The sequence below is a fragment of the Stenotrophomonas maltophilia group sp. SKK55 genome, assembly GCF_057179845.1.
This window is the reverse complement of sequence record NZ_JBXUHP010000018.1, coordinates 1-57,671: the sequence shown is the minus strand read 5'-3', so window position 1 is coordinate 57,671 and position 57,671 is coordinate 1. Positions and strand designations below refer to the sequence as shown.

The 57,671-nt window shown below is 66.6% G+C and carries 45 protein-coding genes (1 of these 45 running past the window's edge); 25 read left to right on the top strand and 20 right to left on the bottom strand.

The window, feature by feature from the left end:
- The 3 genes from AC2A1N_RS09300 to AC2A1N_RS09290 form a co-directional block, all read left to right on the top strand.
- Window positions 1-1,865, top strand: the 3' portion of a protein-coding gene (locus AC2A1N_RS09300; protein ID WP_484372084.1) for a multidrug efflux RND transporter permease subunit. The gene continues 1,285 nt to the left of window position 1, outside the view; 1,865 of the gene's 3,150 nt are visible here — the last part of the coding sequence; its start codon lies off the left edge, out of view; it ends in the stop codon at window positions 1,863-1,865.
- A complete protein-coding gene (locus tag AC2A1N_RS09295; protein WP_061479260.1) occupies window positions 1,846-2,238 on the top strand; it encodes a nuclear transport factor 2 family protein in 393 nt (130 codons plus the stop codon). Before AC2A1N_RS09300 ends, AC2A1N_RS09295 begins: the two co-directional genes overlap by 20 nt.
- An 83-nt stretch (window positions 2,239-2,321) precedes the next feature.
- Window positions 2,322-3,014: a COG3650 family protein gene (locus tag AC2A1N_RS09290; protein ID WP_061479261.1), complete on the top strand. Its 693-nt coding sequence runs from the start codon at window positions 2,322-2,324 to the stop codon at window positions 3,012-3,014.
- 164 nt (window positions 3,015-3,178) lie between these two features.
- On the opposite strand, the gene yeiP is transcribed toward AC2A1N_RS09290, so the two are convergent.
- The 5 genes from yeiP to AC2A1N_RS09265 form a co-directional block, all read right to left on the bottom strand.
- Window positions 3,179-3,745: an elongation factor P-like protein YeiP gene (gene yeiP, locus AC2A1N_RS09285; RefSeq protein ID WP_005409468.1), complete on the bottom strand. Its 567-nt coding sequence runs from the start codon at window positions 3,743-3,745 to the stop codon at window positions 3,179-3,181.
- A 49-nt stretch (window positions 3,746-3,794) separates the two neighbouring features.
- Window positions 3,795-4,565: an SDR family oxidoreductase gene (locus tag AC2A1N_RS09280; RefSeq protein ID WP_111201323.1), complete on the bottom strand. Its 771-nt coding sequence runs from the start codon at window positions 4,563-4,565 to the stop codon at window positions 3,795-3,797.
- A 100-nt stretch (window positions 4,566-4,665) separates the two neighbouring features.
- Entirely contained in the window at window positions 4,666-5,562 is an 897-nt protein-coding gene (locus tag AC2A1N_RS09275) for a hydroxymethylglutaryl-CoA lyase (RefSeq protein WP_061479263.1), read from the bottom strand.
- Window positions 5,559-5,960 (bottom strand): VOC family protein, encoded by a 402-nt coding sequence (locus AC2A1N_RS09270; RefSeq protein WP_061479264.1) that lies wholly within the window; start codon window positions 5,958-5,960, stop codon window positions 5,559-5,561. Before AC2A1N_RS09270 ends, AC2A1N_RS09275 begins: the two co-directional genes overlap by 4 nt.
- Window positions 5,961-5,962: 2 nt before the next feature.
- Window positions 5,963-6,751, bottom strand: coding sequence for an enoyl-CoA hydratase/isomerase family protein (locus AC2A1N_RS09265; RefSeq protein ID WP_061479265.1), 789 nt, complete (start codon window positions 6,749-6,751; stop codon window positions 5,963-5,965).
- 119 nt (window positions 6,752-6,870) lie between these two features.
- On the opposite strand from AC2A1N_RS09265, the gene AC2A1N_RS09260 reads away from it, so the two are divergent.
- The 3 genes from AC2A1N_RS09260 to AC2A1N_RS09250 are packed head-to-tail and all read left to right on the top strand — an operon-like array spanning window position 6,871 to window position 9,232.
- Window positions 6,871-7,125 (top strand): FeoA family protein, encoded by a 255-nt coding sequence (locus tag AC2A1N_RS09260; RefSeq protein WP_049464336.1) that lies wholly within the window; start codon window positions 6,871-6,873, stop codon window positions 7,123-7,125.
- Window positions 7,122-8,987 carry a ferrous iron transporter B gene (gene feoB, locus AC2A1N_RS09255; RefSeq protein WP_242894166.1) on the top strand — a complete coding sequence of 622 codons (1,866 nt, stop codon included), beginning with the start codon at window positions 7,122-7,124 and terminating at the stop codon, window positions 8,985-8,987. The genes AC2A1N_RS09260 and feoB overlap by 4 nt, the downstream gene beginning before the upstream one ends.
- On the top strand, window positions 8,987-9,232 hold the full coding sequence (locus AC2A1N_RS09250; protein WP_242894164.1) for a DUF6587 family protein: 246 nt from the start codon (window positions 8,987-8,989) through the stop codon (window positions 9,230-9,232). The genes feoB and AC2A1N_RS09250 overlap by 1 nt, the downstream gene beginning before the upstream one ends.
- A gap of 67 nt (window positions 9,233-9,299) precedes the next feature.
- On the opposite strand, the gene AC2A1N_RS09245 is transcribed toward AC2A1N_RS09250, so the two are convergent.
- Window positions 9,300-9,761, bottom strand: a complete 462-nt coding sequence (locus AC2A1N_RS09245; RefSeq protein ID WP_072168998.1) for a DUF4304 domain-containing protein — start codon at window positions 9,759-9,761, stop codon at window positions 9,300-9,302.
- A 143-nt stretch (window positions 9,762-9,904) separates the two neighbouring features.
- Here AC2A1N_RS09245 and dapB point away from each other — a divergent pair, with 143 nt between their 5' ends.
- From dapB to AC2A1N_RS09220, 5 genes are all read left to right on the top strand, one after another.
- Window positions 9,905-10,633 carry a 4-hydroxy-tetrahydrodipicolinate reductase gene (dapB, locus tag AC2A1N_RS09240; protein WP_154350704.1) on the top strand — a complete coding sequence of 243 codons (729 nt, stop codon included), beginning with the start codon at window positions 9,905-9,907 and terminating at the stop codon, window positions 10,631-10,633.
- Between the two features lie 289 nt (window positions 10,634-10,922).
- Entirely contained in the window at window positions 10,923-12,050 is a 1,128-nt protein-coding gene (carA, locus tag AC2A1N_RS09235) for a glutamine-hydrolyzing carbamoyl-phosphate synthase small subunit (protein WP_061479270.1), read from the top strand.
- Between the two features lie 149 nt (window positions 12,051-12,199).
- A complete protein-coding gene (gene carB, locus AC2A1N_RS09230) occupies window positions 12,200-15,442 on the top strand; it encodes a carbamoyl-phosphate synthase large subunit (protein ID WP_484372078.1) in 3,243 nt (1,080 codons plus the stop codon).
- A gap of 8 nt (window positions 15,443-15,450) precedes the next feature.
- Window positions 15,451-15,915, top strand: coding sequence for a transcription elongation factor GreA (gene greA, locus AC2A1N_RS09225; RefSeq protein ID WP_181453298.1), 465 nt, complete (start codon window positions 15,451-15,453; stop codon window positions 15,913-15,915).
- 4 nt (window positions 15,916-15,919) lie between these two features.
- Window positions 15,920-16,837, top strand: coding sequence for a hypothetical protein (locus AC2A1N_RS09220; RefSeq protein ID WP_061479272.1), 918 nt, complete (start codon window positions 15,920-15,922; stop codon window positions 16,835-16,837).
- 113 nt (window positions 16,838-16,950) lie between these two features.
- On the opposite strand, the gene AC2A1N_RS09215 is transcribed toward AC2A1N_RS09220, so the two are convergent.
- Window positions 16,951-17,991 (bottom strand): DUF1176 domain-containing protein, encoded by a 1,041-nt coding sequence (locus AC2A1N_RS09215; RefSeq protein ID WP_242894155.1) that lies wholly within the window; start codon window positions 17,989-17,991, stop codon window positions 16,951-16,953.
- A gap of 158 nt (window positions 17,992-18,149) precedes the next feature.
- On the opposite strand from AC2A1N_RS09215, the gene recJ reads away from it, so the two are divergent.
- From recJ to AC2A1N_RS09165, 10 genes are all read left to right on the top strand, one after another.
- The gene (gene recJ / locus AC2A1N_RS09210) at window positions 18,150-19,907 is read left to right on the top strand and encodes a single-stranded-DNA-specific exonuclease RecJ (RefSeq protein WP_242894152.1); all 1,758 of its coding nucleotides are present in this window, start codon (window positions 18,150-18,152) and stop codon (window positions 19,905-19,907) included.
- Between the two features lie 143 nt (window positions 19,908-20,050).
- Window positions 20,051-22,960, top strand: a complete 2,910-nt coding sequence (locus AC2A1N_RS09205; RefSeq protein ID WP_242894149.1) for a VIT domain-containing protein — start codon at window positions 20,051-20,053, stop codon at window positions 22,958-22,960.
- A 78-nt stretch (window positions 22,961-23,038) separates the two neighbouring features.
- Window positions 23,039-23,287, top strand: coding sequence for a hypothetical protein (locus AC2A1N_RS09200; protein ID WP_242894168.1), 249 nt, complete (start codon window positions 23,039-23,041; stop codon window positions 23,285-23,287).
- Window positions 23,210-24,335 (top strand): peptide chain release factor 2 gene (prfB, locus tag AC2A1N_RS09195; protein ID WP_111008336.1). Its coding sequence is split into 2 segments (ribosomal slippage): window positions 23,210-23,284 and window positions 23,286-24,335, totalling 1,125 coding nucleotides; the frame shifts between segments, so codons are not numbered across the junction. Before AC2A1N_RS09200 ends, prfB begins: the two co-directional genes overlap by 78 nt.
- A 153-nt stretch (window positions 24,336-24,488) precedes the next feature.
- Window positions 24,489-25,271 (top strand): helix-turn-helix transcriptional regulator, encoded by a 783-nt coding sequence (locus AC2A1N_RS09190; protein ID WP_019661470.1) that lies wholly within the window; start codon window positions 24,489-24,491, stop codon window positions 25,269-25,271.
- Window positions 25,272-25,821: 550 nt separating this feature from the next.
- On the top strand, window positions 25,822-27,207 hold the full coding sequence (locus AC2A1N_RS09185; RefSeq protein WP_061479276.1) for an NAD-dependent succinate-semialdehyde dehydrogenase: 1,386 nt from the start codon (window positions 25,822-25,824) through the stop codon (window positions 27,205-27,207).
- 63 nt (window positions 27,208-27,270) lie between these two features.
- Window positions 27,271-28,911: an acetolactate synthase large subunit gene (locus AC2A1N_RS09180; protein ID WP_061479277.1), complete on the top strand. Its 1,641-nt coding sequence runs from the start codon at window positions 27,271-27,273 to the stop codon at window positions 28,909-28,911.
- Window positions 28,912-29,057: 146 nt separating this feature from the next.
- Window positions 29,058-30,569 carry a lysine--tRNA ligase gene (gene lysS / locus AC2A1N_RS09175; RefSeq protein ID WP_061479278.1) on the top strand — a complete coding sequence of 504 codons (1,512 nt, stop codon included), beginning with the start codon at window positions 29,058-29,060 and terminating at the stop codon, window positions 30,567-30,569.
- A gap of 204 nt (window positions 30,570-30,773) precedes the next feature.
- Window positions 30,774-31,919, top strand: a complete 1,146-nt coding sequence (gene rpfG / locus AC2A1N_RS09170) for a cyclic di-GMP phosphodiesterase response regulator RpfG (RefSeq protein WP_049435901.1) — start codon at window positions 30,774-30,776, stop codon at window positions 31,917-31,919.
- Window positions 31,916-34,090 (top strand): response regulator, encoded by a 2,175-nt coding sequence (locus AC2A1N_RS09165; protein WP_484372073.1) that lies wholly within the window; start codon window positions 31,916-31,918, stop codon window positions 34,088-34,090. The genes rpfG and AC2A1N_RS09165 overlap by 4 nt, the downstream gene beginning before the upstream one ends.
- Before the next feature lie 70 nt (window positions 34,091-34,160).
- Here AC2A1N_RS09165 and AC2A1N_RS09160 read toward each other — a convergent pair whose 3' ends face one another.
- The 5 genes from AC2A1N_RS09160 to betI all read right to left on the bottom strand — a co-directional run bounded on the left by AC2A1N_RS09160 (window position 34,161) and on the right by betI (window position 40,980).
- A complete protein-coding gene (locus tag AC2A1N_RS09160) occupies window positions 34,161-35,033 on the bottom strand; it encodes a crotonase/enoyl-CoA hydratase family protein (RefSeq protein ID WP_061479280.1) in 873 nt (290 codons plus the stop codon).
- A 161-nt stretch (window positions 35,034-35,194) separates the two neighbouring features.
- Window positions 35,195-36,871, bottom strand: a complete 1,677-nt coding sequence (locus AC2A1N_RS09155; RefSeq protein WP_061479281.1) for a long-chain fatty acid--CoA ligase — start codon at window positions 36,869-36,871, stop codon at window positions 35,195-35,197.
- 223 nt (window positions 36,872-37,094) lie between these two features.
- Window positions 37,095-38,777, bottom strand: coding sequence for a choline dehydrogenase (betA, locus tag AC2A1N_RS09150; RefSeq protein ID WP_061479282.1), 1,683 nt, complete (start codon window positions 38,775-38,777; stop codon window positions 37,095-37,097).
- A 101-nt stretch (window positions 38,778-38,878) separates the two neighbouring features.
- On the bottom strand, window positions 38,879-40,351 hold the full coding sequence (betB, locus tag AC2A1N_RS09145) for a betaine-aldehyde dehydrogenase (protein WP_061479283.1): 1,473 nt from the start codon (window positions 40,349-40,351) through the stop codon (window positions 38,879-38,881).
- Window positions 40,352-40,389: 38 nt separating this feature from the next.
- Window positions 40,390-40,980, bottom strand: a complete 591-nt coding sequence (betI, locus tag AC2A1N_RS09140; protein WP_061479284.1) for a transcriptional regulator BetI — start codon at window positions 40,978-40,980, stop codon at window positions 40,390-40,392.
- A 170-nt stretch (window positions 40,981-41,150) separates the two neighbouring features.
- Here betI and AC2A1N_RS09135 point away from each other — a divergent pair, with 170 nt between their 5' ends.
- On the top strand, window positions 41,151-42,701 hold the full coding sequence (locus AC2A1N_RS09135; RefSeq protein WP_061479285.1) for a BCCT family transporter: 1,551 nt from the start codon (window positions 41,151-41,153) through the stop codon (window positions 42,699-42,701).
- A 126-nt stretch (window positions 42,702-42,827) separates the two neighbouring features.
- Here AC2A1N_RS09135 and acnA read toward each other — a convergent pair whose 3' ends face one another.
- Both acnA and bamE read right to left on the bottom strand, forming a co-directional pair.
- Window positions 42,828-45,581 carry an aconitate hydratase AcnA gene (gene acnA / locus AC2A1N_RS09130; RefSeq protein WP_061479286.1) on the bottom strand — a complete coding sequence of 918 codons (2,754 nt, stop codon included), beginning with the start codon at window positions 45,579-45,581 and terminating at the stop codon, window positions 42,828-42,830.
- A 374-nt stretch (window positions 45,582-45,955) separates the two neighbouring features.
- Window positions 45,956-46,315 (bottom strand): outer membrane protein assembly factor BamE domain-containing protein, encoded by a 360-nt coding sequence (bamE, locus tag AC2A1N_RS09125; RefSeq protein WP_061479287.1) that lies wholly within the window; start codon window positions 46,313-46,315, stop codon window positions 45,956-45,958.
- 183 nt (window positions 46,316-46,498) lie between these two features.
- Here bamE and AC2A1N_RS09120 point away from each other — a divergent pair, with 183 nt between their 5' ends.
- From AC2A1N_RS09120 to acnB, 3 genes are read left to right on the top strand one after another with little or no spacing between them, the layout of a single operon-like run.
- On the top strand, window positions 46,499-46,723 hold the full coding sequence (locus tag AC2A1N_RS09120) for an AbrB/MazE/SpoVT family DNA-binding domain-containing protein (RefSeq protein WP_005409505.1): 225 nt from the start codon (window positions 46,499-46,501) through the stop codon (window positions 46,721-46,723).
- Between the two features lie 6 nt (window positions 46,724-46,729).
- On the top strand, window positions 46,730-47,128 hold the full coding sequence (locus tag AC2A1N_RS09115; protein WP_005416402.1) for a type II toxin-antitoxin system VapC family toxin: 399 nt from the start codon (window positions 46,730-46,732) through the stop codon (window positions 47,126-47,128).
- 44 nt (window positions 47,129-47,172) lie between these two features.
- The gene (gene acnB / locus AC2A1N_RS09110; RefSeq protein WP_061479288.1) at window positions 47,173-49,764 is read left to right on the top strand and encodes a bifunctional aconitate hydratase 2/2-methylisocitrate dehydratase; all 2,592 of its coding nucleotides are present in this window, start codon (window positions 47,173-47,175) and stop codon (window positions 49,762-49,764) included.
- A 144-nt stretch (window positions 49,765-49,908) separates the two neighbouring features.
- On the opposite strand, the gene AC2A1N_RS09105 is transcribed toward acnB, so the two are convergent.
- From AC2A1N_RS09105 to AC2A1N_RS09080, 6 genes are all read right to left on the bottom strand, one after another.
- Window positions 49,909-51,384: an XVIPCD domain-containing protein gene (locus AC2A1N_RS09105; RefSeq protein WP_242894232.1), complete on the bottom strand. Its 1,476-nt coding sequence runs from the start codon at window positions 51,382-51,384 to the stop codon at window positions 49,909-49,911.
- Window positions 51,381-52,019 carry a hypothetical protein gene (locus tag AC2A1N_RS09100; RefSeq protein WP_061479290.1) on the bottom strand — a complete coding sequence of 213 codons (639 nt, stop codon included), beginning with the start codon at window positions 52,017-52,019 and terminating at the stop codon, window positions 51,381-51,383. Before AC2A1N_RS09100 ends, AC2A1N_RS09105 begins: the two co-directional genes overlap by 4 nt.
- Window positions 52,020-52,432: 413 nt before the next feature.
- Window positions 52,433-53,506 carry a protein-glutamate methylesterase/protein-glutamine glutaminase gene (locus AC2A1N_RS09095; RefSeq protein WP_061479291.1) on the bottom strand — a complete coding sequence of 358 codons (1,074 nt, stop codon included), beginning with the start codon at window positions 53,504-53,506 and terminating at the stop codon, window positions 52,433-52,435.
- A complete protein-coding gene (gene cheD / locus AC2A1N_RS09090; protein WP_014037083.1) occupies window positions 53,503-54,099 on the bottom strand; it encodes a chemoreceptor glutamine deamidase CheD in 597 nt (198 codons plus the stop codon). The genes AC2A1N_RS09095 and cheD overlap by 4 nt, the downstream gene beginning before the upstream one ends.
- On the bottom strand, window positions 54,096-54,965 hold the full coding sequence (locus AC2A1N_RS09085; RefSeq protein ID WP_049416359.1) for a CheR family methyltransferase: 870 nt from the start codon (window positions 54,963-54,965) through the stop codon (window positions 54,096-54,098). The genes cheD and AC2A1N_RS09085 overlap by 4 nt, the downstream gene beginning before the upstream one ends.
- Before the next feature lie 37 nt (window positions 54,966-55,002).
- A complete protein-coding gene (locus AC2A1N_RS09080) occupies window positions 55,003-57,273 on the bottom strand; it encodes a methyl-accepting chemotaxis protein (protein ID WP_484372067.1) in 2,271 nt (756 codons plus the stop codon).
- Window positions 57,274-57,671: the final 398 nt, after the last annotated feature.

Genomic DNA, 57,671 nt, shown 5'->3' with positions numbered 1-57,671 from the left:
AGGCCACCATCAAGGCGATGCGTGAACTGACCGGCGCAGTGATCGGCATTACCCTGGTGCTGACCGCGGTGTTCATCCCGATGGCGTTCGCCAGCGGTTCGGTGGGCGCGATCTACCGCCAGTTCACCGTGGCGATGGCGGTGTCGATCCTGTTCTCGGCGCTGCTGGCCCTGAGCCTGACGCCGGCGCTGTGCGCGACCCTGCTGCGCCAGGCCAACCACGGCCATCACGGTCGCGGCGGGCTGTTCGGCGCCTTCAACCGGGGCTTCGAGCGGATGACCGGGCGTTACCAGCGTGGTGTGGCGACGGTGCTGCAGCGGAGCGGGCGGGTGATGGGCGTGTTCGCCGCACTGGTGGCGGCGTTGCTGCTGGGCCTGCACTGGCTGCCGGGCGCCTTCCTGCCGGAAGAAGACCAGGGCTATTTCATGACCTCGATCCAGCTGCCGGCCGAGGCGACGGCCGAGCGTACGCTGGCCGTGGTCGAAGCCTACGAACGGCACGTGGCCTCGCGTCCGGGCATCGGCTCCAACCAGTCGATCCTCGGCTACAGCTTTTCCGGTTCCGGCCCGAGTGCGGCGCTGACCTACACCATGCTGAAGGACTGGGGTGAGCGCGCAGGCGCAACCGCGGCCGGTGAGGTGGAGGCCGCGCAGCAGGCGATGGCCACGATTGCCGAGGGTGAGGTGATGAGCGTGATGCCGCCTGCGATCGACAGCCTGGGACGTTCGTCCGGCTTCTCGCTGGCGCTGCAGGCGCGCACCGGGCAGGGCCAGGCCGAACTGCGCGCGGCCCTGCAGCAGCTGCTGAAGCTGGCCGAAGCCAGCCCGCTGCTGTCGGAGGTGCATGCCGATGGCCTGCCGGCCGGCACCAGCGTGCGGCTGGACATCGACCGGGCCAAGGCCGAGGCAATGGGCGTGGGCTTCGAGCAGATCAGCAGCACGCTGTCGGCAGCCATGGGCTCGCAGTACGTCAACGACTTCCCCAACAAGGGACGGCTGCAGCAGGTGATCCTGCAGGCCGATGCGCCGCACCGGATGGAGCTGGAAGACGTGCTGAAGCTGTACGTGCGCAACAGCGAGGGCGGCATGGTGGCGTTGTCCGAGCTGGTCACCCCGCACTGGACCGAAGCGCCGTTGCAGCTGCAACGCTATCTTGGCTTCCCGGCGCTGAACCTGTCCGGCGCCCCGGCCTCCGGCGTGTCGACCGGTCAGGCCATGGCGGAGATGGAGCGGCTGGCCGAAAAACTCCCGCCCGGCTTCGCCCTGCAGTGGACCAGCCAGTCGCTGCAGGAGCGTGAGTCGGGGGCGCAGGCGCCGTGGCTGCTGTTGTTGTCGATGCTGGTGGTGTTCCTGGTGCTTGCCGCGCTGTACGAGAGCTGGTCGATTCCGTTGGCGGTACTGCTGGTGGTGCCACTGGGCCTGCTTGGCGCGGTCGCCGCGGTGCTGTTGCGCGGCATGCCCAACGACGTGTTCTTCAAGGTCGGCATGATCACCGTGATCGGGCTGTCGGCGAAGAACGCGATCCTCATCGTCGAATTCGCGCGCCAGCTGCAGCAGCAGGGGCGCGGTCTGGTTGAAGCAGCGCTGGAGGCGGCGCGGCTGCGCCTGCGCCCGATCGTGATGACCTCGCTGGCGTTCGCGCTGGGCGTGGTGCCGCTGATGCTGGCGCAGGGCGCGTCGAAGGAAACCCAGCAGGCGATTGGAACCGGTGTGTTCGGCGGCATGGTCAGTGCGACCGTGCTGGCGGTGCTCTTCGTGCCGGTCTTCTATGTAGTGGTGCAGGGCGCGCGGCAGTGGATCGCGCAGCGCCTGCGCAGGCGCCGGCCGATGCCGGGAGGAACCGTGGATGGAACGGAACATCGTTGAAGATCTGCATGAGCAGCAGTTGCTGGCGCTGGAACAGCGCCTGTGCGCAGCGCTGCTGGAGAACAATCACGATGCGTTGAACGCGCTGGTATCGCCGGCCCTGTTCCTGATGGACGGCCACGGTGGCCGCATGCTCGATCTGCCGTGGCTGGGTGATTGGTTGGCAGGAGACCTGCAGGTACGAAGCCTGCAGCTGCACGCGGTGGAAACGCTGCTGTGTGGCCGTCTGGCGTTGCTGTCCAGCGACGTGCGGATGTCGGTGTGGCGGCAGGGCCGGGAGCGCGAACTGAAGCTGCGCCTGTTGCGGGTCTGGACCTGCAGTTCCGGCGGCAGTGGCGCGCAGCTGCTGTCGATGGCGGTGCTGGCCGCATGAGTGCGGTCAGGCCGTTTTCAGGCCCCGCTCACCCCGAGGTGGTAGGGTCGAGCATTCCTGTAGTGTCGACAAGGAGTCGAGCCATGCGTGTAGTACCCAGTCTGTTGGCAGCCTCCCTGGGGTTGGTCCTGGCCGCGTGCCAGCCGGCCCAGGCACCCGCGGCGGGCAGCAATGACGCCTCGCCCGCCACGCCGCAGCCGAGCGCCAACACGGAAGGCGGCAGCGAGACCGCCTACCAGTGTGGTGATCTGAGTGTGGGCGCGACCTTCAATGGCGAGGATGCTGCCACGCTGGTGATCGGCGAGCGTCGCTTCGCCATGACCTCCGAGCGCGCGGCATCCGGCGCCAAGTACAGCGATGGCCTTGGCAACAGCTTCTGGACCAAGGGCAGCGATGATGGCCTGCTTAGCCTGAAGGGCGAGCCGGATCGCGAGTGCCATGCGGTGGAAGCCACCGAAGGCGATGGCAGCGCCGGCAATGCCGCGTTCCGTGCCACCGGCAATGAACCTGGATGGCTTGCAGTCGTCGATGGCGATATGCCGGGCCTGCAGGTGGAAGTTGACTATGGCGAGCGCCGCTTTGACGTGGCCAAGCCCACCCAGGGCGCTGATGGATGGAGCGGGAAGGCGTCCGACGGCACCGACGTCAAGCTCAGCTTCCAGCGCACTACCTGCCAGGACGACATGAGTGGGGAGGCGTTCGAGGCGAAAGTGATGTTGACCGTCGGTACCCGCCAGTACCACGGCTGCGGCAATTTCGGCGCGAAGCGGCCGTAAGCCCTCTGTAGAGCCGAGCCCACGCTCGGCTGCGTTGTGCTCTGCACAGGCACAGCAGCCGAGCGCGGGCTCGGCTCTACACAACTGCTGTCAACGATGCGCTGCTTGCTGCCTGCGGCGAACTTGCCGCAGGCAGTGATCGGCAGGCGATCGGCGCAGGGTGCTTAGTCGGCACGGCCGGCGAATTCGCCGGTGGCGGTGTTCACCAGCACGCGCTCGCCGTTGACGATGTACTCCGGCACCATGATCTCGATGCCGGTGTTGAGCTTGGCCGGCTTCGGGCGCTTGGTGGCGGTGCCACCCTTCAGTTCCGGCGGCGTCTCGATCACTTCCAGCACCACGGAGGCCGGCAGCTGGATCGCCACCGGCTGCTCGTCGATCACCTGCACGTAGATGCCGGTCAGGCCGTCGGTGATGTAACCGGCGTCATCGCCGATCACGTCCGCGTCCAGGGTGTATGGGGTGTAGTCCTCGTCATCCAGGAACACGAAGGCATCGCCGTCCTTGTACGAATAGGTGGACTGGCGGCGCAGCAGTTCGACCTCGACCAGGTTGTCGTCGGCATCGAAGCTGGCGTCGAGCTTGTTGCCGCCCGGCACGCTGTACATGATGAAGCGGAAGCGGACGTTGCCGCCGCGACCCTGCGGCGAGCTGCGCTCGATGTCGCGGATCTGGTACACGCCGTTGTTGTACTCGACGACGTTGCCCTTCTTGATGTCGTTGGCTTTCATGGTGATCTAGGTCGTTGGGGGAGGGCGCCGTCCCGGCGCCCGTGGGGAATCACTTCGGAGCGAGGCGGGTAGCGCCGTCCAGGCGGATGGTCTCGCCGTTGAGGTAGGTGTTGCCGAGGATGAAGCCGACCAGGCTGGCGAAGTCTTCCGGCTTGCCCAGGCGCGACGGGAACGGAATCGAGGCGGCCAGCGACTGCTGCACGGCTTCGGGCATGCCGTCCACCATCGGCGTCCAGAACACGCCGGGAGCAATCGTATTGACGCGGATGCCGAAGCGCGACAGTTCGCGTGCCATCGGCAGCGTCATCGACACCACGCCGCCCTTGCTGGCGGCATAGGCGGCCTGGCCGATCTGGCCTTCATAGGCGGCGATGCTGGCGGTGTTGATGATCACGCCGCGCTCGCCATCGATGCCGGCCTCGTTGTGCTGCATGCGGTTGGCCGCGGCCTTGGCGACATTGAAGCTGCCGACCAGATTGACCATCACCGTGCCCTGGAAGCCGGCCAGCGGCATCGGGCCGTCCTTGCCCAGCACGCGGCCGGCGCCGAGGATGCCGGCACAGTTCATCGCCACGTTCAGGCCGCCGAGGAAATCGTGGGCCTGGTCGATGGCCGCAGCCACGGCGGCCTCATCGCTGACGTTGACGTTGAAATAGCGGGCCTTGTCGGCACCCAGCCCGGCAACGGCGGTCGCACCCTTGTCGTCGTTGAGATCGAACAGGGCCACCTTGCCGCCCTGGGCGACGAGGTGCTGGGCCACGGCCAGGCCGAGGCCGGAGACGCCACCAGTGATCACGGCACGTACGGAAGACAGCTGCATTGAACGGTCCTGCAGGTTCGAGAACCGCCGATTCTAACGGAAGCTGCGACCGTCGCTGTTGTGCACTGCGCCGCCGCAGCAGGGCGGCGCAGTGCGGCGGTCAACCTGCGGCGGCCAGCGCCTGCCCGGTGCGGCTGGCGGTGGCGCGACCGAGCAGGCCTGCCAGCCAGCGGCCGGTCTCGGCCAGTGCCGGCAGGTCCACGCCGCTGTCCAGGCCCAGGCCCTGCAGCAGGTAGACCACGTCTTCGCTGGCCACATTGCCGCTGGCGCCCTTCGCATACGGGCAGCCACCGGCGCCGGAGACAGCACTGTCGACCACGCGCACGCCTTCTTCCAGGCAGGTGGCGATGTTGGCGATGGCCTGGCCGTAGGTGTCGTGGAAGTGCACGGCCAATGCGTCCATCGGAATCTCGGCCGCCACCGCCTGCAGCATCGCCCGTGCCTTGCGCGGGGTGCCGACGCCGATGGTGTCGCCCAGCGAGATTTCGTAACAGCCCATCTGGTGCAGCGCGCGCGCTACCCGCACCACGTCGGCCAGCGGCACCTCGCCCTGGTAGGGGCAGCCGAGCACGGTGGAGACGTAGCCGCGCACGCGCACGCCATCGGCGGCGGCGCGGCGCAGGATCGGCTCGAACCGGGCCAGCGACTCGTCGATGCCGGCATTGGTATTGGTGCGGTTGAACGCCTCGGACGCGGCAGTGAACACCGCCACCTCCTCGACGCCGACCGCACGGGCGCGGTCGTAGCCCTGTTCGTTCGGTACCAGCACCGGGTAGTGGACACCCGGCCTGCGCTGGATGCCGGCATAGACCTCGGCGGCGTCGGCCAGTTGCGGGATCCACTTCGGGCTGACGAAGCTGGTCGCCTCGATGCTGCGCAGGCCGGTGGCCGACAGGCGGTTGATCAGTTCGATCTTGTCGGCGGTGGACACCGACTGCTTTTCGTTCTGCAGGCCGTCACGCGGACCGACCTCGACGATGCGGACGTAATCGCTCATGCGGCTGCCCCATCGGCGGGGCGGTGGCAGACCGCTTCGATGTTGTTGCCGTCCGGGTCGAGCACGAAGGCCGCGTAGTAATCCGGGTGATACCACGGGCGCAGGCCCGGCGCGCCGTTGTCGCGGCCGCCGGCGGCGAGCGCGGCGGCATGGAAGGCATCCACCTGCGCACGGCTGGCGCAGGCGAAGGCCACGTGTACGCCGTGACTGGCGGTGCCGCCATTGCCGAGCCAGAAGAACGGCTTGCCGTCGCTGCCGAAGCCGACGTGGTCGTGGTCGCCGGTCTGTTCGGCGCTCACTTCCATCACCACGCCGATCTGCAGCGGAGCCAGTGCCTGCAGGAAGAAGGTCCTGCTGCGCGCCAGGTCGGCGCTGGTCAAACCAAGATGATCGAGCATGTTCAGGCTTCCGTGACCCAGTGGGGGGCGCGCTTGTCGAGGAAGGCGCCCAGGCCTTCCTGGCCTTCGGCCGAGACCCGCAGGCGCGCGATCAGGGCCGCATTATCGCGATCCAGTGCGTCGCGGTCATGGCTGTCGCGGACCTGCCGCACCAGCTGCTTGGCGGTGGACGAGGCGATCGGGCCGGCCTTGTCGAGCAGGGCCAGCTGGCGTTCCAGCGCCTCGTCCAGGCGCTCGGGTTCGACCAGTTGATGGACCAGGCCGATGCGCAGCGCGGTGTCGGCATCGAAGTGCTCGCCGGTGGCGAACCAGCGACGGGCCTGGCGCGGGCCGATGGCCTCGATCACGTAGGGCGAGATGACGGCGGGCAGCAGGCCCAGGCGGCTTTCGGTCAGGCCGAAGCGGGCCGCAGTGCTGGCGATGGCAATGTCGCAGCAGGCAACCAGGCCGACGCCGCCACCGAAGGCCGCGCCGTGGACCCGGGCCAGGGTCGGCTTGGGCAGCTCGTCCAGGGTGCGCATCAGCCGCGCCAGGGCAAGCGAGTCCTCGCGGTTGTCGGCCTCGCTGGCGGCGGCCATGCCGCGCATCCACTGCATGTCGGCACCGGCCGAGAAGGAAGCGCCGTGACCGGCGACCACCACGGCCCGGACCGAATCATCGCCGCCGGCGGCTTCCAGTGCGGCAGTCAGCCGGGCGATCAGGCTGGCGTCAAAGGCGTTGTGCAGCTCCGGCCGGTTCAGCCAGAGGGTGAGGACAGCGCCACGGCGCTCGATCTGCAAAGCATCGTTCATGGGATTCCAGGGTCACTCCATACCTGTATGGATCATAGCGGGCCATTGGTCATGGGCCATGACGCGACGCGGGAATGTTAGAATCGAGAACCATTTACATCCAGCAGAGAACACGCTAGATGACGCTGTCCGAACTGCCGCTGCACACCTCGGCCGTGGTCGAGTCCGTGCAGGACCTGCATGCCAACGATGCCATTGCCCGCCGCCTGCGCGAGCTGGGTTTCGTGAATGGCGAGGAAGTACGCCTGGTGGCCAAGGGCCCGGTGGGGGGCGAGCCGCTGCTGGTGCAGGTCGGGTTCACCCGGTTCGCGCTGCGGATCAGTGAAGCCAAGCGCGTCGTAGTCGACGCCGTCAGTCAGGAACGACGCGCATGACCGCCACCGTCTCCGCCTCACCGCTGCGCATCGCGCTGGTCGGCAACCCCAACAGCGGCAAGACCGCGCTGTTCAACCAGCTGACCGGCAGCCGGCAGAAGGTCGCCAACTACACCGGCGTCACCGTCGAGCGCAAGGAAGGCCGCCTGCGTGCGCCGTCCGGCCGCGAATTCGCCGTGCTCGACCTGCCGGGCGCCTACAGCCTGCATCCGGCCAGCCTGGACGAGGCGATCACCCGTGACCTGTGCCGGGGCTTCTACCCGGGCGAAGCTGCGCCGGACGTGCTGCTGTGCGTGATCGACGCCACCAACCTGCGCCTGCACCTGCGCTTCGCGCTGGAGCTGCGTGAGCTGGGCAAGCCGATGGTGGTCGCCCTGAACATGGTCGATGCGGCCCAGCGCCGTGGCATCCAGGTGGACGTGGCCGCGCTGGAGCGCGAGCTGGGCGTACCGGTGGTGGAGACCGTGGCGGTGCGCAAGCAGGGTGCCAAGGCCCTGGTCGAGCGCCTCGATGCGATGGTGCCGCACCTGGATGCGCCGGTGCCGGGCCCGGAAGGTGGCATCGACTACCACGCCAAGGTGCGCGAGATCCTGTCGGTCGCCGTGCGGATGCCGGCGCGGACCGCGAAGATCGACGACGCGCTGGACCGCTGGCTGCTGCACCCGGTGTTCGGGCTGATCAGCCTTGCGGTGGTGATGTTCCTGATCTTCCAGGCGGTGTATGCCTGGGCGACGCCGTTGATGGATGGCATCGAGGCTGGCTTCGCCTGGCTCGGTGCTCTCGTTGGCAGCGTGTTGCCGGAGGGGCCGCTGGCCAGCCTGCTGACCGACGGCATCATCGCCGGCGTCGGTGGCGTGGTGGTGTTCCTGCCGCAGATCCTGATCCTGTTCTTCTTCATCCTGGTGCTGGAGGAATCCGGCTACCTGCCGCGTGCGGCGTTCCTGCTCGACCGCATGATGGCCGCCGCCGGCCTGTCCGGCCGCTCGTTCATCCCGCTGCTGTCCAGCTTCGCCTGCGCGGTGCCGGGCATCATGTCCACGCGCAGCATCCAGGACCCGCGTGACCGCCTGGCCACCATCCTGGTCGCACCGCTGATGACCTGCTCGGCGCGCCTGCCGGTGTACGCCCTGCTGATCGGTGCGTTCATTCCGCAGAAGACGGTGTGGGGGGTATTCAACCAGCAGGGCCTGGTCCTGTTCGGCCTGTACACCGCCGGCATCCTCAGTGCGCTGGCGATGTCGTGGATCATGAAGAAGTGGCGCCGCGACAAGAGCGAGCATCCGCTGATGCTGGAGCTGCCGTCGTACCGCCTGCCACATGTGCGTGACCTGGCGGTGGGCCTGTATGAGCGCGGCATGATCTTCCTCAAGCGTGTCGGTGGCATCATCCTGGCGCTGACCATCCTGCTGTGGGTGCTGCTGTCGTTCCCGGCGGCACCAGTGGATGCCACGATGCCGGCCATCGACTACAGCTACGCCGGCCGGATCGGCCATGCGATGGCGGTGTTCTTCGCACCGCTGGGCTTCAACTGGCAGATCTGCATCGCGCTGATTCCGGGCCTGGCCGCGCGTGAGGTGGCGGTGTCGTCGCTGGCCACCGTGTATGCGCTGTCGGCCGCCGATGACGATGCCGCCAGCCAGGCGCTGACCCCGCTGATCAGCGATGGCTGGTCGCTGGCCACGGCCCTGTCGCTGCTGGTCTGGTACATCTACGCCCCGATGTGCATCTCGACGCTGGCGACCATCAAGCGCGAGACCAACTCCTGGAAGCAGATGGGCTTTGCCGCGTTCTACCTGTTTGCCGCGGCTTACGTGGCCGCGCTGATCACCTATCAGGTGACCAAGGCGCTGGGAGGCGGCTGATGGATACCGCGCTGCTGATCCAGTACCTGATCATCGCGGTGGCCGTGCTGGTCAGTGCCTGGGTGGTACTGAAGAAGCAGTTCCCGGGTACCGTGCGCACGCTGCGCGGGGCCTTGGCGCTGGCCCTGCTGAAGCCGGGTCGCGCGGCCTGGCTGCAGGCGCTGGGGCGGAAGATCGCGCCGCCGGCCAGCGGTGGTAACGGTGCCTGTGGGGGGTGCGACAGCTGCGGGCCGACCAAGAAGTAGCGTCCAGCCATGCTGGACCGCGGCTGTCCGGAGGGTGCGAACTTTCGACCCGCACGCTTTCCAGGGTTCAGACCTCTCTGCGGATGATCGCGCGGAAGTTCCCGTCCTGATTCAATCGCCGCACCGATTCGCGGTTTCCATGGGCTGCTGCGAAACCCGCCACGTCGGCCAGGGCATCGAGCAGCAGGGCCTTCAACGCGTCGCGGTTGCCGGCCTCCAGCAGATCTTCAAGGTCCTGCTGGATGAAGGTCCGGCGCAGGCCTGGCGTTTCTTCGATCCGCCAGTCGACATGGGGCGTGGGAATGCTGGAGCGGTACCGGAAAGCCGTTTCAAGATCGTCAGGCGCGAGGGGATACGCGAGCAGCTCTGGAAAGTAGAGTCCAGCATTCACATAGAAGCCCCGGCTTTCGCTGGCGCGCTGGTGATTAACGACAAGCAGGGCGGCATCCAGCAAGCGGTAGCGCGTGGTCGACGTCCCGGCATAACCGGTCTTCCTGGCGCATTTGCTGAAGACGGTCGAGGATTTCATGGGTTTTGCCCGGGCTGAGGGAAGGGCCACAGACTTGAAGGGGAGCGTTGCCGCGTCCAGTGGCAAACCCGTCACCGCAGGGGCATGCAGCATCGCAGCGATGGCGCTTGCCGGAGCAGGCGTGCTGCCGCTAGCCTGCAGGCATGAACCAGACTCCCCTGCGATTGCTCATTCACGGCGCCTCCGGGCGCATGGGCCAGGCCCTGCTGCGGCTGGCCGCCGAACATCCCGAAACCCTGCAGATCGTGGCCGCCGTGACCGGTCGCGCGCCGGCCCAGCGCGTAATCGACGGCGTGCCGTTCTTCGCGGCCAGCGAACTGCCCGGTGCGCCGGTGTTCGATGTGGCCATTGACTTCAGCCTGCCGGAGGGCTTCGACCCGCTGCTGGCGCTGTGCGTGGATCGCGGGGCAGGGCTGGTGTCGGGTACCACCGGCATTTCCAGCACGCAGCGCCAGGCGCTGGATGCGGCAGCGGCGAAGATCCCGCTGGTATGGGCCTCGAACTTCAGCCTGGGCGTGGCGGTACTGGACGAACTGGTGGAGCGCGCGGCGCAGGCGCTGGCCGGCTGGGACTGCGACATCGTCGAATCGCACCACACCCAGAAGAAGGACGCGCCATCGGGCACTGCACTGACCCTGGGCGCGGCCGCGCAGCGGGGCGGGGCGGAGCCGCATTACGCCAGCCTGCGCGCCGGCGACATCGTCGGCGAGCACCTGGTGCAGTTCACCGGGCTGGGCGAGCGCATCGAGCTGGTACACCGGGCCACCAACCGCGACATCTTCGCCCGCGGCGCCCTGTTCGCCGCCCGCCAGCTGCAGGGCCGTGCCCCGGGCAGCTACCGGGTGCGCGATCTGCTGGACGGGCCGCGTTAACCGGTAGCGCCGGGCCGTGCCCGGCGTCGGTGTCGGTTCCGCCGGGCATGGCCCGGCGCTACCAGCGGGTGCCGCATACCCGGCCGGATCGAAATGAATGCGCAATCGCCTGTTCATGAAGCGCGATAACCGCTGGCGCGAGCGCCCCGGCAGCGCTACAATTCGCACTCGCCGAATCACGAAAGCCGGACCGGTCCCAGACCGTACGTCCGCGCTTTTTTGCAACCGGATTTCCGTGAAGCGCAGGCGTGACTTCGGCAGCCCCCTCGGTAGCCAAAGTGAGATTCCCGTGACCCAAGCCGCAATCCTCGTCCTCGAAGACGGCACCGTATTCGAGGGCGAATCCGTAGGCGCGCCCGGCCTGTCCGTCGGTGAAGTGGTGTTCAACACCGCCATGACCGGCTATCAGGAAGTGTTGACCGACCCGTCCTACGCCCGGCAGATGGTCACGCTGACCTATCCGCATATCGGCAACACCGGCATGACCGACCAGGACGATGAAGCGTCCAAGGTGTGGTCGGCCGGCCTGATCGTGCGCGACGTTCCGCGCCGTCCCAGCAACTGGCGCAGCCAGGTGTCGCTGCAGGACTGGCTGATCCAGCGTGGCGTGGTCGCCATCGCCGGCATCGACACCCGCAAGCTGACCCGCATCCTGCGCGAGAAGGGCGCGCAGAACGGTGCGCTGATGGCCGGCGACATCGACGTGGAAAAGGCACTGGAAGCCGCCCGCAAGTTCCCGGGGCTGAAGGGCATGGATCTGGCCAAGGTCGTCACTACCGAGAAGACCTACACCTGGACCGAGGGCCAGCTGGACCTGGATGCCAACGCCTTCGTCAGCGTGCCGGCCCGGTTCAAGGTCGTGGCCTACGACTTCGGCGTGAAGACCAACATCCTGCGCATGCTGGCCGAGCGCGGTTGCGAAGTGACCGTGGTGCCGGCGCAGACCCCGGCCGCCGAAGTGCTGGCGCTGAAGCCGGACGGCGTGTTCCTGTCCAACGGCCCGGGTGACCCGGAACCGTGCGACTACGCCATCGAAGCGATCAGGACCTTCATCGACGTGAAGATCCCGACCTTCGGCATCTGTCTGGGCCACCAGCTGCTCGGCCTGGCCTCGGGCGCGCAGACCATGAAGATGGGCCACGGCCACCACGGTGCCAACCACCCGGTGCAGGACCTGGACAGCGGCCGGGTGATGATCACCTCGCAGAACCACGGTTTCGCGATCGACGAAGCAACCCTGCCGCCGACCCTGCGCGTGACCCACCGTTCGCTGTTCGACGGCACCAACCAGGGCGTCGCCCGCACCGACGTGCCGGCGTTCTCGTTCCAGGGCCACCCGGAAGCATCGCCGGGCCCGCACGACGTCGGTCCGCTGTTCGACCGTTTCGTGGCGCTGATGGAGCAGGCCAAGGCGTGATCAGTACGCCGCCGGCCCCCCGGTGGCGTCGCGATGGACCGTAAACCCCGCATCGCTGCTGCCACTGGCGCGGCGCTGCGGATCAAGATTCCTGATCGACAGCGTGCGATCACTCCCCCTTGTCACGCTGTACTGACTTAGAGAAGAAAATGCCCAAGCGCACTGACCTCAAGACCATCCTCATCATCGGTGCTGGCCCGATCGTCATCGGCCAGGCCTGCGAGTTCGACTACTCCGGTGCCCAGGCCTGCAAGGCCCTGCGTGACGAGGGTTACCGCGTGGTGCTGGTCAACAGCAACCCGGCCACGATCATGACCGACCCGGAGATGGCCGACGCCGTCTACATCGAGCCGATCAACTGGCAGACGGTCGAGAAGATCATCGCCAAGGAAAAGCCCGATGCGCTGCTGCCGACCATGGGTGGCCAGACCGCGCTGAACTGCGCGCTGGACCTGGCCGACCACGGCGTGCTGGAGAAGTACAACGTCGAGCTGATCGGTGCCAAGCGCGAAGCGATCCGCATGGCCGAAGACCGCGAGCTGTTCCGCGTGGCCATGGGTGAGATCGGCCTGGAGTGCCCGACCGCCGCCGTCGCCCACACCCTGGACGAAGCGCTGGAAATCCAGACCCGCGTCGGCTATCCGACCATCATCCGCCCCAGCTTCACCCTGGGCGGCAGCGGTGGCGGCATCGCCTACAACCGCGAAGAGCTGGTCGAGATCGTCAGCCGCGGCCTGGAGCTGTCGCCGACCACCGAAGTGCTGGTGGAAGAGTCGGTGCTGGGCTGGAAGGAATTCGAGATGGAAGTGGTCCGCGATACCGCGGACAACTGCATCATCGTCTGCTCGATCGAGAACCTGGACCCGATGGGCGTGCACACCGGTGACTCGATCACCGTGGCGCCGGCGCAGACCCTGACCGACAAGGAGTACCAGCGCCTGCGCGATGCCTCCATCGCCGTGCTGCGCAAGATCGGCGTCGATACCGGTGGCTCGAACGTGCAGTTCGGCATCAACCCGAAGACCGGCCGCGTGGTCGTCATCGAGATGAACCCGCGCGTGTCGCGTTCGTCGGCGCTGGCTTCCAAGGCCACCGGCTTCCCGATCGCCAAGGTCGCCGCCAAGCTGGCCGTGGGCTACACCCTGGACGAACTGAAGAACGAAATCACCGGCGGCCTGACCCCGGCCTCGTTCGAGCCGTCCATCGACTACGTCGTCACCAAGATCCCGCGCTTCGCCTTCGAGAAGTTCCCGGCCGCCGATGCCCGCCTGACCACCCAGATGAAGTCGGTGGGCGAGGTGATGGCGATGGGCCGTACCTTCCAGGAGTCGGTGCAGAAGGCCCTGCGTGGCCTGGAAACCGGCAAGGTCGGCTTCGACCCGACCGGCCAGGACCTGGGCAACGAAGACGACCTGCAGACCCTGCGTCGCGAGCTGAAGGCGCCGGGCCCGGAGCGCCTGTTCTATGTGGCCGATGCGTTCCGCGCCGGCATGAGCGTGGAAGAGATCTACGCACTGTCATTCATCGATCATTGGTTCCTGGACCAGATCGAGGAAATCATCGCGGCGGAAGGCGAAGTCGCCGCCGGTGGCATCGATGCGCTGGATGCCGCACGCCTGCGCAAGCTGAAGCGCGCTGGCTTCTCCGACGCGCGCCTGGCGCAGCTGACCGGCACCAACGAAGCCGCCATCCGCGCGCTGCGTCGTGCGCACAAGGTGCGCCCGGTCTACAAGCGCGTGGACTCCTGTGCCGGTGAATTCTCCACCGGTACCGCCTACCTGTACTCGACCTACGAGGACGAGTGCGAGGCCGCGCCGAGCAACCGCGACAAGATCATGATCCTGGGCGGTGGCCCGAACCGCATCGGCCAGGGCATCGAGTTCGACTACTGCTGCGTGCACGCGGCGCTGGCGCTGCGCGAGGATGGCTATGAAACCATCATGGTCAACTGCAACCCGGAAACCGTGTCGACCGACTACGACACCTCCGACCGCCTGTACTTCGAGCCGCTGACCCTGGAAGACGTGCTGGAGATCGTCGAACTGGAACAGCCGAAGGGCGTGATCGTGCAGTACGGCGGCCAGACCCCGCTGAAGCTGGCGCGCGCGCTGGAAGCCAACGGCGTGCCGGTGATCGGCACCAGCCCGGACTCGATCGACCTGGCCGAAGACCGCGAGCGCTTCCAGCAGCTGGTCGACAGGCTGGGGCTGAAGCAGCCGCCGAACCGCATCGCCCGCAATGATCAGGAAGCCCTGCTGCTGGCCCGCGAGATCGGCTACCCGCTGGTGGTGCGCCCGAGCTACGTGCTGGGCGGCCGTGCCATGGAAATCGTCTACGGCGAAGCCGACCTGGCCCGCTACGTGCGCGACGCGGTGAAGGTGTCCAACGATTCGCCGGTGCTGCTGGACCGCTTCCTCGACAACGCCGTCGAGTGCGACGTCGACATCATCGCCGACAAGGATGGCAACGTCCTGATCGGTGGCGTGATGGAGCACATCGAAGAAGCCGGCGTGCACTCGGGCGATTCCTCGTGCTCGCTGCCGCCGTACTCGCTGTCGGCTGAAACCCAGGCCGAACTGCGCCGCCAGGTGGTGGAGCTGGCCAAGGCCCTGAACGTGGTCGGCCTGATGAACACCCAGTTCGCGATCCAGACCAGCGACGAAGGTGCCGACACCATCTATCTGCTGGAAGTGAACCCGCGTGCCTCGCGCACCGTGCCGTTCGTGTCCAAGGCCACCGGCATGCCGCTGGCGAAGATCGCTGCCCGTTGCATGGCGGGCAAGAGCCTGGCCGAGCAGGGCGCGACCAAGGAAATCGTGCCGGACTACTACTCGGTGAAGGAAGCGATCTTCCCGTTCGCCAAGTTCCAGGGTGTCGATCCGATCCTCGGGCCGGAGATGCGCTCCACCGGCGAGGTGATGGGCGTCGGCCGCACCTTCAACGCCGCCTTTGCGCGTGCGCAGGAAGCCGGTGGCATCAAGGCACCGCCGGTCGGCAAGGCCTTCGTTTCGGTGCGCGATCCGGACAAGAAGCGCGTGCTGCCGGTGGCCAAGGCACTGCTGGCGCGTGGCTACAGCCTGGTTGCCACCCGTGGCACCGCTGCGTGGCTGCAGCAGCACGGCATGGACTGCGAGATCATCAACAAGGTGGTGGAAGGCCGTCCGCACATCGTCGACTCGATCAAGAACGGCGAGATCGTCTACATCGTCAACACGACCGAAGGTCGTTCGGCGATCAACGACTCGTTCTCGATCCGTCGCGAGGCGCTGCAGCATCGCGTCACCTACTCGACCACCATTGCCGGCGCCAAGGCGCTGGTGGATTCACTGGAATTCCGCGGCACCGGCCCCGTCTGGTCGCTGCAGGAGCTGCACAAGGAGTTGAATGCATGAGAGCCCCGATCACGATGAAGGGCGCGCAGAAGCTGCGCGACGAACTGGATCACCTGAAGTCGGTCAAGCGCCCGAAGGTCATTGCGGCCATCGCCGAAGCGCGTGAGCACGGTGACCTGAAGGAGAATGCCGAGTACCACGCCGCGCGCGAGGAGCAGGGCTTCATCGAAGGCCGCATCAAGCAGCTGGAAGGCGAGCTGTCGCACGCCGAAATCATCGACGTGAGCAAGCTCAATGCCGGCTCCAAGGTGGTGTTCGGCGCCAGCGTGACGCTGGCCGACGTGGAAACCGACGAAGAGAAGAAGTACCAGATCGTCGGTGACCTGGAGGCGGACATCAAGCAGGGCCTGATCGCGATTTCCTCGCCGGTGGCGCGTGCGATGATCGGCAAGCTGGAAGGTGATTCGATCGTGATCGACGCCCCGGCCGGCCAACGCGAGTACGAGATCGTCAGCGTCAGCTACGTGGACTGACCACGTGGCGACGGCGACCCTGCTGTTGCCGGCGCGCAGCCGCTTTGCCGCGGCTGCGCTGCCGGACGATGTGGCACGTGCGCTCGGCCGTGCCACCACGGTGCAGGTCGCGCCGGGCGAACGCGCGCAGCTGACACGCCATTTCTCGGTTGCCGCGCCGCACTGGCCGGTGGCCGCGCTGACCCGCCAGCGCGACGTCGGCGATGCTGCCGGCGCCAGCTGGCTGCGTGCCGATCCAGCCTGCATGGTGCCGGACATGCACGGCGCGCGGATGATGGCCTACGGCGAAACGCTGCGGCCGACGCTGGCCGATTGCCTGGCGTTGCTGCCGGTGTTGCAGCCGTTGTTCGCCGACGCCGGCTTTGTGCTTGACGCACCCGATCCTTCGCGCTGGTACCTGCGGCTGCCGATCGACAGCGAGCTGCCGGACTTCGACAGCCCCGACGAGGTGCTGGGTGATGACCTGTTCTCGCACCTGCCGGAAGGGCAGGGCGGCCGTCGATGGCGGGCGCTGATGACCGAGGCACAGGTGCTGCTGCACAACCATTCCTGGAACCAGCAGCGTGCCGCGCAGGGACAGCAGCCGATCAACTCGCTGTGGTTCTGGGGCGGTGGCGTGATGCCGGTGTCGGTCAGCACCCCGCACGCGCAGGTGCGCAGCCGCGACGCGCTGCTGCAGGGCCTGGCCCTGGCGGCTGGTGTGGCCGTGGACGGCGAGCAGGCCGTGGATGCACTGGTTGACCTGCGCCAGCTGCGCTCTTTGCAGCAGCTCGGCAATGATGCGATCCGGCCGCTGCTGGCCGCGCTCAAGCGTGGCGAACTGCAGCGGCTGGTGCTGGATTTCGAGGACGGCCTGCAGTTCCAGCTGGACCGTGGCCAGCGCTGGCAGTTCTGGAAGAAGCCGCGCCAGCTGCACGACTGATCGGGGCCTCTGCCGAGCGGGGTCGGATCCGTTTTCCATCGGAAAACGGCGTTGACCCCGATGTTTGCCGGGGTTGCCGGCCAGCGGGCGGCACTATCGCAGGTAGCGGCGCCTCAACGGACCTCGCTGACCACCGTCGGCAGCTGCCAATGACCACCCGCCACGCCGCGGCACTGCCCGGTGGTGAACTCGCCGCTCTTCACGAATCGCGCGCCATCCCAGGCCCAGTCGTGGCCGGAGAAGCAGTCACCGATGCCGCGTCCACGGAAGCGCCCGCGCAGCGTCGCGTCATCGCGATCAAAGTCCTCCGCGTTGGAGGCCACGAACTTCGCCTGGTACGGCGCCTTGTCCTGCACTACCCAGTAGCCGCTGCTGAAGTTGTAGGCACCCACGAAGCAGCTGGTGCTTGCCAGCACATGCTGGGCGTCCAGTCGCTGGATCTCGATTTCATCTGTCCCGCCATCGCTCAGGCGGGCGCACTCATCCGGCTTCGGCAGGCTGGCGATCAGTGCCTTGCGCAGGCCCGGTGCGTTCGCCAGTGCCGCGTCCGAGGCGCGCGGTGCCACCAGTGTGCCGCGCATGATCACTGGCACCGGCAACGCCGCAGGTACGCTCGTTTCGGGCTTGTCGCCACGCCGCACCAGCGCCCCCGGCGTGTCCAGCCGGCCTTGGGCCTCGTCCATCTTCAGTAGTACGGCCGCTGCACCGCGGTCGGAGATCGGCCACGCCTTGCCCTCGCCGTCGATGATCTCGATGCGTGCCTGGCGCGGCAGTGCGGCGACCAGTGCATCGGTCTGTGCCTGCTGCAACAACACTTTGTCCCCGTCGCCGGTGTCGCGCACCGGGCCCAGGTCCTTGCCGTTCAGGTGCAGGCGCAGCGCCCCGGTCGGCGTCGGGCTTTCGCCATCGTCGCCATTGCGCAGCCGCGCGAGCACCTTCGTACCCGGGCCGCCCGCGCGTTCCAGCATCAGGCTGAGCAGATTGCCGGGTTGTTCCGGACTGTAGCCGGCGGCGCGGCAGGTGCGGGTGTTGTCACAGGCCAGCGACCAGTCGTTGTGTTCGAATTCGACCCCGGGCCTGGGCTCAGGCGTCGCGGAGTGGGCGGCCGAGGCCACGGCGAGTGCCATCAGCGCGGTCAGCAGGGTGCGGGTCATGGATGGAAGTCCGTTCCAGGGCAGGCAAGCATGGAAGATGCGGTCGTGAAATCCAAATGCTGCTGGCCGAAGAGCCAAGGGGCCTCGTCAGCAGCGGCAGCCGACTGGGAGAGTGGTGCACGTTATGATGTGCAGGTCTTTCGTAACCGGCGATGCCGATGTCCCTTGCCGCCGATGCTGCGCAGCCGCCCTCTGATACACCGCTGATCCGCCGCCGCGATGCGGTCGTGCCCGGCAGCTGGCCAGAGGGCACGCTGCCATTGCTGGCGCGACTCTATGCCAGCCGCGGTGCGGGAACGCCAGAGCTGGCGCTGCCGAAACTGGGCAGCCTCCACGCGCCCGAGCTGCTGACCGGTATCGATGATGCAGTGGGCCTGCTGATCGAAGCCATCGCCAACGACAAGCGCATTCTGGTGGTCGGCGATTTCGATTGCGATGGCGCCACCGCCTGTGCGGTCGGCGTGCGTGGCCTGCGGATGCTCGGCGCGCAACACGTCTTCCACGCGGTGCCGAACCGCATGGTGCACGGCTATGGCCTGTCACCGTCGCTGGTGGAAGAGCTGGCTGCGCTGCAGCCGGATCTGCTGGTGACCGTCGACCACGGCATTGCCTGCCATGCGGGCGTGACCGCGGCCAAGGCGCGCGGCTGGCAGGTGCTGGTCACCGACCACCATCTGCCGGGGCCGCAGTTGCCGCCGGCCGACGTGATCGTCGATCCCAACCTGGATGGCGATGCCTTCCCCAGTAAGTCACTGGCCGGTGTTGGTGTGATCTTCTATGTGCTGATGGCGCTGCGCCGGCAGATGCGCGAGGCCGGTGTCTTTGCCGATGGCAAGGGACCGGACCTGACCACGCTGCTGGACTTGGTGGCGGTGGGCACCGTTGCGGACCTGGTAGCGCTGGACCCGAACAACCGTGCGCTGGTCAGCGCAGGCCTGCGCCGTCTGCGCGCGGGGCAGGGCTGTGTCGGCCTGCGTGCGCTGATCGAAGCCAGCGGCCGTGATGCTGCGCGGCTGACGGCCACCGACATCGGATTCGCGCTCGGCCCGCGCCTGAATGCCGCAGGCCGGCTGGAAGACATGGCGCTGGGCATCGCGCTGTTGCTGACCGAAGACCCGCGCCAGGCACGTGAGATCGCGCAGACGCTGGAGCAGATCAACTCAGAACGCCGCGCGGTGCAGCAGGCGATGACCGATGACGCCGAGCAGGCGTTGACCCGCGTGGTGCTCGACATGTCGGGGCAGCGACCGGTGGCGGCCTGCCTGTTCGATGCCGACTGGCATCCGGGCGTGGTCGGCCTGGTTGCGTCGAAGATGAAGGATCGCCTGCATCGCCCGGTGATCGCCTTCGCCCCGGCCGAACCCGGCGCCGACACCCTGCGAGGCTCGGCGCGCTCCATTCCCGGCCTGCACATCCGTGACGCCCTGGCGCTGGTCGATGCGCGCCACCCGGGCCTGATCGAACGCTTCGGTGGCCACGCCATGGCGGCCGGCCTCAGCCTGCGGCGTGACCACGTTGATGACTTCAAGGCCGCCTTCGTCGCGGTGGTGCTGGAGATGCTCGATCCGGCGGCACTGCAGCAGCAGGTGCTCAGTGACGGCGAGCTGGCCGCGGACGAGCTGGACCATCGCCACGCCGATGCGTTGCGCCTGGCCGGGCCGTGGGGCCAGGGTTTCCCCGAGCCACTGTTCGATGGCCGCTTCGAAGTGGCCAACTGGCGCGTGCTGAAGGAGCGTCACCTGAAGCTGGAACTGCGCCTGCCCGGCGTACCCGGCACCATCAACGCCATCCATTTCGGCGGCTGGCACGGCAACGCGCCGAGTCGCCACGTGCATCTCGCCTATCGGCTCGCCTGCGACGACTATCGCGGCGGCAGCGCCATCCAGCTGATCGTCGAGCACTGCCTGCCCGCCTGAGAAAAAGGGGACGGAGGGGATTAAGTCGCTTGTGCCTTGTTTGCCAGTTGCGACTTAATCCCCTCCGTCCCCTTTTTTGGTCTCCCAACCCCGTTACGGCTGCTGGTGCGTTCAACGATCCACGATCCCACTGGAGTCCGGTCATGGTCTTCGCCCGTTGCTGCATTGTGTTGTTGCTGGCCCTTGCGGCCTGGCCCGCTGGCGCGCAGTCGCCGCCGATCTCCCGGCCGCAGGCCGCCACCCCGCTGCTGATCGCACCGGCGGCTGAGCAGGCGGTCCAACTGCGACACGCCCGCATCGAGGGCGAGATCCAGGCCGGCATCGCCCAGACCCGGATCACGCTGGAATTCCACAACCCCAACCGGCGGGTACTGGAGGGCGAGCTGCAGTTCCCGCTGGCCGATGGCCAGCAGATCAGCGGCTTCGCGCTGGATATCAACGGCGAGATGCGTGACGCGGTGCCGGTGCCCAAGGACCGCGGCCGCCAGGTGTTCGAGGAGATCGCCCGTCGTGGCGTCGACCCGGGGCTGCTGGAACAGACCGCCGGCAACCAGTTCCGGCTGCGCATCTACCCGCTGCCGGCCGGCGGCAGCCGACGCGTGCAGCTGGTGATTCGCGAGCCGTTGGCCTTCGCCGGCCAAGGCTGGCAGTGGACGCTGCCGCTGCAGTTTGCTGCCGGTGCAGCCTCGGTTGAACTGAAACTGCAGGCACCTGGCACGACCACCGTAGGTACGGCGCCATTCCGCATCAGCGCGGGCCAGCTGCAGTGGCAGGGCAAGGGCGCGCAGTTGCCGAAGCAGCTGCACTGGAGCCTGCCGGCAGCACGCCAGGCACAGGTGCAGGTGGCGCCCTGGCAGGACGGCCATTACCTGCTGGCGCAGCTGCCGGTGGCGGCCAGCAGCACGCCGCGCAGACTGCCGAGCGAAATCGGCCTGCTGTGGGACGGCTCCGGTTCGGCGGGACAGCGCGAACGCACGCGCGAGTTCGCCCTGCTGGATCGCTATTTCGCCGCGCTGGGTGACGGCACCGTGGCCTTGACCGTGCTGCGCGATCGCGCCGAGCCGGTGCGTCGCTTCCGCATCCGCGCCGGTAACTGGAGTGAGCTGCGTGCGGCACTGCAGGCCGTACGCCCGGACGGTGCCAGCGCGCTGGCGCAGTGGCAACCAGAGCAGAGGGTGAAGGAATACCTGTTGGTCAGCGATGGCCTGCTGACCTACGGGCCGGAACAGCTGCCGGCGATGGCGCCGGACCAACGCCTGTTTGCGGTCAGCAGCGCCGGTGCGCGCACCGATGCCGTGCGACTGCGTGGCTGGAGCGAAGCGCATGGTGGTCGCTTCGTCGCGCTGGGGAAGGATGTCGAATTGGCCGCCCGTGAGCTGCTGTCGTCGCCGCTGGATGTGCAGGTCGATGCAGGGCGCGGCGTGCAGGACGTGGTGATCGATCGTCGCAGTGAAGCCCAGGGCTGGTTGTGGCTGCATGCACGACTGGCGGCCGAAGGCGTGCCGATGCGGGTGCGCGTGGGTGGCGGCGAATGGCAGGCGTTGCCCGCCACGCAGAAGAGCAAGGACGGTGAACTGCTGGCCGGTTTGTGGGCGCAGGCGCGTCTGCAGCAGCTGGCCGCCTACCGTCATGGCAACCGCGAGGCGATGCAACGCCTGTCACAACAGTTTGGCCTGGTGGGGCCGGATACCTCGCTGATCGTGCTGGAGACGCTGGAGGACTACCTGCGCTATGCGATCCGCCCTTCGGGCACGCTGCGCGCGGAGTACGACGCCAAGTTTGCAGTGCAGGTCAGGGATCGCGCCGCTGCTGATCGCCAGCGCCTGGATGAAGTGGCCGCCCGCTGGAAGGAGCGCCAGCAGTGGTGGAACCGCAGCTGGCCGAAGGATGCGCCGCCGCAGGCGAAGGGCGGGGCACTGGAAGTGGCCTCGGCGGACTACGCGATGGAATCGGCCCCGATGGCGATGCTCGCCGCGCCTGCCCCCGCCGCTCCGCCCGCCCCCACGCCGATGGCGGCGACCGAGCAACGCATGGAAGCCAGCAGCGCGCGTGCACGTCGCTCAGCGCCTGCATCGAACAAGGCCCTGGATTCAATCACGGTCACTGGTGGCCGTGTCACTGCGCCCGCTGCCGCCAACGACGGCCAGCTCGGCATCCAGCTGGCGGCCTGGCAGCCGGACTCGGCCATCGCCCGGCGCCTGCGCCAGGGGCCGCCGTCGCAGCTCTATGACCGCTATCTGGCCGAGCGCGATGCCCACGCCGACAGCAGCGCGTTCTTCCTCGATGTGGCCGACCTGCTGCTGGAGCAGGGCCAGCGCGAGCTGGCACTGCGGGTGCTGTCGAACCTGGCCGAAATGGATCTGGACAACCGCCACCTGCTGCGCGTGCTCGGTTACCGACTGATGCAGGCCGATGCTCCCGCACTGGCGGTGCCGGTGTTCGAGCAGGTGCTGGCGATGGGCCAGGAAGAACCGCAGAGCTTCCGCGACCTGGGCCTGGCGCTGGCAGCGGCCGGCAAGCCACAGCAGGCGCTGGCGCCGCTGTACCAGGTGGTGGTGCGGCCGTGGGACAGCCGCTTCGATGGCATCGCCCTGATCGCACTGGATGAGCTGACCAACCTGGTGGCCGGCAGCACGCCCCGGCTGGATACCACCGGCATCGACCCGCGCCTGTTGCAGGCGATGCCGCTGGACCTCCGCGTGGTGCTGTCGTGGGACGCCGACAACAGCGACATGGACCTGTGGGTAACCGACCCGAACGGCGAGCGCGCTTACTACGGTAATCGGCTGACCTACCAGGGCGGGCAGATGTCGCAGGACTTTACCGGCGGCTATGGCCCCGAGCAGTTCTCGCTGCGCAACGCCAAGCCGGGCAAGTACAAGGTGGAGGCGAACTACTTTGGCAGCCGCCAGCAGCTGGTGACCGGTGCGACAACCCTGATGCTGCGGCTGACCACCCACTGGGGCACGCCGAAGCAGAAGGATCAGATGGTGACGATGCGACTGAAGGACCGTGCCGAGACCGTGCTGGTGGGCGAGTTCGAGGTTAAATAGTCAACTGCCCCAAGTGGCCGTCCGAGGGGGGGCAAGGAAGACCCTCGTCGACGCCGCTCTGGGGCAAGGAGGCCCTGTGTGGGGTCGGCCGCAGCCCGGCCGGCTCCCCGCGCCAAGGCGGACATCGCCCGCCTGAATGCAGCGCCAGTGCATCATGCTGGAGCCCCGGCGCAGGTCCAGGCCCTCATTCCGGGCATCCCCGGCCTGCGGTATCATTACCAGTCATCTTTTGAATGCATAACCGCCGACATGATCGAACTGAATCCTGTCCGCCAGCGCATCACCGATCTGACCGATCGCGTGCTGTCGCTTCGGGGGTATCTTTGACTACGACGCCAAGAAAGAGCGTCTTGAAGAAGTAACGCGGGAGCTGGAAAGCCCCGACGTCTGGAACAACGCCGAGTACGCCCAGAACCTGGGCCGCGAGCGTTCCAGCCTGGAAAAGACCGTGGGCGGCATCGCCTCGGTGCTCGATGGCCTGAACGACGCCACTGAACTGCTGGAGTTGGCCGAGTCCGAGCAGGACGAGGAGACCGCACTGGCGGTGGTCGCCGACCTCGACAAGCACCAGGCGCACGTGGAGAAGCTGGAGTTCCAGCGCATGTTCTCCGGCGAGATGGACAATGCGGCCGCGTTCGTCGACATCCAGGCCGGTGCCGGTGGCACCGAAGCCCAGGACTGGGCCGAGATCCTGCTGCGCATGTACCTGCGCTGGTGCGAGTCGCGCGGCTGGAAGACCGAACTGATGGAAGTCTCCGGTGGCGACGTCGCCGGCATCAAGTCGGCCACGCTGCGCGTGGAAGGCGATTACGCCTACGGCTGGCTGAAGACCGAGACCGGCGTGCACCGCCTGGTGCGCAAGTCGCCGTTCGACTCGGACAACCGCCGCCACACCAGCTTCACCTCGGTGTTCGTGTCGCCGGAAATCGATGACAACATCGACATCACCATCAACCCGGCCGACCTGCGTACCGACGTGTACCGTTCGTCCGGTGCCGGTGGCCAGCACGTGAACAAGACCGAGTCGGCAGTGCGTATCACCCACATTCCGACCAACATCGTTGTGGCTTGCCAGACCGGCCGCAGCCAGCACCAGAACCGCGACAACGCGATGAAGATGCTGGCCGCCAAGCTGTATGAACTGGAGATCCAGAAGCGCAACGCCGAGAAGGATGCGGTGGAAGCCACCAAGTCCGACATCGGCTGGGGCAGCCAGATCCGCAACTACGTGCTGGACCAGAGCCGTATCAAGGACCTGCGTACCGGCATCGAGCGTTCAGATACGCAGAAGGTGCTGGACGGCGACCTGGACGAGTTCGTCGAGGCCAGCCTGAAGGCCGGTTTGGCCGTGGGCTCCAAGCGCGCCGATGCCTGATCGACGCGCCTGCGCGGATTTCGTCACCCTTGTGCGCAACGCCGAGGGTGGCTGATCACGCTTCCGGTAGAGCCGAGCCCATGCTCGGCTGCTGTTGGCGCAGTAGCAGACGCGTCGAGCATGGCTCAACGCTACAAAGGGTAGGACGGGCCGATGATGCGCAGCGAAAGTGAACGCAAGGAACTCGGTGGCTTCCTCAAGGCCTGCCGCGCCCGTGTCGACCCCGCCACGCTCGGCCTCCCGGCCGGGCGCCGGCGCACCCCGGGCCTGAAGCGCGAGGAAGTCGCGCTGGCGATCGGGGTCAGCGTCAGCTGGTACACCTGGATCGAGCAGGGGCGTGAAGTGCGCGCCTCGCCCGAAGTGCTGGAGCGCCTGGCGCAGGTGCTGCGCATGAGCGACGACGAGCGCGCCTACGCGTTCGCGCTGTCCGGCTACGGCGTGCCGCTTGAATCACCGGACGAGAGCGTGACCGATGGCCTACGCCAGCTGGTGGAGGCGATGCAGCCGATCCCGGCCTACGTACGCAATACCCGCTTCGACATCCTGGCCTGGAACCCGGCCATCGCCGATCTTTTCGTGGACTACAGCCAGCTGGCGCCGCATGAGCGCAACACGCTGCGGCTGATGTTCCTGTACCCGCCGTATCGCACGCTGATCCTCAACTGGGAAGAAATGACCCGCGGGCTGCTGGCGGGCTTCCGCGCGGCGATGGCGCAGGCCCCGGACAAGGCCCCGTTCCTGGCGCTGGTGGAAGACATCGCCGCGCACAGCGAAGAGTTTCGCCAATGGTGGCCGGAGCACGACGTGCGTCGGTTCGATGAAGGTGCGAAGAAGCTCAACCATCCCACGCGGGGGTTGCTGGACCTGCAGTACGTGGCGCTGGTGCCGGAGAGCCGGCACGACCTTTCCCTGGTGACCTACCTGCCGCGGAAGTAGGTTGATCGGCAGGGCTTGCAGCCCTGCACCTGCTCAATGCAACGGCCAAAGCCAGAGCCAGAGCCAGAGCCAGAGCTAGGTTCCGTGGTTTGGCGGGGCGGTGTCGGAGTGCGGGGACGCCGCAAGTACGTCCGTGTAGGCTTGGCAGCCGCTTGCTCGTGTGCGCAGGACAGCGCACACGAGCAAGCGGCGACCGAGCTTACATGGGTAAGGGCGCTTTGCTTGCGAAGCACTGCTTCGCAAGCGCCCGAACGCACAGCCGCCAGCGGCTGGGCCGGGCCCCGGAGGGGTACTTGCAGCGTCCCCCTCAACCGGACCCGCCCCGCCAACCCACGGAATGCCAGCTTCTGCCGTTGCCGTTGCCGTTGCCTTGGCTTGGCTTGGCTTGAAGCCTCTGCGGGTGCAGGGCGCAGCCCTGCCGATAACCCCATTCACACAGGTAAGTGCAGGTCACAGGATAAGCAGACGCCTTGTTGCCTCCGCCAATCGGGTCCACATTTCTGGGCAGAAGACGGGCCGCTGCCCGTTGCCGAGACAACAGGAGCCCTGCATGTCCGCTGCCCCCACCACCGCCATTTCCCGCGATCCGGCCACCGGCCAGCAGATCGCCAGCCATCCCTTCGCCACCGATGCCGAGCTGGAAACAATCCTCGATCGCGGCCAGGTCGGCTTTGCGGCCTGGAGCGTCAAGAGCCTCGAACAGCGCGCAGACGTACTGCGTGCGATGGCCGCCGTACTGCGGCGTGACCGCGAAAAGCTGGCCGCGCTGGCTACCGCCGAGATGGGCAAGGTACAGGCCGAATCGCTGGCCGAGATCGAGAAGTGTGCCGTGCTGTGCGACTGGTACGCCGACCATGGCGCGCAGTTCCTGCGCGACGAACCGACCCAGGTGCCCGACGACAAGGCCTACGTGTCCTACCTGCCGCTGGGCGTGGTGCTGGGCATCATGCCGTGGAACTTCCCGTACTGGCAGGTGATGCGTGCGGCGGTGCCGATCCTGATGGGCGGCAACGGTTTCCTGCTGAAGCCGGCCGAGAACATCGTCGGTACCGCGCAGCTGCTCGACGCGGCCTGGCGCGATGCCGGCCTGCCGGAAGGCACCTTCATCGCCGCCAACATCAGCCGCGAGGGCACCAGCCGCGCGATCGCCGATGATCGCATCGCTGCAGTGACCCTGACCGGCAGCGTGGCCGCAGGCCGCAGCATCGCCGCCCAGGCCGGGCAGGCGCTGAAGAAGGTGGTGCTGGAGCTGGGGGGCTCGGATCCGTTCATCGTACTGGCCGACGCCGATCTGGACGCCGCCGTTGATGCGGCGGTAGCCTCGCGCTTCCAGAACACCGGGCAGGTCTGCATCGCCGGAAAGCGCATCATCGTCGAAGACGCGGTCTACGACCGTTTCGTGGCGCAGTTCTGCGAGAAGGTGCAGGCACTGACCATCGGCGATGGCCGCGAGGCAGGCAACCGCATCGGGCCGATGGCACGCCAGGACCTGCTGGAACAGTTGGACGCGCAGGTGCGCGCCTCGGTGGAGGCAGGCGCGATGCTGCTCGTCGGTGGCCATCAGCTCGATCGCCCGGGCGCGTTCTATGCGCCCACCGTGTTGGCGGACGTGGAGCCGGGCATGCAGGCCTTCGATACCGAGACCTTCGGGCCGGTGGCCTCGATCAGTCGCGCCCGCGACGCCGACCATGCGGTGGAACTGGCCAACCAGAGCGAATTCGGCCTGAGCGGCAACCTGTGGACCGGCGACCGCGCGCGGGCCATGCAGCTGGCGCGCCGGCTGCAGACCGGCGGCGTGTTCGTCAACGGCTTCTCCGCTTCAGACCCGCGCGTGCCGATCGGCGGCGTGAAAAAGAGTGGCTTCGGTCGTGAGCTCTCGCACTTCGGCATCCGCGAATTCGTCAACGCGCAGACGGTGTGGTTCGACAAGCGTTGACGCGCAGCTTCCCTCCTTCCTGCAACGATCCACCATCAGTCCAGCGAAAAGGACGGCATTCCAATGTCCAAGGGTTCAGATCTGCTTGTCGCCGCACTTGAGAACGAAGGCGTCGAGCGCATTTTCGGTATCCCCGGCGAGGAAAACCTCGACGTGGTCGAGTCGCTTCGTCATTCCAGCATCGAGCTGGTCATCACCCGCCACGAGCAGGCAGCGGTGTTCATGGCCGCCACCTATGGCCGCCTGACCGGCAAGCCCGGCGTGTGCCTGGCCACGCTCGGTCCGGGCGCGCTCAACTTCACCACCGGCGCCGCCTATGCGCTGCTCGGTGCGTGGCCGGTGATCATGATCACTGGCCAGAAGGGCATCGTCGCCAGCAAGCAGGCGCGCTTCCAGATCGTCGACATCGTCGGCACGATGAAGCCGCTGACCAAGCAGGCACGGCAGATCGTCTCGGCGCGCACGATCCCGACCATCGTCCGCGAGGCGTTCCGTGTCGCCCAGGAAGAGCGCCCGGGCCCAGTGCTGCTGGAGCTGCCCGAAGACATCGCGGCCGATGAGGTGGAGGGCGTGGCGCTGGTGCCGCCGCACGCGGTGGATCGTCCCATCGCCAGCCCGGAAGCGTTGGATCGGGCGGCAGAGACCATCCGCAGTGCCAAGCGACCGTTGCTGATGATCGCTTCGGCGGCGTCGCGGCCGCAGTCCAGCGAGGCGCTGTCGGCGTTCGTGCTGCGCGCCGGCATTCCGTTCTTCACCACGCAGATGGGCAAGGGCGCGGTGGCCGGCGGCTCGGGCCTGTACATGGGTACCGCAGCGCTGACCGAGCGTGATTACGTGCACATGGCGATCGACCAGGCCGACGTGATCGTGACCATCGGCCACGAGGTCACCGAGAAGCCGCCGTTCGTGATGCGCCCGGGCGGGCCGACCGTGATCCATATCGGCTACTCGCAGGCGGCGGTGGAACAGGTGTACTTCCCGCAGGTGGAGGTGATCGGCGACATCGGCCGTTCGCTGACCCAGCTGGCCGACCGCATCGAAGGCGCGGTGCCGAATGCCGCCGCGCTGCTGCCGCTGCGCGCGACCATCCTCGAGCATCTGGCCGACCGTGCCGAGGAGGCCCGTTTCACCCCGCAGCGGCTGGTGCACGACGTGCGCCAGGTGATGCCGCCGGACGGCATCGTGGCGCTGGACAACGGCATGTACAAGATCTGGTTCGCTCGCAACTACCGTACCCAGGTCGCCAACACATTGCTGCTGGACAACGCGCTGGCGACCATGGGCGCGGGCCTGCCATCGGCGATCATGGCCTCGATCCTGTATCCACAGCGGCGGGTGCTGGCGGTGTGTGGCGATGGTGGTTTCATGATGAACAGCCAGGAGCTGGAGACAGCGCGCCGGCTGGGGCTCAACCTGGTGGTGCTGATCCTCAACGACGGCGCCTACGGCATGATCCGCTGGAAGCAGGCGGTGGATGGCTTCACCGACTACGGCATGACCTTCAGCAACCCGGATTTCGTGAAGTACGCCGAGGCCTATGGCTGCAAGGGGCATGAGGTGACCGCCATCGAGCAGTTCATCCCGACCCTGCAGGCGGCGTTCAACGAGGGCGGGGTGCACCTGGTGTCGGTACCGGTCGATTACTCGGAGAACCAGCGGGTGCTGGTGGACGAGCTGCGGCAGGCGTTCCCCGGGAACGCGTAGGCGCCGATCCGCTGATGGGGTCAGATCCCTTTGCTGCGCAAAGGGATCTGACCCCTCTCCAGGCCGGGGCAGGGCGGTTTTGGTATGCTGTGGAGCCGGCCGCGCCGGGCGCAAGATCCCCCTCACTACACGATTCCCGCAGATCCATGAGCGAAGCTACCGATACCCCCCCCGTCGACGAGAACAAGTTGATCGCCGAGCGCCGTGAGAAACTCAAAGCGCTGCGTGGGCAGGGCATCGCGTACCCGAACGATTTCCGTCGTGAGGACTTCGCCGGCCGCCTGCAGGACGAATTCGCCGATGCCGAACAGTGGACCGCCGAGGCGCTGGAAGGCAACGGCCGCCAGGTGAAGATGGCCGGCCGCCTGATGGCCAAGCGCATCATGGGCAAGGCGAGCTTCGCGCAGATCCAGGACGAGTCCGGCCGCATCCAGCTGTTCCTGCAGGGGGCCGTGCTGGGCGACGCCTACACCGCGTTCAAGGGCTGGGACGTGGGCGACATCATCGCCGTCGAAGGCGGCCTGACCCGGACCAGGACCGGCGAGCTGTCGGTCAAGGCCGAGTCGATCCGCCTGCTGACCAAGTCGCTGCGTCCGTTGCCGGACAAGTGGCACGGCCTGGCCGACGTCGAGCAGCGCTACCGCCAGCGTTACGTCGATCTGATCGTGACCCCGGAATCGCGCGCGGTCTTCATCAAGCGCTCGAAGATCATCCGCGCCATGCGTGCGTGGCTGGACAACCGCGACTTCCTGGAAGTCGAGACGCCGATGATGCATTACATCCCCGGCGGCGCGGCGGCCAAGCCGTTCACCACCCACCACAACGCGCTGGACCTGGACCTGTACCTGCGCGTGGCGCCGGAGCTGTACCTCAAGCGACTGACCGTGGGCGGCCTGGAGCGCGTGTACGAGATCAACCGCAACTTCCGCAACGAAGGCGTCAGCACCCGCCACAATCCGGAATTCACCATGATGGAGCTGTACGAGGCCTATGCCACGTACAACGAGATCATGGACCTGACCGAAGGCGTGATCCGTGACGTGGCCAGGACGGTCAACGGCAGCACCGAGGTCGAGTGGGACGGCGCGAAGATCGACCTGGGCCCGGCGTTCCGCCGCTGGCGCATGGACGAAGCCGTGCGCCACCACAACCCGGAAATCTCGGTTGCCGACTGCACCGACCGTGACGCGCTGCTGCGCCATTGCGAGCGTTTGAACATCCGCGTCAAGCCGTCCTACGGCTGGGGCAAGCTGCTGCTTGAGATCTTCGAGGCCACCGTCGAGCACACCCTGATCCAGCCGACCTTCATCACCGACCATCCGGTGGAAGTCTCGCCGCTGGCCCGTGCCAACGACAATGATCCGGGCTACACCGACCGCTTCGAGCTGTTCGTCAACGGCAAGGAGCTGGCCAATGGCTTCTCCGAGTTGAACGACCCGGAAGACCAGGCCCAGCGCTTCCAGGCCCAGGTGGCCGCGAAGGAAGGTGGCGACGATGAGGCCATGCACTACGACGCCGACTACATCCGTGCGCTGGAGTACGGCATGGCCCCGACCGGCGGCCTCGGCATCGGCGTCGATCGTCTGGTGATGCTGCTGACCGGCAGCAGCTCGATCCGCGATGTGCTGCTGTTCCCGTACATGCGTCCGGAGCAGTAAGTCGCGTTTTTGACTCCCGATTGTGCGCGCCGTCCCGAAACGAGACGGCGCGATTGACGCATCCCGCACTCGGCGTATCGTAATTGCACTACCTTGACGCCTGTTATGGCTTGATCGGCGTTGGGGGAGGGCACGGTGTGGGGAGTCCGCTTCACATTGTGATGACGATCATGAATCGGGACGCATGACACGGGAGTCAGGCCGATGCAGGGTGCGAGCGTTCGCAGCGGCAGAGTATCCTCGCCTGCTGATGATCCAGCGTGGTCGAAAAACCAGGCAGAGTACGCGTTGAATATCGTCATCGTTGATGACCAGACTTCCGCCCGGACGATGCTGCGTCACGTCATCGAAGACATCGCGCCGGAACTGAGCGTGTATGACTTCGGCGATCCGCTGACCGCATTGGCCTGGTGCGAAGCCCATCCGGTCGACCTGTTGCTGCTCGATTACCGCATGCCGGAGATGGATGGCCTGGAGTTCGCCCGTCGTTTCCGTCGCCTGCCCAAGCACCGCGACATTCCGGTGATCCTGATCACCGTGGTCGGTGACGAGCCGATCCGCCAGGCGGCACTGGAAGCCGGCGTCATCGACTTCCTGGTCAAGCCGATCCGCCCGCGCGAACTGCGTGCTCGCTGCTACAACCTGCTGCAGCTGCGCCAGCAGACCGAGAACGTGAAGCAACGGGCGCTGTCGCTGGAGCAGCGCCTGCTGGCCAGCATGCATGAGGTCGAAGAGCGGGAGCGCGAAACGCTGTCAAGACTGGCGCGCGCGATCGAGTTCCGTGATGCCGGCACCAGCGCCTACCTGGAGCGCATGGCACGCGTGGCCGGCCTGATTGCCGAACAGCTCGGGCTGCCCGAGGAGGAGGTGCGCCTGATCGAAATGGCTGCACCGCTGCATGACATGGGCAAGATCGCCATTCCCGATGCGGTGTTGCTCAAGCAGGGCAAGCTCAACGAGGAGGAGCTGGCGATCATGCGCCGGCACCCGCGGATTGGCCATGAACTGCTGAGCGGCAGCCAGAATCGTTTCATCCAGGTTGGCGCGTTGATCGCACTGCGTCATCATGAGCGCTACGACGGCAGCGGCTATCCCGATGGGCTGGTCGGCGATGCGATTCCGCTGGAAGCGCGCATCGTGGCTGTCGCCGATGTCTTCGACGCCCTGATTTCGCCCCGTCCGTACAAGGAAGCATGGACCATGGAAGCCACCCTGGCTTATCTCTACGCCCAGCGTGGCCGGCTGTTCGATCCCCGATGCGTGGACGCGCTGCTGCGCGGCCGCGAACAGCTGGACCAGATCTGCGCCGAGCATTCGATGGCGTCCGCGCGCCCGGGGCTTGGCGCGTGAAACGGCTGTTGTCGCAGCTGCGGCTGCGCCTGTCCCAGCGCCAGGACAGCGAACACGGCCAGCAGATCGTCCGTATTGTCCTGATCAGCCTGATCCTGGTCTACGTGCTCTTGCCGGCGCCGCGCCACGACCTGCCGCACACGCAGTACGTGGGCGTGCTGGCGATCGTATTGACCGGCCTGAGCCTGTCGCTGCTGTTGTTCGGCTGGCTGCTGTGGCGGCCGGCGCGTTCCGATCCCCGCCGCGTGCTGGGCATGCTCGCCGACTATGGCCTGATCGCTGCCGGCATGGTGCAGATGGGCGAGCCCCTGGCCTGGGTCTACATCGTGGTGATGTGGGTGACGGTCGGCAATGGCATGCGCTTCGGCAACCACTACCTGTACGTGGCGGTGGCGATGGCGATGGTGAGCTTCGGTTGCACGGTGCTGCTGACGCCTTACTGGCAACAGAATTTCCGTCTGGCCATCGGCCTCTGGCTCGGCCTGGCGGCGGTGCCGCTGTACTTCTCGACGCTGCTGCGGCAGCTGACCGAAGCGATGGCCGAGGCGCGCCGTGCCAGCGAGGCCAAGAGCCGTTTCCTGGCCAACATGAGCCACGAGTTCCGCACGCCGTTGAACGGCCTCAACGGCATGACCGAAGTGCTGGCGACCACGCGCCTGGACGATGAGCAGCGCGAGTGCCTCAACACCATCCAGGCGTCGTCGCGCAGCCTGCTGGCGCTGGTGGAGGAAGTGCTGGACATCTCGGCCATCGAGGCCGGCAAGCTGCGCGTGGTGGCCGAAGACTTCGCCGTGGCCGACGTGATCCAGGCAATCGGGCTGATCCTGTTGCCGCAGGCCAAGGCCAAGCGCCTGGATTACCGGGTGAAGGTCGCCGATGGTGTGCCGCCACGCGTGCGCGGAGACGTCGGGCACCTGCGGCAGATCCTGCTGAACCTGGCCGGCAACGCGGTCAAGTTCACCGATCACGGCCGGGTCGAAATCCGTGTCAGCGTGGTGCAGGCCGATACCAGTGGCGCGGTGCGGCTGCGCTTCGACATCCTCGACACCGGCATCGGCGTGGCCCCGGCCATGCGTGCGCGGCTGTTCGATGCCTTCGAGCAGGCTGACGTCAGCATGGCGCGACGCCACGAGGGCACCGGGCTGGGCACAACCATCGCCAAGGGCCTGGTCGAGGCGATGGACGGTGACATCGGCTATCTGGAAAACCCGCCGCGCGGCAGCCACTTCTGGGTCGAGCTGCCGTTCGCGCCGCCGCAGCCGCAGGTGCCGGGTGCGGTGCCGAGCCTGACCGGCGACGACGACGTGGGGCCGGGCGGCAACGTGATCGCATTTGCCGACCCGTTCCTGCGCCATCGCGCCCGCGTGCGCAGCATGCAGATCCTGGTGGCCGACGACCACGAGGCCAACCGCATGGTCCTGCAGCGCCTGCTGCAGAAGGCCGGGCATCGCGTGCTGTGCGTGGATGGCAGTGAGGCGGTGCTGGATGCGCTGGCCGACAGTGAATTCGACGCGGTCATTGTCGACCTGCACATGCCGGGCATGAGCGGGCTGGACATGCTGAAGGAGTTGCGGGTGATGCAGGCCGGCGGCGGTCCGCGCACGCCGGTGCTGGTGCTCAGCGCCGATGTCACGCCCGAGGCGATCCAGCGCTGTACCCAGGCTGGGGCGCATGCGTTCCTGGCCAAGCCCGTGGTGGCGGTGCGCCTGCTCGATACCCTGGCCGAGATCGCCAGCAACGCCCAGCTGAAGACCATGGCCGCACCGGTGGTGCGACCGATGGCGCTGCAGGACGGGGTGCTCGACAGCAGCGTGCTGGACGAGCTGGCCTCGCTGGGCATGGGCGAGGGCTTCGAACGTGAGTTCATCCGCCAATGCCTGGAGGACGTGGCGGGCTGCATGGGCAAGGCCGAGCAGGCCGGTGAGGCCACGCAGTGGGATGTGTTCCGCGAACAGTCCCACGCGATCAAGGGCGTGGCCAGCAACCTCGGCCTGATGCGCGCGTCCAACCGTGCCGGCGAGCTGATGCGGATGGCCGACTGGCAGCTGAAGACCGAATGGCGCCAGCGCCTGGGCATCCTGCAGGAGGCGATCAAGGAAGGCCGGCGCGCGCTGGAGGCACGGGCCGAACGCCGGCTGCGCGGCGCTGCCGACGATGGCGAGGCGCGTTGAACCACGGCAGGGTGCATAAAAAAAGCCCGGTGGCCAACCGGGCTTGAACCCATCCTGGGGGAGGGATGAATCAGGCCGCGTCGAGACTGGCGCGACGGGTCTGGGCCTTGATCAGGCGGTCCATGGTACGCAGCGAACGGTCGCCGAGTGCGAGGGCGGAATCGACCCATACCTTGGTGATCTCCAGCAGTTCGTCGTAGCTGACCGGCTGGGCGATGGCGCGTGCGGCGTTCATCGCCAGATAGGACTGCGGCGTGCGCTGCTGCTGGCGGATCAGTTCTTCCACCGCCGCCCGGCCTTCGCCCTTCTTCACCAGCACGTCGACCACGCCCATCGCGTGCATCTCCTCGGCGCTGTAGACCCGGCCGTCGAGGATGATCTTCTCGGCCAGGTGGGGGGACACGCGCCGGCACAGGAAGGAGTACGCACCCATGCCCGGGAACAGGCCGAACAGCACCTCCGGCAGGCCCAGTCCGCTGCCTTCCTCGGCGACGATGGTGTGGCAGGCCAGGGCCATTTCCAGGCCGCCGCCGAGGGCGTCACCCTGGATCAGCGCGATCGAACGGACGTCGCCGCCGAACCCGGTGTGCAGGTGGTGCACGCCCTCCACGCAGCGCTGGGCGTAGTTCAGCAGGAGGTCGCGGTTGCCTTCACGGATCAGGCGGGTGAACAGGTCCAGGTCGCCGCCCAGGTTGTAGGCGACGGCATCGGAGGCCAGCACGAAATGCCGCAATGTTCCGCTGTGGCGTTCGGCAGGGCTGCGGGTGATGGCCGCCATGTAGCTCCACATTTCGTCAAGCATGTCCTTGCGGCAGCAGGGGCGGATCCCGGTGGCGGCGTCGGCGTGCATGAACAGCCAGTGGGCAGCGCCGTCGGCGCTGTCTTCGGTACGGATGGTGGCGAACGGTGAGCCGCTTGAAGGCAGCTTTTCGATGGTACTCATGGAAGGGTCCTCGGCATGCGGCCCGCAGTGTCAGGTGGGTGGCCGGCGGGCCGAACGGTCCACACACGCGGCGATGCTACACCGCCCCAGGGGCGTCGCATGCGAAAGGGCCCGGGACGTTTCCGCCCCGGGCCCTGCATCGTTCAAATTGCCGCAAACCCTTACTGGGCGGGCGTATCGCGGAGTTCGCGACGGAGGATCTTGCCGACATTGGTCTTCGGCAGCTCCTTTCGGAATTCAACGATTTTGGGGTGCTTGTAGCCGGTCAGGTTGGCCCGGGCATGCTCCTTGACCATTTCGGCGGTCAGGTTCGGATCCTTCTTCACGATGACCACCTTCACCACCTCGCCGGACTTGTCGTCCGGGACGCCGACCGCGGCCACTTCCAGCACGCCCGGCATCATCGCGATCACGTCCTCGACTTCATTCGGGTACACGTTGAAGCCGGACACCAGGATCATGTCCTTCTTGCGGTCGACGATGTAGAAGAAGCCGTGTTCGTCCATCTTCGCCATGTCGCCGGTATGCAACCAGCCGTCGGCATCGATCGCCTTGGCGGTTTCCTCCGGGCGCTGCCAGTAGCCCTTCATCACCTGCGGGCCCTTGATGCAGAGCTCGCCGACCTCGCCCAGCGGCAGGATGGCGCTGTTGTCGTCCTTGATGCAGGCATCGGTGGACGGGATCGGCAAGCCGATCGAGCCGTTGTATTCGGTCAGGGTGAGCGGGTTGATGCAGGCCGCCGGCGAGGTCTCGGTCAGGCCATACGCCTCCACCAGGGTCACCCCGGTGACCTTCTTCCAACGCTCGGCCACGGCGCGTTGCACCGCCATGCCGCCGCCCAGGGTGACCTTCAGCGAGGAAAAGTCGACGGTGTCGAAGCCGGGGGTGTTGAGCAGGCCATTGAACAGCGTGTTGACGCCGGTGATGGCGGTGAAGCGCACCGACTTGAGCTCCTTGACGAAGCCCTTCATGTCACGCGGATTGGTGATCAGGTGGTTGCAGCCACCGAACTTCATGAAGACCAGCCCGTTCGCGGTCAGTGCGAAGATGTGGTACAGCGGCAGGGCGGTGATGATCCACTCCTTGCCCATCTCGATGCCCGACGCACTGATCCAGGCCGAGGCCTGCTGCATGTTGGCGATCAGGTTGCGGTTGGTCAGCATCGCGCCCTTGGCCACGCCGGTGGTGCCGCCGGTGTACTGCAGGAACGCAATGTCGTCGTGGTCGATCTCGACCTGGGGCAGGCTGTGGCGGCTGCCGATCTTCAGCGCCTGGCGGAAGCGCACCGCGCCCTTGAGATGGTAGTTGGGCACCATCTTCTTGATGTACTTCAGCACGAAGTTGACGATCACGCCCTTGGCGCCAAGCAGGTCGCCCAGGCCGGTGGTGATCACGTGCTTGACCGGCGTATCGGCGATGACCTGCTCGACGGTGTCGCCGAAGTTGTCGACCACCACCAGTGCGGTCACGCCGGCATCGATCAGCTGGTGCTTGAGCTCGCGCGCGGTGTACAACGGATTGACATTGACCACGGTCAGGCCGGCGCGCAGCACGCCGAAGGTGGCCACCGGGTACTGCAGGCAGTTGGGCATCATCAGGGCGACGCGGTCACCCTTCTTGAGCTTGAGCTCTCCCAGCAGGTAGGCCGCGAACTGATTGACCAGCGCGTCGGTCTCGCCATAGGTGAGGACCTTGCCGAAGCTGGAGTAGGCGGGACGGTCGCGGAATTTCGCGACGGAAGCGTCGAAGACCGAAGCTACCGAATGGAACTCGTTGACGTCGATCTCGGCGGGAACACCTTTCGGATAGCTCTGCAGCCAGGGACGATCCAGACTCATATTCCCCCTCCAGGAATCGTGATGTATTAGGTTCCGGCCCTGAGCGTATCGACAATGGCCGGTCATTGCAGCATACCCCGCCGTAGGGAAAACGCGAAGAGGCCCCGAAGGGCCTCTTTGCTGGGTCGTGCCGGCCGCCGGCCGGCATCTGCGCTGGACAGGCGATCCGGCGGATGCCGGCCAGCGGCCGGCACTACCGCGCCCCACAGGCGGGCCGCTTGCGTCAGCCCTGCTTGCGCACCGGTGCGCCGTTGGCCTTGTAGTACGGCGCGGTGCTGCGGGCCAGCGGGGTGCGGCCACGGATCACATCGGCCAGCTTCTCGGCCATCATGATGGTCGGCGCGTTGAGGTTGCCGGTCACCACCTGCGGCATGATCGACGCATCGACGATGCGCAGGCCTTCCAGGCCGTGCACGCGACCCTGGCCATCGACCACCGCCATCGGGTCGTCGGCATGGCCCATCTTGTTCGAGCACGACGGGTGATAGGCGGTCTCGGCATGCTCGCGCACGAACGCATCGATCTGTGCATCGGTCTGCAGTGCACTGCCCGGCGAGATCTCGCGGCCGCTGTACGGGGCCAGCGCCGGCTGCGCGAAGATCTCGCGGGTGATGCGGATCGCCGCGCGGAATTCGCGCCAGTCCTGCTCGTGCGACATGTAGTTGAACAGGATGCTCGGATGTTCGCGCGGGTCCTTCGAGCGCACATGGATGCGGCCACGGCTGGGCGAGCGCATCGAGCCGACGTGCATCTGGAAGCTGTGCGCCTTGATCGGGTTGGAGCCGTTGTAGTTGATCGCCACCGGCAGGAAGTGGTACTGCAGGTTCGGCCAGTCGAACTCGGCGTCGCTGCGGATGAAGCCGCCGGCCTCGAACTGGTTGCTGGCGCCGATGCCGGTGCCCAGGAACAGCCACTCGGCACCGATCGCCGGCTGGTTGTACAGCTTCAGCGCCGGCGCCAGCGACACCGGCTTCTTGCATTCGTACTGCAGGTACATCTCCAGGTGATCCTGCAGGTTGGCGCCGACGCCCGGCAGGTGGTGCACCAGGTCGATGTCGAGGCTGCGCAGCAGGTCGGCCGGGCCGACACCGGAGCGCTGCAGGATCTGCGGCGAGGCGATGGCGCCGCCGCACAGCAGCACCTCGCGGCGGGCGGTGGCACGCTGCGGCTGGTCGTGGTGCAGCCACTGCACGCCCACCGCGCGCTTGCCCGAGAACAGGATGCGGTCGGTCAGCGCGTGGGTGACGATGGTCAGGTTCGGGCGTGGCTTGGCCAGGTCCAGGTAGCCGCGGGCGGTGCTGGAACGACGGCCCTTCGGGGTCACCGTGCGGTCCATCGGGCCGAAGCCTTCCTGCTGGTAGCCGTTGAGGTCGTCGGTGCGCGGGTAGCCGGCCTGCACGCCGGCCTCGACCATCGCAGCGAACAGTTCGTTGTTGCCGGCCTTGGGCGTGGTCACGCGCAGCGGGCCGTCACCGCCGTGGTAGTCGTTGGGGCCGATGTCGCGGGTTTCGGCCTTGCGGAAGTAGGGCAGGCAGTCCAGGTAGGTCCAGTCTTCCAGGCCCGGCATGCTGGCCCAGTTGTCGTAGTCCATCGCGTTGCCGCGGATGTAGCACATGCCGTTGATCAGCGACGAGCCACCCAGGCCCTTGCCGCGGCCGCAGTCCATGCGCCGGTTGTTCATGAAGGGCTCCGGATCGGTCTTGTACGCCCAGTTGTAGCGCTTGCCCTGCAGCGGGAAGGCCAGCGCCGCCGGCATCTGGGTACGGAAGTCGAGCCGGTAGTCCGGGCCACCGGCTTCCAGCAGCAGCACGCTGACATCGGCATCTTCGGTGAGGCGGGTCGCCAGCACGTTGCCGGCTGAACCGGCGCCGATGATGATGTAGTCGTACTCGTTATGGGTGCTCATGGGTGTCTCCTGCAGGCCGGGGCGCGCTGCATGCAGGCGTCCCGGCGGAATGTCGGATCGGCGCGGCGGCCGGACGATGGGGCGTGCTCGGGGCGCGCCGGTCAGAACACGCTGGCGTAGTCGCCCAGCTCGACCTGCACCGACTTGATGCGGGTGTAGTGGCCGAGGGTGGAGATACCGTTCTCGCGGCCGACGCCGGATTCCTTGTAGCCACCGACCGGCATTTCGGCCGGCGATTCACCCCAGGTGTTGATCCAGCAGATGCCGGCTTCCAGGCGATGGATGATGCGGTGGGCGCGGCTGATGTCCTTGCTGACCACGCCGGCGGCGAGGCCGAAGGTGGTGTCGTTGGCGCGACGCACCACTTCGTCTTCGTCGTCATAGGCGAGGATGCTCATCACCGGCCCGAAGATCTCTTCCTTGACGATGGTCATGTCATCGCGGCAGTCGGAGAACACGGTCGGCAGCACGTAGGCGCCATTGGCCAGCGCGCCTTCGGTGGCGCGGCCGCCGCCGGTCAGCAGGCGGGCGCCTTCGGCCTTGCCGCTTTCGATGTAGCGCAGCACGTTTTCCATGTGCGGGAAGCTGGTCAGCGGGCCGAAGTTGGTCTCGGCAGCCATCGGGTCGCCGATGCGGATGCGCTTGACGCGCTCGACGACGGCCGCCTCGAATGCGGCCAGCATGCTGCGCGGCACGAACACGCGGGTGCCGTTGGTGCAGACCTGGCCGGAGCTGAAGAAGTTGGCCATCACCGCGATGTCGGCGGCGCGGTCGAGGTCGGCGTCATCGCAGATCACCAGCGGCGACTTGCCGCCCAGTTCCATGGTCACTTCCTTCAGCGACGAGGACGCGGCGCTGGCCATGACCTTCTTGCCGGTGGCGACGCCGCCGGTGAAGGAGATCTTCTCGATCACCGGGTGCTCGGTCAGCCACTGGCCGATCTCGCGGCCCGGGCCCTGCACCACGTTGAACACGCCGGCCGGCACGCCGGCTTCGGTGTAGATCTCGGCCAGCCGGATCGCGGTCAGCGGGGTCACTTCCGACGGCTTGAACACCATCGCGTTGCCCGCGGCCAGCGCCGGTGCCGACTTCCACATGGCGATCTGGATCGGGTAGTTCCAGGCACCGATGCCGGCGACCACGCCCAGCGGCTCACGACGGGTGTAGAAGAAGCTCGATTCGCGCAGCGGCAACTGGATGCCTTCGATGGCGGTAGCCAGTCCCGCGTAGTACTCGACCACGTCGGCACCGGTGACGATGTCCACGGTGGTGGTCTCGGCCAGCGCCTTGCCGGTGTCCAGGGTTTCCAGGTGGGCCAGTTCGTCGTTGCGCTCGCGCAGGAGCTCGACGGCGCGGCGCAGGATGCGCGAGCGCTCCATGGCGGTCATCGCGGCCCACACCTTCTGGCCTTCGGCTGCGCTCTGCACGGCACGCTCGACGTCGGCCTGGCTGGCGACCTGCACCTCAGCGATCACCTCACCGGTGGCCGGGTTGATGGTCTTGAAGGTCTTGCCGCTGGTGGCATCGACGCGCTGGCCGTGGATGTAGAGCTGTTGGACGGGCAGGGTGGTCATGGGGCGTACTCCTTGGAAGGGGGCGGGTGCTGAAGCGCTTATAGCGCGACAGCCTGCAACTGGAAGTCGATGTAGCCGTAAGCGATGCGCCGGGACTTCTCGGCGTTGAACTGGCCGCCGACCAGGCTGCCGCGCAGCCACAGGCCATCGATCATCGCGGCCAGGCCGCGGGCGGCCAGGCGGGCCTGCGGGTGGGGCAGCAGGCGGTTGAACTGGTGGCACAGGTTCGAGAACAGGCGCTGGTCGTTGGCGCGCTGCAGCCGGGCCAGTTCCGGCTGGTGCATGCTGGCGGCCCAGAAGGTGAGCCAGACGCGCATGGCGGTGCCGTTGATCTGGCTGTCGTCGAAGTTGCCATCGACGATGGCGCGCAGCTGCTCGCGCGGGCTGTCGCTGGCGTCTGCGCGGTAGCGGGCGACGGCGTCCTTCAGTTCGCGCAGGATCTGCCGCATTGCAGCATTGAGCAGGCCGTCCTTGTCGCCGAAGTAGTGGGCGACGATGCCGCTGGACAACCCCGCCTTCTTCGCGATGGTGGCGACGGTCGCATCGGCCATGCCGATCTCGTCGATGGTCTGGAAAGTGGCCCGGATCAGCTGTTCGCGCCGTACCGGTTCCACGCCTTTCTTCGGCATTGTCTCTCCACGGTTTGCGACCCGAAGGATCGGGCTGCCCGCCATTATGCTTTTTATTGATTGAACGTTCAATCAATAAACCCTAGGATGCGCTCGCGCCCCACGCCATGGGCCCGGTTTACCGGTCCGGCCCCGCCCATGTGCTCCCTCGGACTTGATGAGACGACCCCATGTCTTCCCTGGCTCATCCCAAGCGTTCGCCCCTGCGCTTGAACCGTTTTGTCTTCCTCAGCTCCTCGGTGTCGATCGGCATCCTCGGGCTGCTCACCGTGCTCTATCCCGAAGGCAGCGAGCACTGGCTGCAATGGGCGCAGGCCGAGGTCTCGGCCGCGTTCGGCTGGTGGTACATGCTGCTGATCGTGCTGTGCCTGGGCTTCGTGCTGTGGCTGGCGTTCTCGCCGTACGGCCGCATCCGCCTGGGCCACAACGAGGAATCACCGGCCTTTGGCTACGTTGCCTGGGTCTCGATGCTGTTCTCGGCCGGCATCGGCATCGCGCTGCTGTACTACGGCGCCTACGAGCCGCTGGATCATTTCCTCAATCCGCCCGGGCAGCCCGGCGGCACCGTGGCCGCCGGCCGCGAGGCGATGGTGCTGACCTTCCTGCACTGGGGCCTGCATGGCTGGGCGCTGTATGCGCTGGTCGGCGTGGCACTGGGCTATTTCGCCTATCGCCGGGACCTGCCGCTGGCGCTGCGCTCTGCGTTGTACCCGGTCTTCGGTGAGCGCATTCATGGCCGCATCGGCGACATGGTCGATGGCTTCGGCATCCTGGCCACGCTGATCTCGATGGTGACCAACCTCGGCATCGGCGCGCTGGTGGTACAGTCCGGCCTGGTCTACCTGTTCCACATCCCGGATACGCCGCAGGTGCTGGTGGCGATCGTGCTGGTGATGATGGTCGTGGCCACCATTGGCGTGGTCGCTGGCGTGGAAAAAGGCATTGCCTGGCTGTCCAACCTCAACGTGCGCCTGCTGTGCGGCCTGCTGCTGTTCGTGCTGGTCACCGGCCCGACCCTGCACCTGTTCGACGGCCTGATCCAGAACACCGGCGACTACCTCGGCGCGTTCGTGCGCAAGAGCTTCGACATGTACCTCAACGACCCCAAGGGCCGTGAGTGGATGGGGTCGTGGACGCTGTTCTACTGGGCGTGGTGGATCGCCTGGGCGCCGTTCGTCGGCCTTTTCGTGGCGCGCATCTCGCGTGGCCGCACCATCCGCGAAGTGATCTTGGGCGTGCTGCTGATCCCTCTCGGCTTCACCCTGGCCTGGCTGTCGATCTTCGGCAACACCGCCATTGACCTGGTGCTCAACCATGGCCAGGCGATCCTGGGTGACGTGGCCCAGCACGATGCAGCGATGACCTTGTTCAAGCTGCTGGAATACCTGCCTGCGGCGCCGTACGTGGCCGGTGCTGCGGTGGTGATCGGCTTCGTGCTGTTCCTGACCCCGGTCGACTCGGGCACGCTGATGATCGCCAACCTGTGCACGCGTCGCGTTGACGATGGCGTGGAAGATGGCCATGACGCGCCGATCTGGCTGCGCGTGTTCTGGGCCGCCGGCATCACTGTGGCCAGCGTCGGCCTGCTGCTGGCTGGCAATTTCAGCGCGATGCAGACCGCGGTGGTGCTGTGCGGCCTGCCGTTCTCGTTCACCCTGGCGTTCTACATGTGGGGCCTGTTGAAGGCCCTGCGCACCGACCCGGATGCGCCGCGCCGCTGAGCGCTTCTGTAGAGCCGAGCCCATGCTCGGCTGCTGTTGGCGCAGAAGCAGCCGAGCGCAGGCTCGGCTCTACAAGGGCATCGCAAACGCAAAGGGCCGGATCCGCGCGGATCCGGCCCTTTGTCGTTACTTGCTGGCCAGCTGGCGCAGCACGTACTGCAGCAGGCCGCCGTGGCGGAAGTACTCGACTTCCTTCGGGGTCAGCAGCATCACCGAGACCTCAAAGGTCTTCTTCGTGCCATCGGCCCTGGTGGCGGTGACCGTGGCGCGCTTGCTGGCACCGTCCTGCAGGCCGGTGATGTCGATCACCTCCGAACCGTCCAGGCCCAGGCTCTGCGCGTTCTCGCCGTTGCGGAACTGCAGCGGCAGCACGCCCATGCCGACCAGGTTGGAACGGTGGATGCGCTCGAAGCTCTCGGCGATGACCGCCTTCACCCCCAGCAGCAGGGTGCCCTTGGCCGCCCAGTCACGCGACGAGCCGGTGCCGTATTCCTTGCCGGCCAGCACCACCAGCGGCACCTTGTCGGCCTTGTACTTCATGGCCGCATCGTAGATCGCCAGCTTTTCCGGCTGGCCACCACCAGCCGGGTAGTACAGGGTGTTGCCACCTTCCTCGCCACCGAACATCAGGTTCTTGATGCGGATGTTGGCGAAGGTGCCGCGGACCATCACGTCATCGTTGCCGCGACGGCTGCCGTAGCTGTTGAAGTCGGCCGGCTGCACGCCGCGCTCCTGCAGGAAGCGGCCCGCCGGCGAGTCCTTCTTGATGTTGCCGGCCGGGGAAATGTGGTCGGTGGTGATCGAGTCGCCGAACAGGCCCATCACGCGTGCGCCGTGCACGTCGTCGATGCTGCCGGTCTGCATGGTCATGCCATCGAAGTAGGGCGGGTTCTTGATGTAGGTGGAGGCGTCGCTCCACGCGTACAGGTTGCCGTCCGGCGAGGCGATGGTGTTCCAGCGGGTATCGCCCTTGAACACATCGGCGTAGTTCTGCTTGAACATCTCCGGGCCAATGGTGGCGGCGATGACGTCGCCGATTTCCTTGTTGCTCGGCCAGATGTCGCGCAGGAACACCGGCTGGCCGTCGCTGCCGGTGCCGAGCGGCTGGGTGGTCAGGTCGATGTCGGTGGTGCCGGCAATGGCATAGGCCACCACCAGCGGCGGGCTGGCCAGGTAGTTCATCTTCACTTCGGGGTGCACGCGGCCCTCGAAGTTGCGGTTGCCCGACAGCACCGAGGTCACCACCAGATCACCGGCGGCGATGCCGGCGCTGACTTCGGTCGGCAGCGGGCCGGAGTTGCCGATGCAGGTGGTGCAGCCGTAGCCGACCACGTAGAAGCCGATCTTCTCCAGCTCCTTCAGCACACCGGCCTTTTCCAGGTAGTCGGTGACCACGCGCGAGCCCGGGCCGAGCGAGGTCTTGACCCACGGCTGACGGTTCAGGCCCTTGGCGGCCGCGTTGCGGGCCAGCAGGCCGGCACCGATCATCACCGCCGGGTTGGAGGTGTTGGTGCACGAGGTGATGGCGGCGATGACCACTGCGCCATCCTTCAGCCGCACCTTGCGGCCTTCGATCTCGATGTCGGCGAAGCCCTTGGCCAGCTGCTCGTTGCCGACCGCGGCGCCGCCGCCTTCGTTGACGAAGGTGGCAACGTCCTCGCTGCGCTTGTCACGGTTGGCGGTCATGCCGACCAGCGCTTCGCGGTAGTTCTTCTGCACGTCTTCCAACAGCACGCGGTCCTGCGGGCGCTTCGGGCCGGCCAGCGACGGCTTCACCGTGCCCATGTCCAGTTCCAGCGTGGTGCTGTACTGGGCGTGCGGGCTGCCCGGTTCGTGCCAAAGGCCCTGCGCCTTGGCGTAGGCCTCGACCAGATCGATCTGCTCTTCGCTGCGACCGGACAGGCGCAGGTAGTTCAGCGATTCGGCGTCGATCGGGAAGATGCCGCAGGTGGCGCCGTATTCCGGGGCCATGTTGCCGATGGTGGCGCGGTCGGCCAGTGGCAGGTGCTGCAGGCCGTCACCGTAGAACTCGACGAACTTGCCCACCACGCCCAGCTTGCGCAGCATCTGGGTGACGGTCAGCACCAGGTCGGTGGCGGTGGCGCCTTCGGGCAGCTTGCCGGTCAGCTTGAAGCCGACGACCTGCGGAATCAGCATCGACGATGGCTGGCCGAGCATGGCGGCCTCGGCTTCGATGCCACCCACGCCCCAGCCGAGCACGCCGATGCCGTTGATCATGGTGGTATGGCTGTCGGTACCGAACACGGTGTCGGGGTAGGCAATGTCCTTGCCATCCTTCTGCGCGGTCATCACCACGCGGGCCAGGTTCTCCAGGTTCACCTGATGGACGATGCCGGTGTTGGGCGGCACCACCTTGAAGTTGTCGAAGGCCTTCTGTCCCCAGCGCAGGAAGCCGTAGCGTTCCTGGTTGCGCTGGAATTCGATCTTGCCGTTGAGGTCCAGCGCGTCGGGCTTGCCGAACACATCGACCTGCACCGAGTGGTCGATGACCAGTTCGGAGGGAATCTGCGGGTTGATCTGCTCCGGCTTGCCGCCGAGCTTGACCACCGCATCGCGCATCGCGGCCAGGTCGACCACGCAGGGCACGCCAGTGAAGTCCTGCAGGACCACGCGCGCCGGCATGAAGGCGATCTCGGTGTCCGGCTCGGCCGCCGGGTTCCAGCGGGCCACGGCTTCGATGTGGTCCTTGCCGACAGTGATGCCGCCGTCCTCGTGCCGGAGCAGGTTCTCCAGCAGGATCTTCATCGAGTAGGGCAGGTGGGAGATATCGAAGCGCTGGCCCAGCGTGGGCAGGCTGAAGTAGTCGTAGGTCTTGCCACCGACGTTCAGCTGGCTGCGGGTGGAGAACGAATCGCTCATGCGGGTTAACTCCTTCTTGCGGATGGCTTGCAGTGGCCCGCGCATGGGCAGGCCTTCTTGCGGTGGCCGGCAGTCCGTGCCGCCGGGCAGAAGGCCAGTATCGCCGATGCCGTCGGGGCCGCAGAACTGCGGGCTCAGAACGCAAGGTTATAAATTCGTATGTAGTTTTCGTGTCATGGCGCCGCCGGACTTAGTGCGGGCTGACAGGCTCGAGGCAGTGCCGTATGGCGCCGGGGGACAGGTGGACGGCAGCATGGGGGTGCTGCAGGCGCTGGGGGCGGAGCCGTGCTGAGCGATGGTCATCGTGGCGGTCGAGTCGTTCTTGACCGGGCACGGGGCGCGCCGCCGACGGGCAGCGCGCCAGTCAGTGGCGATCAGCCACCCAGGAACGGATTGCCGGTCTTGGCGGGAGCCGCGCCCTTGGATTTCACCTTGAGTACGTTGTCCTTGCCGAACTCAAAGACGGTCGATTCCTGCACGTTCTTTCCGAAGTGCTTGATCTTGGCGTAGTCGTAGTACCAGACCTGGGTGTCGCCAAGCTGCTCACGACGCGTCGGCGCTCCAAACTTCTCGCGGACCTGGTCCTGGGTCGCCTTGCCCACCTCCAGCTCGTCCAGTTGCTTCTGGGTGATCTCAGTGCCGGTGGTGTGGGCCGCGAACGGATTGGCGTGGGCCGGGCCTGCGGCCAGGGCCAGGGGGGTGGCCAGAGCCAGGGCCAGAATGAATGCGCGCATTGAACGTCCTTTTATGAGGGAGGGGGCGTGCGGTGCCGGAGTGTCCCGGCCCGGTACAGCGAGAGATGCCCGGCCAGTCTAGCGGTCGAATGCGACTGATTCTGGTTCAAGGTCACAGTTCGCCGGATTTGAGGTGTTTACGTCAGGTATGTATAATTCATACATACTTTTTGAGGCCTACCCATGGAAGCCACCGTTGCAGAACGCGGACAGATCACCCTGCCCAAGGCGGTGCGCGATGCCCTCGGCCTGACCAAGGGCACGCTGCTGAAGGTCGAGCTGGACGGCAGCCGCATCATCCTGCGCAAGAGTGTTGACGATGCCATTTCACGGGCGCGCGGCAAGTTCGCGCTGGACGGCTTCGAGTCGTCCGATGCGGCAGTACGCGCGGTGCGCGACGAGGAATAAGCCGTGATGATCGCCGTCGATTCACCGGTACTGGTTGAACTGCTCAGCAACGGCCCGCAGGCCGATGCCGTGGAAGCCATCCTCCGGCAGAGCCTGGTCGGTGGCCGCGTGGTGGTCTGCGGCGCGACTCTGGCCGAAGTCTGCGCATCGCTGCGCGGTGGTGCCGAAGTGCTCGAAGCACTGGAAGAGATGGGCGTGCACTTCAACCCGATGGAGGCCAAGTCGGCGCTGCGCGCCGGCGAGATGCACCGCCGTCACCGTCAGCGCGGCGGCAGCCGTCGCAGCCTGGACGAATTCATGGTCGGTGCGCACGCACTGCTGCAGTGCGATGGCCTGATCACCTGGAACGACACGTTTTACCGCGACTACTTCAAGGGCCTGAAGCTGATCGTGCCGCACGCCTGAGCCCACTTTTGATTTTTCAACCTACGCATTACCCGGGAGTTGTCATGTTGGAAGCCTACCGCCACCACGTCGCCGAGCGCGCTGCGCTTGGCATCCCGCCGCTGCCGCTGAGCGCGCAGCAGACGGCCGATGTCATCGAACTGCTGAAGAACCCGCCGCAGGGCGAGGCCGAGTTCCTGCTCGACCTGCTGACCCACCGCGTGCCGGCCGGCGTCGATGACGCAGCCAAGGTCAAGGCGTCGTACCTGGCGGCGATCGCCCTGGGCAGCGAGCAGAACCCGCTGATCAGCCGCGAGCGCGCCACCGAACTGCTGGGCACCATGCTCGGCGGCTACAACGTTGCGCCGCTGATCCAGCTGCTGGACGACGCCAGCGTTGGCGCTATCGCTGCCAATGGCCTGAAGAACACCCTGCTGGTGTTCGATGCGTTCCATGACGTGCAGGAGAAGGCGAAGGCCGGCAACGCCAACGCCCAGGCCGTGCTGCAGAGCTGGGCCGAGGCCGAGTGGTTCACCAGCAAGCCGGAAGTGCCGCAGAGCCTGACCATCACCGTGTTCAAGGTGCCGGGCGAAACCAACACCGACGACCTGTCGCCGGCACCGGACGCGACCACCCGCCCGGACATTCCGATGCACGCCCTGGCGATGCTGAAGAACAAGCGCGACGACGCGCCGTTCACCCCGGAAGAAGACGGCAAGCGCGGCCCGATCCAGCAGATCCTGTCGCTGAAGGACAAGGGCCACCTGGTCGCCTACGTCGGCGACGTGGTCGGCACCGGCTCCTCGCGCAAGTCGGCCACCAACAGCGTGCTGTGGTGGACCGGCGATGACATTCCGTACATCCCGAACAAGCGCGCCGGTGGCGTGTGCCTGGGCGGCAAGATCGCCCCGATCTTCTACAACACCATGGAAGATGCCGGTGCGCTGCCGATCGAGCTGGACGTGTCGAAGATGGAGCACGGCGATGTCATCGAGCTGCGTCCGTACGAAGGCAAGGCGCTGAAGAACGGCGAAGTGATCGCCGAGTTCCAGGTCAAGTCCGACGTGCTGTTCGACGAAGTGCGTGCCGGTGGCCGCATCCCGCTGATCATCGGTCGTGGCCTGACCGGCAAGGCGCGCGAAGCGCTGGGCCTGGCCCCGACCGACCTGTTCCGCCTGCCGGTGCAGCCGGCCGATACCGGCAAGGGCTTCTCGCTGGCACAGAAGATGGTCGGCCGTGCCTGTGGCCTGCCGGAAGGCCAGGGCATGCGCCCGGGCACCTACTGCGAGCCGAAGATGACCTCGGTCGGCTCGCAGGACACCACCGGCCCGATGACCCGTGACGAGCTGAAGGACCTGGCCTGCCTGGGCTTCTCGGCCGACCTGGTGATGCAGTCGTTCTGCCATACCGCCGCTTACCCGAAGCCGGTGGACGTGAAGACGCACCACACCCTGCCGGAGTTCATCTCCACCCGTGGCGGCGTTTCGCTGCGCCCGGGCGACGGCGTGATCCACAGCTGGCTCAACCGCATGCTGCTGCCGGACACCGTCGGTACCGGTGGTGATTCGCACACCCGTTTCCCGGTGGGTATTTCGTTCCCGGCCGGCTCGGGCCTGGTCGCCTTCGCTGCCGCCACCGGCGTGATGCCGCTGGACATGCCGGAGTCGGTGCTGGTGCGCTTCAAGGGCAAGATGCAGCCGGGCGTGACCCTGCGTGACCTGGTCAATGCGATCCCGCTGTACGCGATCAAGTCGGGCCTGCTGACCGTGGCCAAGGCGGGCAAGAAGAACATCTTCTCCGGCCGTATCCTGGAAATCGAAGGCCTGCCGGATCTGAAGGTCGAACAGGCGTTCGAACTGTCCGACGCCTCGGCCGAGCGTTCGGCGGCCGGTTGCTCGGTGCGCCTGAACAAGGAGCCGATCATCGAGTACCTGACCAGCAACATCACCCTGCTGAAGTGGATGATTGCCGAGGGTTACCAGGATCCGCGCTCGCTGCAGCGTCGCATCGAGAAGATGGAAGCGTGGCTGGCCAACCCGCAGCTGCTGGAGCCGGACGCGGACGCCGAGTACGCCGCCGTCATCGAGATCGACCTGGCCGACATCCACGAGCCGATCGTGGCCTGCCCGAACGACCCGGACGACGTGAAGACCCTGTCCGAAGTGGCCGGTGCCAAGATCGACGAGGTGTTCATCGGTTCGTGCATGACCAACATCGGCCACTTCCGCGCCGCTGCCAAGCTGCTGGAAGGCAAGCGTGACCTGCCGACCCGCCTGTGGGTGGCCCCGCCGACCAAGATGGACGCCTCGGAACTGACCAAGGAAGGCGTGTACGGCACCTTCGGTGCTACCGGCGCTCGTATGGAAATGCCGGGCTGCTCGCTGTGCATGGGCAACCAGGCGCAGATCCGCGAAGGTTCCACCGCGATGTCGACCTCGACCCGCAACTTCCCGAACCGTCTGGGCCGCAACACCAACGTGTACCTGGGTTCGGCGGAACTGGCGGCGATCTGCTCGCGTCTGGGCCGCATCCCGACCAAGGAGGAGTACATGGCGGACATCGGCGTGATCAACGCCAATGGTGCGGAGATCTACCGCTACATGAACTTCGACCAGATCGAGGAATACCAGGACGTGGCCAGCACGGTCGCTGCCTGATGCGGTAACGGAAAACCCCCGGCTCGCGCCGGGGGTTTTTTGTGAGCGGACGACGCATGGTAGTGCCGGCCGCTGGCCGGCATCCCGTTGAAATGAAAAACCCCCGGTGAGAGCCGGGTTTTTCATTGTGCCCGGCCAGGTGGCCTAGCCCATCCGCCTCGCAGTGAGGGCCTGCTCCTGGGCGAGGTCCTGCTGGGCGACCTGCTGTGCCTGCGAAATCTGCTCGGCCTTGGCGAGCGACTGTTCTACGGGCGTATTGACGGCCTCACTGATTGGAACCGACGCCCGCAGGTGTGCTGGATTGTCGAGCGCTCCCTGCACAACGAACATGCGAGAGGCTGAGCCATCGCTGGGTGAATTGCCCAGTACAACATGATCGACGCGTTCCAGGCCGCTGCCCTTGGCTGCCGCAAGCAGGCCGGCCGTCACGCGCTCACTGGTTTCATCGAAGCTGCGCCCGTGCCTGGCATCCACGGCGGATACACCATCGCGAATCTGCCGGTAGAGCGCATGGTCTGGATGGCCTTCCTTCCTGGGATCCAGGCCTGCCTTGTCCAAGGTTGATTCAATGCTCTCCTGCAATGGACTCCTGGGAGAGAAGCCGGGATTGCCGAGAGAGGGCGAGCCCTTGCCGGTTGCATCCTGGATCAGCTGCTCCCCCGGCTTGAGCGCATTCTGGGCCCGCTGCTCCGCTTCAGCCTCGCGGCGGGCGTATGCACCGGCTTCCTCGACACCGCGCAGGAAATTGATACCGTCGCGCAGCAGACCGGGCCCGCCGCCGACAAGCACGGTCGCACCCGCACGCAGTTGATGAACATCACTGCGGTAGTCGGCAATCCGGCGCAGGTCCTCAGGATCCGTGACCCGCGCCTGTGGGTTGTCCAGTACAGATTGCACCGGACCCTTGTCGGTCATGCGATCAAGGAAATGAACCAATCGATGGGAATCGCCCAACTGGACCGCCACCGCGGCGGACATGACATGGCCGCTCTTCATCCCGGGTGTTCCGATCGAGGCGATGCGCTGGCCGTGCTCGGCGTTGCGCAGGATCTCCAGTTCCCTGGGCAGCGCATACATCTCGACCTTGCCGTAATGGGGACCGCCGGCACTGACCAGGTCGCCTGCCATCACATGGTTGGTGAAGGGTGCCGCGTTGGCTGGCTGGCCTTCAGGAAGGCGATGTGCCAGCCCGGCGGCACCGTAGGGATTGAACGCGTCGCCGGGGAGGTTGTAGTGGTGTGCAGTGATCTGCGCGAGCGTGCCGCCGAGGGAGTGGCCGGTGACGTGTACCAGGCCATATCCATTTGCGTCAGCCAGCTCGATTGCCTGCTTGGTGAGCGCGAGGGCATCATCAATCTGCGCGTTGATTCTGGCGGTGACCATCGCCGCATCGATGCCGCCGTCAATCAGAGGCTGGCGATCAAACTCGGTACCGCGATGGGTGACGATTACTTCTTTGGATTCGAGATTATGGTAAATGACGCCTTGGTAGCCGGTGGCGGAGTTTAGGCTGGCCAATACACGATATTCCGTCCCGGCAATGGTAACAATGGCCTTGGGTGCAGGGAGCGGATCCTTGTAGACATGATCTGCGAGGGCTGCATTTGCTCGAGGATTCATTGGGCTGTTCCTTCAGTCCGTGTGGAGATTTCGATTGGGAAGTAATCCTTTCGCTTATCTTGAGACATCTTCTCGTACCAAGTCGAAGGCTCGGTAGGCGTCCACTCTGGCGATCCCCCTGAAGTCATGGGGCGTAAGGCGCGATGTACGTAAGTAGTAGAGAGTTTCTCGGTTTCAAGCTTTGTGAATGAAGTCCATGCGGTTGCTTGGATACGGCGATCATCGATGATGAAGGGGAATGAAGCTTCCACGAGCACGGGTGTCCAAGTGCACGGGCCACGACCGTAGTAATCGGCAACTTCCATGCCGTCGTTGAAAACAGCACTGCTGAATTCAGTTGCACTGAGGCGCTGTGCCTGAACCTCAACCTTGTGCTGGTTCGGCTCGTACTGCACCCCCTCCCAATTGTTGACCGGAGGGAGACAGAGTGGGTCTATCTCATACGTGACGAAGACCGAAGGAACGGGGACATCCACGGGTGCATCGTGGACCCGAATCACAATCGGCAGCGCATCCTTGGGCGCAGGATTCTCGCGATAGACCGGGAACGAGCGTTCCTTGCTGCAGCCCGCAGCGGCCAGTGTGATCAAAGCGATCATCGCAACATGAGCAAGGCTGGGGGCGGATTTCAGCATGAGCGGTCCATGTCGCTGCAGGATTGTCCTTGATCCTTGGAACACGCGGACTCATCACGGACGACGGCGCCATATCTGGGCAAATGCGACAGGTTGCGCAGTGGGTATTGCCCGTTACCCGGACCTCCCTCCCTGCGTACCCGGGCAGCGCGGCCTTGCGGGGTAACGTTCATCGGCGTTCCATTGCAGTGCGATACCTGACTATACGACCCGCTCCAGCCGCGCTCCAAGTCGGTGTCCTGCGGGCTCCCGGTCACCGCGCATGGCGTGCGGCAGGATCAAGCCTCGATCAGCGCCGTTGAAACATCAATGGTCGAAAGTGCTAGCGGCGGATCGGCAATCGAGCCTGACGTCTCTTGGAGGTGTCCAGCAGGGAGCGGAGCCGAGCGTGGGCTCGGCTCTACAGGGGCCTGTCAGCCGCGGGCGAGGGCGAGCAACCGCTCGGCGACCCGCTCCAGCGGCACCTGTTCCTCGGCAGCGCCCAGCTTGAACGCGGCGCCGGGCATGCCCCAGACCACGCTGGTGGCCTCGTCCTGCACCAGTGTGGGCGCGCCGGCCTGGCGCATCTCCAGCAGGCCGCGCGCGCCGTCGTCACCCATGCCGGTGAGGATGGCACCGATGGCATTGCCACCGGCGCTCTGCGCGACCGAGCGGAACAGCACGTCCACCGCGGGCTTGTGCCGGTTCACTGCCGGGCCGTCATCGACGCGGCAGCGCCAGCGCGCACCATCGCGGATGATGCGCAGGTGCTTGCCGCCGGGTGGCAGGTAGGCGTGGCCGGGCAGTACTGCTTCGCCGTCGCTGGCCTCGCGCACGGCCATGGCCGAGTGGCGGTCCAGTCGCTCGGCGAAGGCGCTGCTGAAGCTGGCCGGCAGGTGCTGGGTCATCACCACGGCGGGTGCATCGGCAGGCATGCCTTCCAGCACCACGCGCAGCGCTTCGGTGCCACCGGCTGACGAGCCGATCGCGATCAGGCGGTCGGTGGTGCGGAACTGCGGCGAGGCAGCACGCATCGCCGGCGTTGCGTCCAGCGTGAGCTTGGGGGCGCTGGCACGCACCAGCGGGCGCACGCGCGAGCGCGCCGCCATCTTGACCTTGGCGATGATCTCCTCGGCATAGCCCTGCAGGCCACGGGCCACGTCCAGCTTGGGCTTGGAGACGAAATCCACGGCGCCCAGCGCCAGTGCCTGCAGGGTGGTGTCGGCGCCTCGCTCGGTCAGCGAGGAAATCATCACCACCGGCAGCGGATGCAGGCGCATCAGGTTTTCCAGGAACGCCAGCCCGTCCATGCGCGGCATTTCCACGTCCAGGGTGATCACGTCCGGGAGCAGGCGCTTGATCTTCTCGCGCGCCAACAGCGGGTCAGCCGCGGTGCCGACCACGTCGATGGCCGGGTCGCTGGACAGGATTTCCGTGAGCATCTGCCGCACGACGGCGGAGTCGTCGACGATCAGGACTCGGCAGGGGGCGTTGCCGGTGAAGGTCATTCGAACAGCTCCACGCCACCGGTGACCGGCGCCTTGGACAGGCGCGCACGCACCGCCGATTCGGTGGCGGCCACCTCGGCCTCATGCGCATGCGGCAGGCGCTGCACCACCACGCGGCCGGTATCGGCGAAGAACCAGATCTTGCGCGGATGGATGCCGCACAGGTCCTCGGCAATGATCGGAATGTGCTCGGCCTGAAGGTACTGGCGGACAAACTCGGCGTTGCGGGTGCCAACCGGGTTGCTGGTGAAGCCCTTCAGCACGTTGGCGCCACCGAACACCTTGGCCTCGATGCGCTTGCGGTGGGCACCACGCTTGAGCATGTCGTTGATCAGCAGTTCCATCGCGTAGCTGCCGTAGCGCGCGGGCGCGCCGTCACCGGCGTTGCCCTCGGGCAGCAGGAAGTGGTTCATGCCGCCGATCTTCAGCACCGGGTCGCGCAGGCAGGCGGCGACGCACGAGCCCAGCGTGGTGGTCAGCGCGGTGGTGTCATCGACCACCAGGTACTGGGTGGGCAGCAGCTTGGCGGCGATGGTCTGGAAGCGCGCATCCTGGTAGCGCATCACATCGTCGGTACGCAGCGAAGCATTCATGCGCCGGCCTTCGCCGCACGGCGGTACAGGGTGCGGCCGCAGGGCTGGATCAGGTCGGCGGCGTGCAGATAGTTCTCCGAATGGCCGGTGTAGAGCAGGCCGTCATCGGCCAGGTGCTGCACCAGGCGGCCGAGGATCGCGCGCTGGGTCGGCTTGTCGAAGTAGATCATTACGTTGCGGCAGAACAGTGCGTCGAACGGGCCACCGACGTCGTAGCGCGGGGCGAGCAGGTTCAACGGGCGGAATTCGATCAGCTCGCGCAGCGCAGGCAGCACGCGGCACTGGCCCTCGTTGGGGCCGCTGCCACGCTGGAAGTAGCGGCGGCGCAGGTCCGGATCGAGGCTGGCGACGCGATCGATGTTGTAGACGCCGCGGCCGGCGGTGGCCAGCACCTGGGTATCGACGTCGGTGGCAATGATGCGCACCGGCGGCTTCAGGGTGCCAAAGGCCTCGCACGCGGTGATCGCCATCGAGTAGGGCTCTTCACCCGTGGACGCCGCGCACGACCACAGCAGCAACGGCGTGCGGCTGGAGCGCTGCTGCAGTTCTTCGCGCAGCTTGTCGAAGTGGTGCGGTTCGCGGAAGAACGAGGTCAGGTTGGTGGTCAGGGCGTTGGTGAACGCCTGCCACTCGTCACCATCTTCCTGTTCCAGATGGTCCAGGTACTGCTGGAAGCTGCGCATGCCCAGCGTGCGCAGGCGGCGCGACAGGCGGCCATAGACCATGTCGCGCTTTGCCGGCGCAAGCGCAATGCCCACGCGCTGGTAGATCAGGTCGCAGACGCGGCGGAAATCACGGTCGGCGAACTCGAATTCGCGTGGACCGGTAACGATGGGAGTAGGACTTTGCACGGGGGACGTGTCCATCGGCGGGGGCGGCGGCCGAAGCCGCCACGGGTGGGTCTCAGAATTCCTGCCAGTCGCTGTCGCTGGCGACGAAGGTGCCGGCGTTGCTGCTGCGACGTACCGGCGCGGGGGTGCTGGTCGGCTGCGGACGTGCCACGGTGGTGATGCGCGCCGGTTCCACGCGTTCGGCGACAGCCTTCACTGCGGCGGAGACCTGGTTGTCGAGCCGGAAGATCGCCACGGCATCGGCCAGCTGCGCCGCCTGGTCTTCCATCGCGCGTGCGGCGGCGGTGGCTTCCTCTACCAGCGCAGCGTTCTGCTGGGTGGTTTCGTCCATCTGCACCACGGTCTGGTTGACCTGCTCGATGCCCGCGCTCTGTTCCTGCGAGGCCGCAGAGATCTCGGCCATGATGTCGGTCACACGCTGCACCGAGGCGACGATCTCGCCCATGGTGCTGCCGGCCTGGTGGACCAGGCTGGAGCCCTCGGCAACCTTGCCGACCGAGTCGTCGATCAGGCCCTTGATTTCCTTGGCGGCAGCGGCCGAGCGCTGGGCGAGGGTGCGCACTTCGCTGGCGACCACGGCGAAGCCGCGGCCCTGTTCACCGGCACGCGCGGCTTCCACGGCGGCGTTCAGCGCCAGGATGTTGGTCTGGAACGCGATGCCGTCGATCACCGAGATGATCTCGGCGATCTTCTTCGACGAGGCTTCGATGGCGGACATGGTGGTGACCACCTGGCCGACGACCTCGCCACCCTGCGAGGCGACGCCATGGGCGCCGATGGCGAGCTGGTTGGCCTGGCGGGCGTGCTCGGCGTTCTGGCGCACGGTGGAGGTCAGTTCCTCCATCGAGGCCGCGGTTTCTTCCAGGTTGGCGGCCTGCTGTTCGGTCCGGCGCGACAGGTCGCTGTTGCCGGAGGCGATCTCGCCGGCGGCCAGGGTGATGCTGGAGGCGCTGGCCTGGATCTGGCCGACGATCTGGGTCAGCTGCGCGACCGTGGCGTTGGCATCGTCGCGCATGCGGGCGAACACGCCCTGGTAGTCGCCGTGCATGCGCGCGGTCAAGTCACCTTCGGCGATGGCCGACAGCAGCTGCGAGAGCTTGCCGAGGTTGTCATCGCTGACCGCCATCATCGCGTTGAGGTTTTCCAGCATCAGGCGGAAATCGTGGTCGAAGCACTGCGCATCGCCTCGGCGGCTGAAGTCGCCGGCAGCAGCGGCGCTGGCCAACTGCTTGATCTCGGCGTTGATGCGGCCGAGGTTGGCCTTGACGGTGTCGACGGTGGTGGTCATCGCCGCCTTTTCGCCCGGGTAGCGGGCGATGTCGCGGCTCAGGTCACCGACCGCGTACTGCTGCACCACGTCCAGCACATCGTGCAGGGTCTGCACGTGGCTACCCACCAGGGCGTTGGTTTCCTGCACCATCAGCCCGTATTCGCCGGGGAAGGCGCTGGCGTCGATGCGGTAGCTGAGTTCGCCACCGTCGTGGCGGCGGGCCATTTCGCGCTGGCCGGTGATGACCGCATGCAACTGCTGCTGCATGCCGGCCATGGCGTCCAGCAGGCGGCCGGTTTCATCGTGCGGCTGCGGGCCGATGTGGCTGTCGAGCTTGCCGGCGGCGATGCCTTCGGCGACGGCTGTGGCCTGCTTCAGCGGTACCGCGATGCGGTTGCCGATGACCCAGCTCAGGGCCAGTACGATCAGCACCAGGACGCCGCCGGAGACTGCCATGATGGCGGTGAACACCAGCGCCTGCTTCTGCACGTCGTCCATGTAGACGCCACTGCTGACCACCCAGTTCCACGGCGCGAACAGGCCGGCGTAGGCGACCTTCTCGACCTCGCCATTGCTGCCCGGCTTGGCCCAGCGGTAGCTGACGAAGCCGCCACCGGCCTTGGCCGCTTCGACCTGGTCGTAGTAGATGCGCACACCATCGTCGGTGCGGAAGTCCTTCATGTCCTTGCCGACCAGGTCCTTGCGGAACGGGTGCATCAGCAGCCGGTAGCCGGTGTCGTAGACGTTGAAATAGTAGGTATCGTTCTCTGCACGCATCACTTCCAGTGCCTGCAGCGCGGCGCGCTTGGCAGCCTCTTCGCTGAGTTCGCCGGTACCGGCCAGGCGGTGGTAGTGCTGGAGGATGCCGTAGCTCAGTTCGACCTGGGTCTTCAGTGCGGTCTTGCGGGTCTCGGTGAGATCCAGGTACTGCATGCGGGCGGCGATCACCGAGAGCGCGATCACGCCGAGCGCGATGAGCAGCGTCAGCAGGTTGAGCTTGCGCCGGACGGAAAGATTGCGGAAGTAGTGTTGCCAGCGATGCAGGAGATTCATCGAGCAGGACCCGGTTGAAGCAGGCGGGCGGCGCCGAGCCGGTCACGGCAGACAGACTGTGACAACCCCGTTATCGGCCGCGGAGGCGGGGGATTGAGGTGCGGTGTCGGAACGTATTCAGGTTTTTCCTGCAGCGGCGGCTGCGGCGCTGCCTGCGGCAGGCTGGTTTTGAAGCAACAGCAACAGCAACAGCGGCTGGTCGGCGCTGGATTGTCAGTAAGTGGCTGGGCCGGGGTGGGCAGGCAGGACACGCCGTAAACCCCCCTCCGGGGTCCGGCCCAGCCGCTGGCGGCTGGGCGTTCTGATCTGGCCCCCTGAAAACGGACGCCATGAAGCCGTTTCAGGCGGCAGCCCGGAGCTGCCGGGCGTAGTTGTTAGGCGAGTGGTAGCCCAGCGCC

Bases quoted from the DNA above. Each gene is read 5' to 3' on its own strand.
- AC2A1N_RS09105 (WP_242894232.1), bottom strand. From the start codon at position 51,384: ATGAATCCTCGAGCAAATGCAGCCCTCGCAGATCATGTCTACAAGGAT.
- betA (WP_061479282.1), bottom strand. From the start codon at position 38,777: ATGAGCACCCATAACGAGTACGACTACATCATCATCGGCGCCGGTTCA.
- recJ (WP_242894152.1), top strand. From the start codon at position 18,150: ATGTCCCTTGCCGCCGATGCTGCGCAGCCGCCCTCTGATACACCGCTG.
- dapB (WP_154350704.1), top strand. From the start codon at position 9,905: ATGAACCAGACTCCCCTGCGATTGCTCATTCACGGCGCCTCCGGGCGC.
- acnA (WP_061479286.1), bottom strand. From the start codon at position 45,581: ATGAGCGATTCGTTCTCCACCCGCAGCCAGCTGAACGTCGGTGGCAAG.
- AC2A1N_RS09190 (WP_019661470.1), top strand. From the start codon at position 24,489: ATGATGCGCAGCGAAAGTGAACGCAAGGAACTCGGTGGCTTCCTCAAG.
- acnB (WP_061479288.1), top strand. From the start codon at position 47,173: ATGTTGGAAGCCTACCGCCACCACGTCGCCGAGCGCGCTGCGCTTGGC.
- AC2A1N_RS09100 (WP_061479290.1), bottom strand. From the start codon at position 52,019: ATGCTGAAATCCGCCCCCAGCCTTGCTCATGTTGCGATGATCGCTTTG.
- AC2A1N_RS09120 (WP_005409505.1), top strand. From the start codon at position 46,499: ATGGAAGCCACCGTTGCAGAACGCGGACAGATCACCCTGCCCAAGGCG.
- AC2A1N_RS09135 (WP_061479285.1), top strand. From the start codon at position 41,151: ATGTCTTCCCTGGCTCATCCCAAGCGTTCGCCCCTGCGCTTGAACCGT.
- AC2A1N_RS09205 (WP_242894149.1), top strand. From the start codon at position 20,051: ATGGTCTTCGCCCGTTGCTGCATTGTGTTGTTGCTGGCCCTTGCGGCC.
- AC2A1N_RS09160 (WP_061479280.1), bottom strand. From the start codon at position 35,033: ATGAGTACCATCGAAAAGCTGCCTTCAAGCGGCTCACCGTTCGCCACC.
- AC2A1N_RS09250 (WP_242894164.1), top strand. From the start codon at position 8,987: ATGGATACCGCGCTGCTGATCCAGTACCTGATCATCGCGGTGGCCGTG.
- AC2A1N_RS09270 (WP_061479264.1), bottom strand. From the start codon at position 5,960: ATGCTCGATCATCTTGGTTTGACCAGCGCCGACCTGGCGCGCAGCAGG.
- AC2A1N_RS09185 (WP_061479276.1), top strand. From the start codon at position 25,822: ATGTCCGCTGCCCCCACCACCGCCATTTCCCGCGATCCGGCCACCGGC.
- lysS (WP_061479278.1), top strand. From the start codon at position 29,058: ATGAGCGAAGCTACCGATACCCCCCCCGTCGACGAGAACAAGTTGATC.
- betI (WP_061479284.1), bottom strand. From the start codon at position 40,980: ATGCCGAAGAAAGGCGTGGAACCGGTACGGCGCGAACAGCTGATCCGG.
- cheD (WP_014037083.1), bottom strand. From the start codon at position 54,099: ATGAATGCTTCGCTGCGTACCGACGATGTGATGCGCTACCAGGATGCG.
- yeiP (WP_005409468.1), bottom strand. From the start codon at position 3,745: ATGAAAGCCAACGACATCAAGAAGGGCAACGTCGTCGAGTACAACAAC.
- bamE (WP_061479287.1), bottom strand. From the start codon at position 46,315: ATGCGCGCATTCATTCTGGCCCTGGCTCTGGCCACCCCCCTGGCCCTG.
- AC2A1N_RS09275 (WP_061479263.1), bottom strand. From the start codon at position 5,562: ATGAGCGATTACGTCCGCATCGTCGAGGTCGGTCCGCGTGACGGCCTG.
- feoB (WP_242894166.1), top strand. From the start codon at position 7,122: ATGACCGCCACCGTCTCCGCCTCACCGCTGCGCATCGCGCTGGTCGGC.
- carB (WP_484372078.1), top strand. From the start codon at position 12,200: ATGCCCAAGCGCACTGACCTCAAGACCATCCTCATCATCGGTGCTGGC.
- rpfG (WP_049435901.1), top strand. From the start codon at position 30,774: ATGCAGGGTGCGAGCGTTCGCAGCGGCAGAGTATCCTCGCCTGCTGAT.
- AC2A1N_RS09085 (WP_049416359.1), bottom strand. From the start codon at position 54,965: ATGGACACGTCCCCCGTGCAAAGTCCTACTCCCATCGTTACCGGTCCA.
- AC2A1N_RS09080 (WP_484372067.1), bottom strand. From the start codon at position 57,273: ATGAATCTCCTGCATCGCTGGCAACACTACTTCCGCAATCTTTCCGTC.
- AC2A1N_RS09155 (WP_061479281.1), bottom strand. From the start codon at position 36,871: ATGAGTCTGGATCGTCCCTGGCTGCAGAGCTATCCGAAAGGTGTTCCC.
- AC2A1N_RS09115 (WP_005416402.1), top strand. From the start codon at position 46,730: ATGATCGCCGTCGATTCACCGGTACTGGTTGAACTGCTCAGCAACGGC.
- AC2A1N_RS09265 (WP_061479265.1), bottom strand. From the start codon at position 6,751: ATGAACGATGCTTTGCAGATCGAGCGCCGTGGCGCTGTCCTCACCCTC.
- AC2A1N_RS09180 (WP_061479277.1), top strand. From the start codon at position 27,271: ATGTCCAAGGGTTCAGATCTGCTTGTCGCCGCACTTGAGAACGAAGGC.
- AC2A1N_RS09245 (WP_072168998.1), bottom strand. From the start codon at position 9,761: ATGAAATCCTCGACCGTCTTCAGCAAATGCGCCAGGAAGACCGGTTAT.
- betB (WP_061479283.1), bottom strand. From the start codon at position 40,351: ATGACCACCCTGCCCGTCCAACAGCTCTACATCCACGGCCAGCGCGTC.
- AC2A1N_RS09095 (WP_061479291.1), bottom strand. From the start codon at position 53,506: ATGACCTTCACCGGCAACGCCCCCTGCCGAGTCCTGATCGTCGACGAC.
- AC2A1N_RS09290 (WP_061479261.1), top strand. From the start codon at position 2,322: ATGCGTGTAGTACCCAGTCTGTTGGCAGCCTCCCTGGGGTTGGTCCTG.
- AC2A1N_RS09295 (WP_061479260.1), top strand. From the start codon at position 1,846: ATGGAACGGAACATCGTTGAAGATCTGCATGAGCAGCAGTTGCTGGCG.
- AC2A1N_RS09215 (WP_242894155.1), bottom strand. From the start codon at position 17,991: ATGACCCGCACCCTGCTGACCGCGCTGATGGCACTCGCCGTGGCCTCG.
- AC2A1N_RS09260 (WP_049464336.1), top strand. From the start codon at position 6,871: ATGACGCTGTCCGAACTGCCGCTGCACACCTCGGCCGTGGTCGAGTCC.
- AC2A1N_RS09280 (WP_111201323.1), bottom strand. From the start codon at position 4,565: ATGCAGCTGTCTTCCGTACGTGCCGTGATCACTGGTGGCGTCTCCGGC.